This window comes from Paenibacillus cineris, assembly GCF_018333335.1.
Classification (GTDB): Bacteria; Bacillota; Bacilli; order Paenibacillales; family Paenibacillaceae; genus Paenibacillus_AQ; species Paenibacillus_AQ favisporus.
Genome location: NZ_BORU01000001.1, coordinates 4,432,071 through 4,476,531, shown reverse-complemented (window position 1 = coordinate 4,476,531; position 44,461 = coordinate 4,432,071). Strand labels below are relative to the sequence as shown.

At 54.4% G+C, this 44,461-nt stretch carries 39 protein-coding genes, 11 tRNA genes and 2 rRNA genes (1 of these 52 running past the window's edge); 47 read left to right on the top strand and 5 right to left on the bottom strand.

Annotation, left to right across the window (positions count from 1 at the left end; all coding sequences use genetic code 11):
* From KI379_RS20875 to KI379_RS20810, 14 genes are all read left to right on the top strand, one after another.
* A 23S ribosomal RNA gene (locus KI379_RS20875) occupies positions 1-121 on the top strand; the annotation flags it as partial.
* 217 nt (positions 122-338) lie between these two features.
* A 5S ribosomal RNA gene (gene rrf / locus KI379_RS20870) occupies positions 339-455 on the top strand.
* 9 nt (positions 456-464) lie between these two features.
* Positions 465-540, top strand: a tRNA-Asn gene (locus KI379_RS20865).
* Between the two features lie 5 nt (positions 541-545).
* Positions 546-637 (top strand) — tRNA-Ser (locus KI379_RS20860).
* 19 nt (positions 638-656) lie between these two features.
* Positions 657-728 (top strand) — tRNA-Glu (locus KI379_RS20855).
* A gap of 119 nt (positions 729-847) precedes the next feature.
* Positions 848-923, top strand: a tRNA-Val gene (locus KI379_RS20850).
* Between the two features lie 35 nt (positions 924-958).
* Positions 959-1,032, top strand: a tRNA-Met gene (locus KI379_RS20845).
* A gap of 33 nt (positions 1,033-1,065) precedes the next feature.
* Positions 1,066-1,142 (top strand) — tRNA-Asp (locus KI379_RS20840).
* 151 nt (positions 1,143-1,293) lie between these two features.
* Positions 1,294-1,369, top strand: a tRNA-Lys gene (locus tag KI379_RS20835).
* Positions 1,370-1,386: 17 nt separating this feature from the next.
* Positions 1,387-1,461 (top strand) — tRNA-Gly (locus KI379_RS20830).
* A 19-nt stretch (positions 1,462-1,480) separates the two neighbouring features.
* Positions 1,481-1,554 (top strand) — tRNA-Arg (locus KI379_RS20825).
* Positions 1,555-1,571: 17 nt separating this feature from the next.
* A tRNA-Leu gene (locus tag KI379_RS20820) sits at positions 1,572-1,651 on the top strand.
* A 23-nt stretch (positions 1,652-1,674) separates the two neighbouring features.
* Positions 1,675-1,748: transfer RNA gene (locus KI379_RS20815), tRNA-Pro, on the top strand.
* A 102-nt stretch (positions 1,749-1,850) separates the two neighbouring features.
* Positions 1,851-2,519 (top strand): BofC C-terminal domain-containing protein, encoded by a 669-nt coding sequence (locus KI379_RS20810; protein WP_076176974.1) that lies wholly within the window; start codon positions 1,851-1,853, stop codon positions 2,517-2,519.
* A gap of 129 nt (positions 2,520-2,648) precedes the next feature.
* On the opposite strand, the gene KI379_RS20805 is transcribed toward KI379_RS20810, so the two are convergent.
* Entirely contained in the window at positions 2,649-3,716 is a 1,068-nt protein-coding gene (locus tag KI379_RS20805) for a branched-chain amino acid aminotransferase (RefSeq protein WP_212984568.1), read from the bottom strand.
* 127 nt (positions 3,717-3,843) lie between these two features.
* Here KI379_RS20805 and KI379_RS20800 point away from each other — a divergent pair, with 127 nt between their 5' ends.
* The 8 genes from KI379_RS20800 (at position 3,844) to yajC (ending at position 11,816) form a co-directional block, all read left to right on the top strand.
* Positions 3,844-4,737 (top strand): LysR family transcriptional regulator, encoded by an 894-nt coding sequence (locus tag KI379_RS20800; protein WP_212984567.1) that lies wholly within the window; start codon positions 3,844-3,846, stop codon positions 4,735-4,737.
* Between the two features lie 119 nt (positions 4,738-4,856).
* Positions 4,857-5,360, top strand: coding sequence for a crossover junction endodeoxyribonuclease RuvC (ruvC, locus tag KI379_RS20795; protein WP_076176977.1), 504 nt, complete (start codon positions 4,857-4,859; stop codon positions 5,358-5,360).
* The gene (ruvA, locus tag KI379_RS20790) at positions 5,357-5,971 is read left to right on the top strand and encodes a Holliday junction branch migration protein RuvA (protein WP_116229345.1); all 615 of its coding nucleotides are present in this window, start codon (positions 5,357-5,359) and stop codon (positions 5,969-5,971) included. Before ruvC ends, ruvA begins: the two co-directional genes overlap by 4 nt.
* 36 nt (positions 5,972-6,007) lie before the next feature.
* Positions 6,008-7,012: a Holliday junction branch migration DNA helicase RuvB gene (ruvB, locus tag KI379_RS20785; RefSeq protein ID WP_076176979.1), complete on the top strand. Its 1,005-nt coding sequence runs from the start codon at positions 6,008-6,010 to the stop codon at positions 7,010-7,012.
* A gap of 77 nt (positions 7,013-7,089) precedes the next feature.
* A complete protein-coding gene (locus tag KI379_RS20780; RefSeq protein ID WP_212984566.1) occupies positions 7,090-9,216 on the top strand; it encodes a SpoIID/LytB domain-containing protein in 2,127 nt (708 codons plus the stop codon).
* Between the two features lie 7 nt (positions 9,217-9,223).
* Positions 9,224-10,252 carry a tRNA preQ1(34) S-adenosylmethionine ribosyltransferase-isomerase QueA gene (gene queA, locus KI379_RS20775; protein ID WP_076176981.1) on the top strand — a complete coding sequence of 343 codons (1,029 nt, stop codon included), beginning with the start codon at positions 9,224-9,226 and terminating at the stop codon, positions 10,250-10,252.
* 38 nt (positions 10,253-10,290) lie between these two features.
* Positions 10,291-11,430, top strand: a complete 1,140-nt coding sequence (gene tgt, locus KI379_RS20770) for a tRNA guanosine(34) transglycosylase Tgt (protein ID WP_076176982.1) — start codon at positions 10,291-10,293, stop codon at positions 11,428-11,430.
* Positions 11,431-11,471: 41 nt separating this feature from the next.
* Positions 11,472-11,816, top strand: a complete 345-nt coding sequence (gene yajC, locus KI379_RS20765) for a preprotein translocase subunit YajC (RefSeq protein ID WP_076176983.1) — start codon at positions 11,472-11,474, stop codon at positions 11,814-11,816.
* Positions 11,817-11,990: 174 nt separating this feature from the next.
* On the opposite strand, the gene KI379_RS20760 is transcribed toward yajC, so the two are convergent.
* Both KI379_RS20760 and KI379_RS20755 read right to left on the bottom strand, forming a co-directional pair.
* Positions 11,991-12,821 (bottom strand): phosphatase PAP2 family protein, encoded by an 831-nt coding sequence (locus KI379_RS20760; RefSeq protein WP_212984565.1) that lies wholly within the window; start codon positions 12,819-12,821, stop codon positions 11,991-11,993.
* 63 nt (positions 12,822-12,884) lie between these two features.
* Positions 12,885-13,280: a TIGR04086 family membrane protein gene (locus tag KI379_RS20755; protein WP_076176984.1), complete on the bottom strand. Its 396-nt coding sequence runs from the start codon at positions 13,278-13,280 to the stop codon at positions 12,885-12,887.
* A 178-nt stretch (positions 13,281-13,458) separates the two neighbouring features.
* Between KI379_RS20755 and KI379_RS20750 the strand changes: the two genes are divergently transcribed.
* Entirely contained in the window at positions 13,459-14,316 is an 858-nt protein-coding gene (locus KI379_RS20750) for a DUF421 domain-containing protein (protein WP_212984809.1), read from the top strand.
* A gap of 23 nt (positions 14,317-14,339) precedes the next feature.
* Here the strand turns inward: KI379_RS20750 and spoVB are convergent, their stop codons facing one another.
* Positions 14,340-15,974 carry a stage V sporulation protein B gene (spoVB, locus tag KI379_RS20745; RefSeq protein WP_212984808.1) on the bottom strand — a complete coding sequence of 545 codons (1,635 nt, stop codon included), beginning with the start codon at positions 15,972-15,974 and terminating at the stop codon, positions 14,340-14,342.
* Between the two features lie 278 nt (positions 15,975-16,252).
* Between spoVB and KI379_RS20740 the strand changes: the two genes are divergently transcribed.
* From KI379_RS20740 to KI379_RS20685, 12 genes are all read left to right on the top strand, one after another.
* Entirely contained in the window at positions 16,253-16,495 is a 243-nt protein-coding gene (locus tag KI379_RS20740; protein ID WP_076177013.1) for a post-transcriptional regulator, read from the top strand.
* A gap of 141 nt (positions 16,496-16,636) precedes the next feature.
* Positions 16,637-17,920, top strand: a complete 1,284-nt coding sequence (gene secD / locus KI379_RS20735; RefSeq protein ID WP_212984564.1) for a protein translocase subunit SecD — start codon at positions 16,637-16,639, stop codon at positions 17,918-17,920.
* A complete protein-coding gene (gene secF / locus KI379_RS20730) occupies positions 17,910-18,815 on the top strand; it encodes a protein translocase subunit SecF (RefSeq protein ID WP_076176986.1) in 906 nt (301 codons plus the stop codon). Before secD ends, secF begins: the two co-directional genes overlap by 11 nt.
* Before the next feature lie 159 nt (positions 18,816-18,974).
* Positions 18,975-19,931, top strand: coding sequence for a cation diffusion facilitator family transporter (locus KI379_RS20725; RefSeq protein ID WP_212984563.1), 957 nt, complete (start codon positions 18,975-18,977; stop codon positions 19,929-19,931).
* 56 nt (positions 19,932-19,987) lie between these two features.
* A complete protein-coding gene (gene recJ, locus KI379_RS20720; RefSeq protein ID WP_212984562.1) occupies positions 19,988-22,387 on the top strand; it encodes a single-stranded-DNA-specific exonuclease RecJ in 2,400 nt (799 codons plus the stop codon).
* Between the two features lie 149 nt (positions 22,388-22,536).
* Positions 22,537-23,055 (top strand): adenine phosphoribosyltransferase, encoded by a 519-nt coding sequence (locus tag KI379_RS20715; RefSeq protein WP_076177014.1) that lies wholly within the window; start codon positions 22,537-22,539, stop codon positions 23,053-23,055.
* Between the two features lie 440 nt (positions 23,056-23,495).
* Positions 23,496-24,821 (top strand): ABC transporter substrate-binding protein, encoded by a 1,326-nt coding sequence (locus tag KI379_RS20710; protein ID WP_076176989.1) that lies wholly within the window; start codon positions 23,496-23,498, stop codon positions 24,819-24,821.
* A gap of 72 nt (positions 24,822-24,893) precedes the next feature.
* Entirely contained in the window at positions 24,894-25,775 is an 882-nt protein-coding gene (locus KI379_RS20705; protein WP_076176990.1) for a carbohydrate ABC transporter permease, read from the top strand.
* Positions 25,775-26,620, top strand: coding sequence for a carbohydrate ABC transporter permease (locus KI379_RS20700; protein ID WP_212984561.1), 846 nt, complete (start codon positions 25,775-25,777; stop codon positions 26,618-26,620). Before KI379_RS20705 ends, KI379_RS20700 begins: the two co-directional genes overlap by 1 nt.
* Before the next feature lie 38 nt (positions 26,621-26,658).
* Positions 26,659-28,203, top strand: a complete 1,545-nt coding sequence (locus tag KI379_RS20695; protein ID WP_212984560.1) for a DUF4127 family protein — start codon at positions 26,659-26,661, stop codon at positions 28,201-28,203.
* Between the two features lie 38 nt (positions 28,204-28,241).
* Positions 28,242-28,949 carry an N-acetylmannosamine-6-phosphate 2-epimerase gene (locus tag KI379_RS20690; RefSeq protein WP_373309571.1) on the top strand — a complete coding sequence of 236 codons (708 nt, stop codon included), beginning with the start codon at positions 28,242-28,244 and terminating at the stop codon, positions 28,947-28,949.
* Between the two features lie 57 nt (positions 28,950-29,006).
* A complete protein-coding gene (locus KI379_RS20685) occupies positions 29,007-30,587 on the top strand; it encodes an FAD-dependent oxidoreductase (RefSeq protein WP_244879336.1) in 1,581 nt (526 codons plus the stop codon).
* 133 nt (positions 30,588-30,720) lie between these two features.
* Here KI379_RS20685 and uraA read toward each other — a convergent pair whose 3' ends face one another.
* Positions 30,721-32,043: a uracil permease gene (uraA, locus tag KI379_RS20680; protein ID WP_212984559.1), complete on the bottom strand. Its 1,323-nt coding sequence runs from the start codon at positions 32,041-32,043 to the stop codon at positions 30,721-30,723.
* Between the two features lie 279 nt (positions 32,044-32,322).
* Between uraA and KI379_RS20675 the strand changes: the two genes are divergently transcribed.
* The 12 genes from KI379_RS20675 to KI379_RS20620 all read left to right on the top strand — a co-directional run.
* Positions 32,323-34,500, top strand: a complete 2,178-nt coding sequence (locus tag KI379_RS20675; RefSeq protein WP_076176994.1) for a RelA/SpoT family protein — start codon at positions 32,323-32,325, stop codon at positions 34,498-34,500.
* A gap of 106 nt (positions 34,501-34,606) precedes the next feature.
* Positions 34,607-35,053, top strand: a complete 447-nt coding sequence (dtd, locus tag KI379_RS20670; RefSeq protein ID WP_212984558.1) for a D-aminoacyl-tRNA deacylase — start codon at positions 34,607-34,609, stop codon at positions 35,051-35,053.
* A gap of 70 nt (positions 35,054-35,123) precedes the next feature.
* Complete coding sequence (locus KI379_RS20665) at positions 35,124-35,285, top strand: hypothetical protein (protein WP_212984557.1); 162 nt, start codon at positions 35,124-35,126, stop codon at positions 35,283-35,285.
* 287 nt (positions 35,286-35,572) lie between these two features.
* Entirely contained in the window at positions 35,573-36,079 is a 507-nt protein-coding gene (locus tag KI379_RS20660) for a type 1 glutamine amidotransferase domain-containing protein (RefSeq protein ID WP_076176996.1), read from the top strand.
* Between the two features lie 71 nt (positions 36,080-36,150).
* On the top strand, positions 36,151-36,609 hold the full coding sequence (locus tag KI379_RS20655; RefSeq protein WP_212984556.1) for a hypothetical protein: 459 nt from the start codon (positions 36,151-36,153) through the stop codon (positions 36,607-36,609).
* Positions 36,610-37,221: 612 nt separating this feature from the next.
* On the top strand, positions 37,222-38,487 hold the full coding sequence (gene hisS / locus KI379_RS20650; RefSeq protein ID WP_212984555.1) for a histidine--tRNA ligase: 1,266 nt from the start codon (positions 37,222-37,224) through the stop codon (positions 38,485-38,487).
* 30 nt (positions 38,488-38,517) lie between these two features.
* Positions 38,518-40,305 carry an aspartate--tRNA ligase gene (gene aspS, locus KI379_RS20645; protein ID WP_212984554.1) on the top strand — a complete coding sequence of 596 codons (1,788 nt, stop codon included), beginning with the start codon at positions 38,518-38,520 and terminating at the stop codon, positions 40,303-40,305.
* A gap of 23 nt (positions 40,306-40,328) precedes the next feature.
* The gene (locus KI379_RS20640) at positions 40,329-41,084 is read left to right on the top strand and encodes a tRNA threonylcarbamoyladenosine dehydratase (RefSeq protein ID WP_076177000.1); all 756 of its coding nucleotides are present in this window, start codon (positions 40,329-40,331) and stop codon (positions 41,082-41,084) included.
* A gap of 163 nt (positions 41,085-41,247) precedes the next feature.
* Positions 41,248-42,543 carry an NCS2 family permease gene (locus KI379_RS20635; protein ID WP_076177001.1) on the top strand — a complete coding sequence of 432 codons (1,296 nt, stop codon included), beginning with the start codon at positions 41,248-41,250 and terminating at the stop codon, positions 42,541-42,543.
* Positions 42,544-42,688: 145 nt separating this feature from the next.
* Positions 42,689-43,654 carry a 3'-5' exoribonuclease YhaM family protein gene (locus KI379_RS20630; protein WP_076177002.1) on the top strand — a complete coding sequence of 322 codons (966 nt, stop codon included), beginning with the start codon at positions 42,689-42,691 and terminating at the stop codon, positions 43,652-43,654.
* Between the two features lie 292 nt (positions 43,655-43,946).
* Positions 43,947-44,435 carry a DUF5643 domain-containing protein gene (locus KI379_RS20625; protein ID WP_212984553.1) on the top strand — a complete coding sequence of 163 codons (489 nt, stop codon included), beginning with the start codon at positions 43,947-43,949 and terminating at the stop codon, positions 44,433-44,435.
* Positions 44,432-44,461 carry the 5' portion of a DUF5044 domain-containing protein gene (locus tag KI379_RS20620; protein ID WP_212984552.1) on the top strand. The gene runs 555 nt beyond the window's last position, so the window shows 30 of its 585 coding nt (coding positions 1-30); the start codon lies at positions 44,432-44,434; its stop codon lies off the right edge, out of view. The genes KI379_RS20625 and KI379_RS20620 overlap by 4 nt, the downstream gene beginning before the upstream one ends.

Below are 44,461 nucleotides of genomic sequence, written 5' to 3'. Positions count from 1 at the left end.
CCTCAAGATGAGATTTCCCAGTATGTAAGACCCCTTGTAGACGACGAGGTAGATAGGTTGGAGGTGGAAGTGCAGTAATGCATGGAGCTGACCAATACTAATCGGTCGAGGGCTTATCCAAAAAATACCCACCAAAGTGAAGAGCAGCGTTGAAGCTGATTCCGAGTACTTTGGCGGGGACCCGATAATTCTTAAAGCGCAGATTCGTTTCGTATCTAGTTTTCAGGGAGTCAAAAATGCTGATTTCACTTCAAGTGGGTGAGAGAAGCGTGCATGACTTTCAGCATTTGGCGATGCTGAAACCTGAATTATGCATTTGGTGATTAACCAATGCTCCGTTTGGTGGCGATAGCGGAGGGGTTCCACGCGTACCCATCCCGAACACGACCGTTAAGCCCTCCAGCGCCGATGGTACTTGGACCGAAGGGTCCTGGGAGAGTAGGACGTTGCCAAGCGATACATATTCCCTGATAGCTCAGTTGGTAGAGCACTCGACTGTTAATCGAGTTGTCACAGGTTCGAGTCCTGTTCGGGGAGCCACTTGTGGAGAGGTGTCCGAGTTGGCCGAAGGAGCACGATTGGAAATCGTGTAGGCGCCAAAAGCGTCTCGAGGGTTCGAATCCCTCTCTCTCCGCCAGCTTGGATTTTAATAGCGCGGCCCGTTGGTCAAGGGGTTAAGACACCTCCCTTTCACGGAGGTAACATGGGTTCGAATCCCATACGGGTCACTTTCTTATTAACATCATGGATGAGAATCCAAAAAAGGGTTCGTCGGAGCATTACTCCGTTAGCATCTGCATCGCAGTCTCGAACGAAGTGAGAGTATCCCATACAGGTCACTTAATATGGAGGCTTAGCTCAGCTGGGAGAGCATCTGCCTTACAAGCAGAGGGTCGGGGGTTCGATCCCCTCAGCCTCCACCATGATTTTTAAAAGAAAATAAGTGATTTTTTATTGACGCGGGGTGGAGCAGTCCGGTAGCTCGTCGGGCTCATAACCCGAAGGTCGTAGGTTCAAATCCTGCCCCCGCAATTATCTCCTTAAGATGGAGATCCCAAAGGCCGTGGAACCGTGGTGTAGAGGCCTAACATGCCTGCCTGTCACGCAGGAGATCGCGGGTTCGAATCCCGTCGGTTCCGCCATTATAAATTGCTTCAGGGATGAGAATCCGGATACGGGTTCGTCGAAGCATTCACTTCGTTAGCACTGCATCGCAGTCTCGAACGAAGAGAGAGTATCCCGTCGGTTCCGCCATTTTAAATTGCTTCAGGGATGAGAATCCTCTTGAATTAAGAGCCATTAGCTCAGTTGGTAGAGCACCTGACTTTTAATCAGGGTGTCGAAGGTTCGAGTCCTTCATGGCTCACCAGTTTTATTTTTGGTTTTGCGGACGTGGCTCAGCGGTAGAGCATCGCCTTGCCAAGGCGAGGGTCGCGGGTTCGATTCCCGTCGTCCGCTCCATTTTTTTTTGCCTTTACCGGCGCCCTTAGCTCAGCTGGATAGAGCGTTTGACTACGAATCAAAAGGTCAGGAGTTCGAATCTCTTAGGGCGCGTACTTATGTTTTATCGAGCCGGTGTGGCGGAATTGGCAGACGCGCGCGACTCAAAATCGTGAGGGAAACCGTGGGGGTTCGAGTCCCTTCACCGGCATTTTAACATTTTCAGATGAATAACGGGACGTAGCTCAGCTTGGTAGAGCACCTGGTTTGGGACCAGGGGGTCGCATGTTCAAATCGTGTCGTCCCGATCAGATCAACCACCGAATGAATTTCGGTGGTTTTTTGCTGTATAATTTGGTATTTCCCCGGTCACAATAAAGGAAAAAGATAGAGAATAGAAGGGGATTATCGTGAATGCAGCGCGAATCAAAAAGAAAATACAAAAGCAATGGAGACGTTGGAGACGCAGAGCGTTGACGCTGGGGATCTCTTCGTTAATGCTTGCCTTGGTCTGGCTCGGATCCTATCTTCCGGATCAGGTACAGAGCCTGCTCAGCACGAAACCGCCGGTTGCCATTGAAACGCTTCAGCATTATGAGCAGACGGAGGGTTCCGATGACACCGTGGATAATTCGGAATTCTGGAAGACGTTGAATCAAACGAAGGGTACAAACGAAGTAACCGTTCGCCAAGTTTATATATGCGGTGAGGAGGAACAGGTGCTCGGACAACTGAGCAGCGATGACATCTACTCCCTGATGAATGAGCATCCAACCTGGAAGGGCGAGTTTACCGGGAAGGGACAAATCCGGTTTGAGGAAACCATTTCGGATCTATCCCCGACCTGTAAGGAACAGGCTTACATCAGCCTCGACAAAGATGGAAATCTGACCTTGTTCGAGGGACCGCCGACACACGAAAAGGTCATTAAAACCTTTTTCCAACTGGATATCAACTCGATGGAATCCTCCCTGCCGGATGGAGCCGTACAGCAGCTTTATGACGGCATCCGGGTGCAGGACATTGACGAATACAACAGCGTGCTGTCCACATTCAGCGATTATGCCCGGAAAGGGTAAAGACCGGGATGTTCGATGTCCTTTGCTTTAAACGGATTTTCGATAAAAGGAATAGAACGCAAATGAAAAAGCTTTCCTGCCAGCGATGAGGCGAACAGGAAAGCTTTTTTGCATTCATCCTATCGGGACTTAAACGGGCATCGTCCATTTCAATGGATCTGGAAGCCGCCCGGTCTGGATACCCGTTAGGGTGTCATACAGCTTTTGCGAGTATGGGCCGATTTGGCCGTTGTTAATGAGGACTTGCCGGTCGTTCCAATATAATTCACCGACAGGGGAAATGACAGCCGCAGTCCCCGTGCCGAACACTTCCTCCAATTCGCCCTTGGCATTGGCCTCAAAAATCTCTTCAATCGATATTTTCCGTTCTTCCACCGGGATGTTCCAACTGCCGAGCAGCTCCAGAACCGAAGCCCGGGTCACACCTTCCAGTATGCTGCCGTTAATGGCCGGGGTGATTACTTTACCGCCGATTTTGAAAAAGATGTTCATGCTGCCGACCTCTTCAATGTACTTCTTTTCCAGTGCATCGAGCCACAGCACCTGGGAGTAGCCGCCTTTCTTGGCGTTGCTTTGGGCCTTGATGCTTGCGGCATAGTTGCCGGCTGCCTTCGCATGCCCGATTCCGCCCTGCACGGCTCGGGTATAGGAGCTCTCCACATTAATTTTTACCGGGGCAAGCCCGCCCGAGTAGTAAGCGCCTACAGGCGACAGAATGACGATCAGCTGGTAGGTGTGGGATTCTCTCACACCGAGGCAAGCTTCCGTAGCAATGATAAAAGGCCGGATGTACAGCGATGTTCCAGGAGCCGTCGGAACCCAAGCACGATCGATGTTAATGAGGGTGCGGATCGCTTCAATGACAAAGTCGCCCGACACTTCAGGAATGCCCAAGCGTTCGTTGGAGCGGTTCAGCCGCGTCATGTTTTTGTCAGGACGGAACAAAAGGAGCTCGCCGGTAGAAGTTTGATATGCCTTCAGACCTTCGAACACTGCCTGCCCATAATGAAATACCATCGAAGCCGGATCCATCTGCAGCGGGGCGTAAGGAACGATCCGCGGATCATGCCATCCCTTCTCCAGCGTATAATCCATCATAAACATGTGATCTGTAAAATACTTGCCGAAGCCAAGTTTCTCGCTGTCCGGACGTGTTCGCGGCTCGGTGGTTAACTGAATGCTGATCTCTTGTGTCATTGCAACGCTCACCTCATCTATAGAAATTTATTATTCTCACTATAGGGAATAAAAAATGATTGGTCAATTCAATGTTATCAATTAAAATAATAGTTATTAACTATGGTTTGGGTGAAGGGGGAGGCTTATGGATTTCCGCCTGCTGGAATACTTTCTTGCCGTATGCGAAGAGCTTCATTTTACGAAAGCAGCCGTTCAATTGGGCATCAGCCAACCGACGCTCAGCCAGCAAATCCGCCTGCTCGAGGAGAGGGTGGGCATGCCCCTTTTTCAAAGGATCGGAAAACGGAACTATTTGACGGAAGCGGGGCAAACGCTGAAGGAGCATGCGCTGAACATTTTTCATGAGCTGGAGCAGGCGCAGTCCGAAATCAATGAACTGAAAGGGATGCAGCGGGGGAGGCTGACGATCGGCTGCTCAGGCAACCATCTGCTGACGAGGACGCTGATTTCTTTTCACCAGAAGCAGCCTGGCATCTCGATTTCGGTCGTGGAGCTGGCGACGGAGGAAACGAGGGCCGGTCTGCTGGCTAACAAGCTGGATCTTGGAGTCGTTTTTCTCCCGCTGGAGGACGAGCAGCTGGTCAGCAAAGAGCTCTACACCGAAGAGCTGTGCCTGGCTGTGGCGAAGCAGCATTCCCTTGCAGCCGCAGAGGCTGTGAAATTGGACCAACTGACAGAGGTGCCGCTGATTCTTTTTCCTGAAAAGTTTCTGGTACGTCAAATGGTGGACAGCTACAGCGCTCAAGCAGGGGTGCAGCTTCAACCGGCGTTTGAGCTGTCGACGATGGACTCCATGCTGCAGATGGTCCGGCTCGGTGTCGGCGCGACCATACTACCCAGGTCCTACCTTTTACAAGGCTCCGATCCTTCGATCCGCACTGTACCGATCGTTGAGCCCGTCCCCCAGAAAAAGGTCGGCATCGTTTACCGGAAGCAGACGTTTCTGAGCACAGCGATGCTTGCTTTTATCAACGAGCTCATCCGGACGTTCACTCCTTCCGGGACGCAGTCTATGTAGGCTTGTCCCGGATGCAGGCATACCTCTTTTAGTAGAATCATAGACTTGGTATGAAGTTTTACATTATAATGAAGAGAACGAATACATATGTTCGCTTTATACCAAGGGAGAGAAATGACTTGCGAATTTTAGGAATTGACCCGGGGATTGCGATCGTCGGATTCGGATTTATCGATAAAAACGGAAGTAAGGTCACTCCGGTTCAGTATGGATGCATTCAGACGGAAGCCCATACACCTGATGAAGAACGGCTGCTGCACGTCTATGAGGCGATGCTCCAGCTTATTGATAAGTATCAGCCGGAAGCGGTAGCTTTCGAAAAATTGTTTTTTAATAGAAACGTCACGACGGCCATGTCCGTCAGTCAGGCGCGCGGCGTTCTGATTCTGGCGGCAACGCAGCGCGGGCTGCCGATCGCCGAGTATACCCCGATGCAGGTGAAGCAGGCCATCGTCGGATACGGCAAAGCGGAGAAGAAGCAGGTGCAGGAAATGGTTCGCATGTTCCTGAAGCTGCAGGCGGTGCCCAAGCCGGATGATGTGGCCGACGCGCTGGCCGTGGCGATCTGCCACGCCCATTCGTACACGTTAAATTCCAGAATAAATGAGGTATTGAGAAAATGATCGATTTTTTGAGAGGACCCGTGGTCCATCTGGAGAATGAGTACATTGTGCTTGACGTGCAGGGAGTAGGCTACCGTGTATTTTGCCCGAACCCTTTTGTGTTCGCCAAGACGGATGGTCCGGTCACCGTATATACCCACCACCATGTCAGGGAAGACGCCATTCTTCTGTTCGGCTTTCCAACACGCGAGGAGCAGCAGCTGTTCCGCAAGCTGATCGATGTGTCGGGGATCGGCCCTAAGGTAGCCCTGGGCATTCTCGGCGGGGGCACACCGGATCATGTCGTGACGGCCATTTATCAGGAGAACATTACGTTCCTGACCAAGCTGCCGGGAATCGGCAAGAAGACCGCACAGCGCATGATTCTGGACCTGAAGGATAAGCTCGACGGTTTTGGTACGGCGGCTATGGCGACAGGTCTGTTTGCGGTTCCTGAACCGGTGGAAGGCGACGGATCGGCTTGGTCCGAAGCGCGCGAAGGCCTTAAGGCGCTCGGTTATACCGACGTCGAGCTGGACCGGGTATGGCACAAGATCAAGGATGACACGGCGTTTGGGGATTCGGTGGACATTTTAATGAAACGGGCGCTCAAGCAGCTCTATGCGGGATAGTTATGGTAAGCGGGCGTTACAAGAGGAGCGATAGCAATGGATGACCGTATCATATCGGCAAACCTGATGATGGAGGACCAGGCGGTAGAGCTTAGCCTGCGTCCTCGTTATCTTGCGGAATATATCGGACAGAACCAGGTGAAGGAAAACCTGAAAATTTATATTGAGGCGGCTAAAATGCGCAATGAAGCGCTGGATCACGTGCTGCTGTACGGGCCTCCGGGCCTCGGAAAGACGACATTGGCCAATATTATTGCCAACGAGCTGGGCGTGAACCTTCGGACGACGTCGGGGCCGGCCATTGAACGGCCGGGAGACCTGGCGGCACTGCTGACGAATCTCCAGGAAGGGGACGTGCTGTTCATTGACGAAATCCACCGGCTGCACCGGACGGTCGAGGAAGTGCTCTACCCGGCGATGGAGGATTTTGCGCTGGACATCATGATCGGTAAAGGGCCCAGTGCACGGTCTGTGCGGCTGGACTTGCCTCCGTTCACCTTGATCGGAGCGACCACACGGGCCGGGCTGCTGTCTGCACCGCTGCGGGACCGCTTTGGCGTCGTCAGCCGCCTCGAGTTTTATACGGTGGACGAGCTCAGCTACATCGTCTCCAGAGGTGCCGACATTCTCGGCATCGAAATTATCGGGGATGCGGCCGACGAGATCGCCCTGCGCTCCAGGGGGACGCCGCGGATCGCGAACCGGCTGCTGCGCCGGGTCCGGGATTTTGCCCAGGTCCGGGGGGACGGCATGATTACGCCGGCCATCGCGGAGGAGTCGCTGAAGATGCTGCAGGTCGACCCGAAAGGACTGGATCAGATCGATTATAAAATGCTTCACGCCATGATCACGAGCTTCCGTGGCGGTCCGGTCGGCCTCGATACGATCGCGGCCACCATCGGCGAAGAGAGCCAGACGATCGAAGACGTATACGAGCCTTACCTGCTGCAGATCGGATTTCTCCAGCGGACGCCGCGGGGAAGAATGGTAACGGCTGCGGGCTATCAGCATTTAGGTCTGCCGATGCCGACTGACCAGTAAAGCGTAATTGTTACGAGGCTACCGGACGTGAAATGGTTCGAACACATTTTCAGACAGAAGCGGGAGGAGAATAACGAGTGGGAAATTGGTGGAGAACGAAAGCGGGCCAGTGGGGAAGCAAGGGGATTTTGGCTGCCGTGCTGGCAACGGGAGTCCTGCAGCTGCCGGCTGTGACCGCAGAAGCCGCGGGAACGAGCATGGATCAAATCCGCGTAGGCTTGTTCCTCGACTTGGGAAGTACCTATAAATCAACGACGCCTGTCGTTACACTGTCATCGGGACAGTCATGGTCTGCAGGGGTATCTGCTTCCTCGGGGGCCCCGGCTCTTGTGTCCTTTGGGGCTAACGAGACGGCTAAATTCAGCGTGGATGGATTCCGCGTGAAAGTACTCTCCACTTCCGATGCCAAAACGGCGGCGGATGCCTATAAAAAATTGAACGCGACGGCCGACAAGCCGGTCATCTTTGCCGCATCGACGGGTGCCGGAACGGTGTATCAGGTGTATACCGGCATGTATGCGAGCCTGCAGGCGGCTAACGATGCCGCGGCGCGGACAGCCAAGACAGCCGCGGGACAGCTGAATGGACAGACTCCGGTCGTGACCGGCGGCAATCACTTGTCGGCAGGGACCTATGCATCGGAGGCTGAAGCGGCAGCTGCGGCCCAGCAAATCCAGGCAGCCGGCGCCGATGCGTTTGTGGCGGTTCAGCCGGGCGGAGACGGCGGCGGCCGTTATGCGGTATGGGTCGGCGAAGCGGCAGATGCATCCGGTCTGGCGGCGGTGCGCAGTGCGGTAAGCGCAAAGCTCCCAGCGGCCACGCTGTCGGAGGTGGATGCATCGCAGCCGGCGCTGATTATCCGCAGTGATGCCGGGAGCAGCCCGGGAAGCACCGCCGCGGTGAAACATATCGTGGTCAGCGGGACCAATGCCAAAGGCTGGATTACCAGCAGCGGTGACCAACTTAAAGTGGCGGAAAGATCGGGGCGTACATACCGGGGCGGCATGGAGATCAGCATGGTGAACGGCCAACTGGCGCTCGTGAACGAACTGCCTTTTGAGCAATACCTCTATGCGGTCGTCGGCGGCGAAGTGCCGTCGTCCTGGCCGGAGGAGTCGCTCAAAGCCCAAGCCGTTGCTGCGCGCAGCTATGCAGCTTTCCAGATCAGCAGCAGCAATAATAAGTTCAAGGTGGCGGATGTCGTGGATACGACGCTCAGCCAAGTTTACAACGGAGTTGCCTCCGAAGCGCCGAGCGTCATCGGTGCTGTAGACGCCACAGAGGGCGAAGTGCTGCTGCAAAACGGCAATGTTGTCGAGGCCGTTTTCTCTTCCAATGCCGGGGGCGCATCGGCCGACCCGACCGAAGTATGGAACAGCGGTGGAGCTGCGTTCGGCACCGTCGAGAGCAAGGAAGACGTAGCCGCGCAAAACGGGGCTAAAACCTGGTATCACGTTCTTCTCAGCAACGGGATTACCGGTTATGTCAGAGAGGACAACGTCAAGGAACTGGGTACGGCGACGGCTGCCGGACTTGCAAAAGTCACGGTGACGGCCAAGAACACCAACGTGCGTCCGCTTCCGCTTATTCAATCGAACGTCGAGCCTGCCGCGCAGATGAACCCCGGCGATACCGCCGTCGTTCTGGAGCAGGTGAAGGAATCGGGAACCTATGACTGGGTTCGGGGACCTTATACTTCGGCCGAGCTGGTTGCAACGCTGAAGGGCAAGACCTCAACGGCTGCACCTTCCACGATCAGCACGCTGGAGGTTACCAAGCGGGGACCGTCCGGACGGGCGATCCAAATTAAGGCCAACGGGCAGATTTTAGATGTGAAATATCCCGATATGTTCCGTTCGGCTTTGAACGGTCTGCCAAGCACATTGTTTGATATTGTACCAACAGGAAGCTATACTGTATTAAGCGCAAACGGGACAACGACGAAGGTTTCCGGCACGTCCGACACGTCGGTCATTTCCGCTTCAGGGACTTCTTCCATCGCTGGAAAAGGCACGATCGTCATGAACGGGGATTCGAAGGCGCGCCGGATCGAAGCCGGGGAAGCGTTTCTGTTTGTGGGCCGCGGCAACGGCCATGGCCTCGGACTCTCCCAGTGGGGAGCCAAAGGAATGGCGGACGCCGGGTATGGGTACCAGGACATTTTGAAACACTATTATCAGAATGTAACTATTGTTAAGGAATGACGAACAGATGAATGTAGACTTATACGATTTTGAGTTGCCAGAAGAATTAATCGCACAGACTCCTTTGCCGGAGCGGACGGCATCCCGCCTGTTAACATTGAACAAGCAGGACGGTTCGATCGCCCACCGCACCTTCAAAGATATCGCAGACGAGCTTCAGCCCGGCGACACGCTGGTTCTCAACGATACCCGGGTCATTCCGGCGAGACTGTTCGGCGTGAAAGAAGAGACGGGGGCCAAAGCCGAGGTGCTTCTCCTGAAAAATTTGCAGGGGGACACCTGGGAAGCGCTCGTAAAGCCTGGGAAAAAGCTGAAAAAGGGCAGCGTGATCCGGTTCGGCGACGAGCTGCAGGCTGTCATAGAGGATGAAGGGGAAATGGGTGAGCGGAAGCTGACCTTTACCTATCAAGGGATTTTCCAGGAGATTCTCGACCGGCTGGGTCAAATGCCGCTCCCGCCTTATATCAAGGAGAAGCTGGACGACAAGGAGCGTTACCAGACGGTCTATTCCAAGCATGAGGGTTCCGCTGCGGCTCCGACCGCCGGCCTTCATTTTACCGAAGAGCTGCTGGATCAAATCCGTGCCAAAGGCGTGACGGTCGCTTTCATTACGCTTCATGTCGGTCTTGGCACGTTCCGGCCGATGTCGGTTGAGCGTGTCGAGGATCATGTCATGCATGCGGAGTATTACTCGGTGAACCAGGAGACAGCGGATATCCTGAACGAGGCCAGAGCCCGCGGAGGAAGAATCGTTGCCGTAGGGACCACCTCCTGCCGGACGCTTGAGACGATCGGGACGCGCTTTGAAGGCGGCCTGCTCGAAGCCTGCAGCGGCTGGACCGATATTTTCATCTATCCAGGGTATACGTTCAAAGTCGTAAACGCCCTGATCACTAATTTCCACCTGCCGAAGTCGACGTTGGTCATGCTGGTCAGCGCGCTGGCGGGACGCGAGCATATTTTGAACGCATATGCGGAGGCTGTGAAGGAAAGATACCGCTTCTTCAGCTTCGGCGATGCGATGTTTATCTATTAAGACCGGTTGATCGGCATATAAGAGGATGGTATTTAATCATGGCAGCAGCAATTACTTATGAGCATATTAAAACGTGCAAGCAATCCGGAGCCCGGCTGGGGCGTGTGCATACGCCCCACGGCGTGATCGAGACGCCGATCTTTATGCCGGTTGGAACGCTGGCCACGGTCAAGACGATGAGCCCGGAAGAACTGAAGGAAATGAATGCGCAGATCATTTTGAGCAACACGTACCATCTGTTCCTGCGCCCGGGCCATGACATCATCCGCGAAGCCGGGGGACTGCACCGCTTCATGAACTGGGACCGTCCGATTCTGACGGACAGCGGCGGATTTCAGGTGTTCAGCTTGAGCGAGATGCGCAAAATTACCGAAGAAGGCGTGCATTTCCGGTCCCACTTGAACGGAGACAAGCTGTTTCTGTCGCCGGAAGTGGCCATGGAAATCCAGAACGCGCTTGGCTCGGACATCATGATGGCTTTTGACGAATGTCCGCCGTATCCGGCCGAGTACGACTATGTTAAGAAATCCTTGGAACGCACGACCCGCTGGGCAGAGCGCTGCCTGAACAGCCATGCCAGACCGCATGATCAGGGGCTCTTTGCCATCGTTCAGGGCGGCATGTATGAAGACTTGCGCAAACAGAGCGCACGTGATTTGACTTCCATGGATTTCCCGGGGTATGCTATTGGTGGACTCAGCGTAGGAGAGTCCAAGCAGCTGATGTACGAAGTGCTGGATTACACCGTTCCGCTGCTTCCGGACAACAAGCCCCGCTATTTGATGGGCGTAGGGTCGCCGGACGCGCTGATCGAAGGCTCCATCCGTGGCGTGGACATGTTTGACTGCGTCCTGCCGACACGGATCGCCCGGAACGGAACGACCATGACCAGCCAGGGACGGCTAGTCGTTCGCAATGCGCAATACGCCAGAGATTTTGGCCCGCTTGACCCAGCATGTGACTGCTATACTTGCCGGAACTATTCAAGAGCCTATCTGCGGCATTTGATCAAAGCGGATGAGACCTTCGGACTCCGTTTGACCACTTACCACAACCTGCATTTCCTCATCAATCTGATGAAGCAGGTGCGCCAGGCCATTATGGAGGACAGGCTGCTTGATTTTCGCGATGAGTTTTTTGAACAATATGGGCTTTATGACAATGATAAAGGGTTTTAAGCTTCAACTGCAGTATTGTATTTGAAAGGGGGGAAAAGCATATGTTCAACCAAACTCAAACCTTTGAATTAGCAGCTGGTGCTAGCGGCTCCGGAGGAGGCGGCCTTGTCGGCTTGATTTTGCCGCTCGTCCTGATGTTCGCGATCTTCTACTTCCTGTTGATCCGTCCGCAGCAGAAGAAACAGAAGACCCGGACTTCCATGCTGAGCGCATTGAAGAAGGGGGATAAGGTCGTCACGATCGGCGGCCTGCACGGAACGATTATGGAAATTACGGACGATATCGTGGTCCTGCGGGTGAACGACGTGACGAAGCTGACCTTCGATCGCGGTTCCATCAGCCATGCGGTTAGCTCGAGCTCCGGCGAATCCGAGAAATCGTCCTAAGACGATCCGGGTACTACACGGGGAGAGCGTTCATAAGCAACATTTCCAGTAAGACCAGGCACATCACATAACGATAGCGGCAGAGGGAGCTCTGCTGCTGTCGCCGATGTTCATACTTACGGATGACAAAAGGCTGCACAGCTTGTCTACGGACAAGGGTGCAGCCTTTTTGTATTAGAGATCGGATACGATGGGCTTTACTTGTTGCTGCTTCGGGTGCGCAAGCCTCCGTCCCCAGTAGATCCCGGCGGAAGCGGCAAGCAGACCGAGCAGGGTACCGGCGACCGAATCCGTCAGCCAATGGATGCCGAGGTAGAAGATGCTGAAAATGATGATGACGGCGCTGACCAGCGTCATGAGGGCCAGTCGTGGATTCCCCGAACGGATCCCGAGCACCAGCATGGTGATAGAAATCGAAGTGTGAAGGCTTGGAAAGCAGTTGTTAATACCGGATAGCGGCCGGTACGCCTGTTCGAATTTCGGAAAAACTTCCAGCATGTAGAACGACGTGCCGGATGGCGGAAAGGACCAAACCTCGTTCACGGGAAAGAAGAGGTAAAACGGGATGGCCACCGCATAATTGATGAAGACGGCAATGCAGGCAGCCATGAGAAAGGCTTTGTTCCCGTCGGCCGCAAAGATTCCAAGCATAGCGATCAGTAAGGATTGGAACACCACTACGTAAAAAAATACCGATACGGGCGTAATGTAAGGGCTGTGAAAAAACTGCTGCAGGTGCTGTACGAAATGCCCCTCGATCCCGAATACCCATGGGGTGAAGTCTTGCTTCACATGCATGGCCGATTCGATTTGCAGTTCGTACCTGTTGAACAGGAGGATCGCAGCCATCAAAGCGAATAGCCCCAAAAATTTGCGATTGATTCCAAACTCCCGGATCAGCAGCCATCCGGCCCTCAGAGGGTTGCGCAGGGTGCCCAGCCAGATCAGCCCGATCGCCATAACAAGCGTTGCTGCCGAAATATAATTCATAGAGTCATACAACACGTCGGGGACGTCCTCCTCTTGCTTTAAGTGCACTTAGTGTAGCACATGCGAGGAGTTTAATGGTTACGATTTGTTTTTTAAATTCACCCCGAACATGCCCCCGATGGCTCCCGAAGCAATAACGGCTGCGATCAACAGCAAATCTCCAAGCCGAAGGCTGCTGTCAAGGGCCAAAAATCCGATTATGATGATCATGAGACCGTACAAAATGCCGGTTAATCCGCCCTGGTACCAACCCCGTCTGCCTGAACGCTTCCCGGATACAAGACCTCCAAATGCTGCGGCGACAGCATGAACCACGTAAATGTAGCGGGACAGGCTTTGTTCTTTCATGCCGCTGGACCACAACAGGAAAGAAAGAATAAGCGCCCCAACCATCATCCAGAAAAAGGAATAATACAGTCCCGACAAAGTGGGATTGGAGATCCGAAAAGAGAACAGGCGACGGATCAAATGCATAAGAGAACCCCCTTCATAGTTCCACAATTTAATGTAAATTTATGTGACGGCTTGCCCCAGTAGTACAAGTAATTTTCCAATAATTTATCGCTCTGGCTTCTGAATGTCCGTGCTCCCGAAAGGTCAAAATATCCTTAATTGGCATGATGAATGGCGCAGAAAGGAGCGGGTGGCCGTGATGTCCGATATACTGATTCCTGTTTTCCGAACCGTCCTGATGTACTTTGTCATCTACCTGACCCTCCGGATCATGGGCAAGCGGGAGATCGGGAAGCTGTCCATTTTTGACCTGGTCATCTCGATCATGATCGCTGAAATCGGCGTTTTTGTGCTGGAGGATACGGCGCGTCCGATCACGGACGGACTCTTTCCGATGGCTACGCTTGTCTTGATTCAGATCACGATTGCTTTCATCAGCTTGAAGAGCCGGAAAATCCGCCTGTTATTCGAAGGAAAACCGGCCATCCTCGTATCGGGAGGCAAGCTCAACCGTGAAGAAATGAGGAAGCATCGGTATAATCTGGACGATTTGCTTCTTCAATTGCGCGGGCGAAGTATCGAAAACGTGGCGGATGTGGAATTTGCGATTCTGGAAAACTCCGGGCAGTTGACGGTTATTCCTAAATCCAAACGGAATGAAAAAAGAGAAAAGTACGACATGCCCGTTCCCCAGGAGAAGCCAAATCGAAACGGTAAACCACAAAACCCCGCCGGCAATGCGTTAGCTATTTCACGTTCAGAGGAGACCGCCGGCAAGCCGAAACAGATTTATAGAACCCCATATGCCGATCCGTCCCGGGTCCCGGCGAGAAACCGCAGTAAAAAAATTCTGGTTCCCAGCGGAAAATTTACCTATGGCATACTGCCGATCCCGCTCATCATGGACGGAAAAGTACAGGACGACAATTTGGAGCGGCTGAACAAAAATCGCTTCTGGCTGAAAAATCAGATCCGGCAGCAGGGAATCAAAGAGTTTAAAGACGTGTTTCTCTGCTCCATCGACCATAAAGGCCGGCTTTACATCGACCGCAAATAAGACGGAAATTTCCGTGCTGCGGATCAGGCGGCAGGCGTCTTGGGGTTTCTTGGATTTCTAGGTTTGAACCATTTTTCAAGGTAGGGCATGCGGGACAGATCCCGCAAGGACACCAGCTTTAAAGCAAATACGGCGGCCAGAAAAGCGATCATGCCTATAGACATGGCTGCCAAAAAGCGGATCCAAACGATTCCTCCCAGTGGCAGATGGAGATAGCCGTATTGGGTAATGCCCGTCATGATAATCATGGCTCCCGCCAGCTTCAGCAGATCGAACATCCGGAATCGGTAGGCGAGCAGCCGGCTGACGCTGAACCCGTGCAGGAACGTGACCACGATGCTGTTGATGATAATCGCGATAACGGCCCCGTAAATGCCGTACTCCGGCTGGGAGGACAGGTACCAGATCAGGAACAGCTTGAGGACGGCTCCGATCAAGGTGTTGAACAGGGCGCGGCTTGGCCGGTCCAGCGCCTGCAGGGTGGCCTGAAGCGGTGCCTGAACGTACAGAAACAGCGCAAATGGCGCCATCGTGCGCAGCATGTTGGAGATGTCCGCATTGTTGTACAGCAGCAGGCACAGCGGCTCTGCAAGGACATACATAATGACGGCAAAGGGGGCGCCGGTGACGAGCGCGAGCCGGATCGTCTGGTTTAACCGTTTGTGAATCGTAAGCTTGTCTTTGCGGGCGGCGGCTTCGGACAGCGAAGGCACAAGCGAGACCGCGAGGGACGAGGTCAGTACGCCCGGAAGCAGCAGCAGCGGGATGACCATGCCTTGCAGCGCGCCATACTGGGCGGTTGCTACAGCAGTGACGACACCGGCGAGCGCTAGGCTCTGGGCTGTAATAATCGATTCAAGCAGGTAAGAAAAGGAGCCGACCAAACGCCCGGCGGTGACCGGTACGGTGATGCCAAGCAGGCGTGGGAACAATCCGCGGCTGACCTGGCTGCCGGAACTGTCTTCAAGGCCGGCTTTTTTGTGCTGCTTTGCTTTCTCTCTCCGGGCTTGCCTGGACGACAGCCAGTTCTCGTCCCGGTGGTACTGCCACAGCAGGGCGAGCAGCCCGAAAAATTCCCCGGCCATCACGCCAAGCATGGCTCCGGCAGCCGCATAAGCTATTCCTTTTGGCAGCAGCAGGTAGGCGAACCACAGCGTGCACACGATCCGAAAAACGGTCTCGATAATCGAAGAGGTCGCGGACGGAATCATGTTCTGCCTTCCCTGGAAATAGCCGCGGTAGACGGACGAGATGGCCACGATAACGAGCATGGGCGTCATGCTGACAAAGGTGTAGTACACGCGGGAATCCGTTATAATCGTTGTCGTGATCCAAGGGGCCAGCCACAGGCATAAAGCCATAAACAGTACGCTGAGACCCACCGTCAACGCGAGGCTGACCCGCAGGACATACTTTGAATTTTGCGGTTTGCCTTCGGTTTCCGCTTCCGACACCAGCTTGGCGATCGCCAGCGGGACACCCCCAGTAATCAGCGTCATAATCACCAGGAAAAAAGGATAACCCAGCTGATAAATCCCCACCCCTTCGGCGCCGATGATCCGGGGCAGGGCGATGCGCGGTATAAACCCGAGAATGCGGTTCACGATGCCGGCGGCAAGCAAAATCATCGTGCCTTGGATAAAGGTTTGCTTTTTGATGCCTGGATTTTTAGGATGCTTGTTCAATTGTCCACTCCCTCTTCCCGTGTCGAAGCTGTGCTGCCACTTTTGGTAATGTCAGACCTTGTTTAATGGATATGCTGAACCTGTCCCAACTCATTCATCCTTTCCGGTAACATTTGGACAAAAGAAGGAATCGAAGGCGATGGGGTCGAATACAGAACGAATCAGTGCTACAATGGACTGTAGGACATCCAGAACAGATCGTGCGTGGAAAGAGGCAATCGAGAGGAGGCCGTAGAGTGAGCTCTGAGGAAATGAACGACAGGCAGCTGGAGGAAGCGATTGAATCGCTCTGCCGCAGCAAGGCGGAGGAATTCAGACTCGTCGGCTACGAGCATGTAACCAGCAAGGATATTTGGAACTGCGTCAGCGTCAAATACGAGAAGGAAGGGATTCCTCCGCTCTACATGCTGGTCAACGATATACTCTCTTTGAAAGTGATGACGTTTATGAATTTTATGACTATATCCGCATATAAAGGATCCACTTTCGATTGAAAGGGATCTTTTTTTCTGCTTGTGTTAAATGGGATGAGGGATACGGTAAAATCGGAAAACGACAAATATTGATAAATTGACTGCCTTTTGGCGCATGGCTATAATAGGAATATTGAGAACGAAAGGGGAACTAGGAACGGCATGAAAAGAATTGTCACTTTCATCATCGTCGTGCTCGTATCGATTGCGGTCATGGCTGGGACAAGCCCTGCGCTGCTCGACAACGTACGACTCGGTCTCGATCTTAAAGGGGGCTTTGAGATTCTGTATGAGGCCCAGCCGCTGGAGCAGGGGCAGAAGATTACGAGAGAGTCCCTCATACGGACGGCGGAAAGCTTGGAGAAACGCGCCAACGTGCTCGGAACGAGCGAGCCTGAAGTGACCACCGAGGGCACGAACCGGATCCGTCTGAAAATCGCAGGCGTGACGAACGAAGCCGAGGTCCGCAAGAAAATGAAGGAACCGGCGTCGCTGACTTTCCGCAGTGCGGAAGGATGTAAAACGCCCGAAGCGGGGAAGGATGGCACGGTAGATCCGAAGGACCTCTATTGTAAAACCGAACTCGTCGGAAGCGATTTCGTGGAAAACGGTGCACAGGTGGGTATGGACAACCTGAACCGTCCGCAAATCGATATCAAAGTGAAAGATAAAAAGAAATTTGCCGATGTGACCAAGCGTTTGGTCGGCAAAGAACTCGCTATTTTCCTGGATGATACCCTTTTATCCGCTCCGACCGTAAATCAGGAACTGACGGACGGCAAAGCCTCGATCACGGGTAATTACACCATGGACGAAGCCAACCAGATCCGCGATACGATCAACCTCGGGGCGCTGCCTTTGAAGCTGACGGAGAAGTACTCTCAGAGCGTGGGCGCAACGCTGGGCATGCAGTCTTTGCATAAAACGATCGAAGCGGGCATCATCGCTTCCATCCTGATTCTGATCTTCATGATCGGCATGTACCGCCTGCCGGGTATCATCGCCAGCTTTGGACTGATTGCCCACACCTGGCTGCTCATTCTCGTCTTCGTCTGGGCCGACTTTACGCTGACCCTGCCGGGGATCGCGGCGTTTATTCTCGGTATCGGGATGGCGGTTGACGCCAACATCATTACGAATGAACGGATCAGGGAGGAAATGCGGAACGGCAAGAGCGTCATGTCTGCGGTCAAAGCAGGCAACAAGTCGTCCTTCCGTACGATTCTCGATTCCAACATTACGACCATTATCGTCGGAGCGGTTATGTTTGCCTTCGGTACAGGCGCCGTCAAAGGCTTTGCGCTGGTACTGATCGTGGAAATCGTACTCAGTATTCTCACGAATGTGTACTTCACCCATTACCTGCTCAGCCTTTTGGTTAAAGCCGGCGTGCTGAAGAAGCCGGAGCAGTTCGGGGTAAAGGAGAGTGATATTCGTGCACTTTAAAAAAGATTACGATTTTATGAAGATGAGCAAGTATGCGTTCATCTTCTCCATCGTCCTGACGATTGCGGGAATCATTACCCTTTCCGCTTTTGGATTAAACTACGGCGTTGATTTCCAAGCAGGCTCCAATGTGGACGTCAAGCTGTCGAAGAACGTGACGAAGGCTGAAGTTGAGCCGCTGCTGGACAAGATCCACCTCAGCGACGGCGCAACGGTTGCTCCTGGGGACAAGCGGGTCAACATCCGTTTTACCAAGGAGCTTAACGAAGACCAGAGTGAACAGCTCAAGTCCGCGATCCAGGAGCTGGATAAAACAGCATCGTTCGAAATCAACACGGTCGATACGGAAATGGCCAAGGAGCTCGGACGGAATGCCATTTACTCGGTTCTGATTTCCTGTATCGGGATTATCATTTATGTAAGTATCCGGTTTGAGTGGCGGTTCGCGCTGGCGGCCATCGTGGCGCTGCTGCATGACGCCTTCATGGTTGTGGCCGTCTTCTCGATCTTCCGATTGGAAGTCAGCCTGACGTTTATCGTGGCGGTATTGACGATCATCGGTTACTCCATTAACGATACGATCGTTATTTTCGACCGGATCCGCGAAAATCTGCGGTTCGGCAAGCAGAAGACCAAAGACGATTTGAAAGCTATTATGAACAAGAGCGTGAGCCAGATGCTCATGCGCTCCTTGTATACGGCGCTGACGGTGTTTATTGCGGCCTTCTTCCTGTTCCTGTTTGGCGGGGAATCGATCAAGATGTTCTCGTTGGCGATGGTTATCGGGCTGTTGTTCGGGGCGTATTCTTCGATCTTTATCGCCAGTCCGCTGTGGCTCGTATTCAAAAGCAAACAAAAGACCAGTGCCAAGCCAGCCAAACCTTCCAAGGCGTAACCTTGTGAAGCGAATGTTATGAAGGAAAGCCGCGTCTGATTGGGCGCGGCTTTTCCGCTGGAACTTATCTGACTTTATCTAAACTTATTGTCGTGAATGTCATATCTTTTTCAATCAACAGATCAGAATCGGTATTCAGATTGCCGGGGGGAGGCTTTCATGAGTATAGAGCGTTCAAATCCATCGGGTACCGTCGCCTGGACGGGAATTGCCGGTGAACTGTTACTTGCCTTGTTCAAAGGCGTGGTCGGATATTTTACAGGGAGCAAGGCACTGCTGGGAGATGCGCTGTATTCCGCATCGGACGCAGCCGGCGCACTGGCCCGGCGCATTCCATGGCGGACGTCGTCAAAGCTCCGGAGTGCGCAGCAGGCTGATCTGCGGGCCGGAAGAACAGAGCCGATTCTGGCGATTTTGTTTTCGGTTCTTGTGCTGATGGGAGGATTGCAAATTGCCGTAGCGGCGGTCCGGGACCTGGCTTCAGGCCGTGTGCAGACACCCGGGCAGTTTACGCTGATTGCGATACTCGTCTCGCTTGCGGTCAAAGAAGCGCTCTTTCAGTTCCAGTACCGCCAATCCAAGAAGCAGGGTGACGGCATGCATACGGTGTACGCCGACAACCACCGCTTCAGCTTGTATTCGTCCATCACGGTATTGATCGGTGTCATTCTGACGATGACCGGCAGCGCCTTTCATTGGTCCATGCTGCAGTATATGGATTCCATCTCGGCTCTGATCGTCGCGGCGCTGCTGCTGCGCAGAGGCTACCGCCTCATCGTCAGCTCCGTGTACGGACAGCTGGTGCAGGAGACCGAGCAGGAGGACGCGATTAATTTTATCGATACGGTGCAGCGGGTTCACGGCGTTATTACGGTGGATGACCTGAAAGCATCGGAACAGGGACACTACATTACGATCGATTTGAAGATCAGTGTCAATCCGCGGATTACCGTCCAGGAAGGCGCCGAGATCGCCGACCGGGTCAAGAAGCTTCTGATGCACCGTTTTTTGCATGTCAGCATCGTAAATATCCAGGTCGTCCCTTATGATCCCGGTTATCCGTACAAGTCGAACCATCATCTGACGGATAATGAGCAGCCGACACTGCTCCAATAGCTTGCTCATGACGTATACGAACAGAAGACGGGGCGGGGAAAGAAAGGTGAAGACGATTGTTTGATTCAAAATATGAATGGCGGACTTCCGAAGCGGATCCGGAAAAGGCGGGACGGCTGGCACAGGAGCTGTCGGTTTCTCCTCTTGTAGGCTCGCTGTTGGCGGCCAGAGGAATTAACAGTGCAGAGGAAGCCGCCTTGTTTTTAAACGGAAGTTTGGACGCATTGCATGATCCGTTCCTGCTGCTCGGCATGAAGGAGGCTGTTCCACGGATTCAGAAAGCGGTCGAGACCGGCGAACATATATTAATCTACGGGGATTACGACGCTGACGGCGTGTCCAGTACTTCGCTCATGATTCATTTCATGCGCTATCTTGGAGCGTCCTACGATATCTATATTCCGCACCGCTCCAATGAGGGGTACGGACTGCACAACCATGCGCTGGATTGGGCGCATCAGCAGGGGGTCAGCCTGATTATCACAGTTGATACCGGCATCAGCGCCGTCGAGCAGATCGCGTATGCCAACTCGCTCGGGATGGATGTGATCGTCACCGACCACCACGAGCCTCCGGAAGTGCTGCCCGACGCCTATGCGCTGATCAATCCGAAGCAGCCGAACTGCCCGTACCCGTTTAAAGGCCTGGCCGGGGTCGGGGTGGCTTACAAGCTGACCCAGGCGATGCTCGGCCAGCCGCCAGTGGAATGGACGGAAATTGTGGCCATCGGTACCATTGCGGACTTGATGCCGCTCAGCGGCGAGAACCGCATCCTGGTCAGCCGCGGCTTAGAGCAGATGCGCAGCTCTGCGTTTCCGGGGATCCGCGCCCTCATGGAAGTCGGGGGCATTACGATGCGGAATGTTACATCGACCAATGTCGCCTTCGGCATGGCCCCGCGCATTAATGCCAGCGGGAGGCTGGATCATGCAGGATCGGCCGTAGCCTTGCTGACGACGGAAGACGAGGATGAGGCATTAAGATTGTCCCATGGGCTGGATGAACTCAATAAGGAGCGGCAGCAGGTAGTCGACGATATCGTCCAGGAGGCGACCAGCCAGCTTCTGGCCAAGACCGATGGGAGCCGGGTGCCCGACGTGATCGTGCTGGCCGGAGAAGGCTGGAATGTGGGCGTCGTCGGCATTGTCGCTTCCAAAATTTTGGAACGGTATTACCGCCCGGTCATCATATTGGGTATAGATCCGGATACCGGCATGTGCAAAGGGTCAGCCCGCTCCATTCCGGGGCTCGACATCTATGAGGCGCTGACCTCCTGCAAATCGCTGATGGACCATTATGGCGGCCATCCGTCCGCTGCGGGCATGAGCCTGCACAGGGATCAGCTGGATGCGTTCGAGCAGGCGCTGAACGAGTATGCCGCCGGGGTTCTGACCGAATCCGATTTTATTCCCGTCGCGGCATCAGACGGAGAATGGCGGCTGTCGGACGTTCCCTTGTCGGTCATCGATGAGATGGAAATGCTGTCGCCCTTCGGTATGGCCAATCCTGTGCCCAAGTTTATTTTTCGAAACTGCAGGCTTCTTGAGACCCGGAAGATGGGACGTGACAGCAAGCACCTCAAGCTGCTCGTTCAGCAGGACGGCATCCGCCTGGAAGTGGTCGCGTTCGGCAAAGGCGAGCTGGCCGAAGTGTTGATGGAAGGCGCGGAGCTCGATCTGCTCGGCGAAATGAGCGTCAATGAATGGAACGGATCGCGCAGACCGCAGCTGATGCTGCAGGATCTGAAGCTTACGCAGCCGCAGGTGTTTGACCTGCGCGGATCCAATGATCCTTGGCAGGAGATCGACCGGGTCAGCCAGCTGATCGGATCGCATTTCAGACTGGGGCCGACGCAGGTGGCGGCGGTGCTGGAACGGGAGATTCTGGATCCGGCAAAAATCCGTTTGAATGAATCCACCCTTTGGGTATATGATAAGAATGCTGGAATTTTGGCGTATCATCCGAATGAGGAGCGGTCCGGCCAGGACGACGTAACGACGCTGTTCATGCTGAACGCGCCGGAGACGCCGGAGCAGCTGGATGCCGTTCTGTTTTCTTTTCCGAAACTGTCCAACGTATTTCTGCTTCATCAGGTACATAAGAGAGAGAGACTCGCTGTGCCGGACAGGGATCAGTTCAAGAAGCTCTATATATTGTTGTCAAGAATCGCAGCCGAGCCCGTCCAAGAAGAAACCGCCTTATCGAGGCTCAGTCAGCAGGCATCGTGCAGCATCCGCATGGTGACGAAGATGATGGATGTGTTCGAGGAGCTTTCTTTTATAGACAGGCAGGAAGGCCTTATCCGTTTTATTCCTAAACCGCCCAAGCGTGATTTGGCTTCATCCCGCCATTTCCTTGCGCTAGGGAACTTGGCGGAAATGGAACAGCATCTGCTGTATGCCAGTACGCCGCAGGTCACGAGCTGGTTCATTTCCCGCATGCAGGGAGCTTCGTGACCGGAGACGATCGGTCGAAATGAATGCTTACGAGGGTCCGTATCATTTCGTGACCTCAAGCAACGCTTACGGAGTCCGTTTCTTCGTAAAACCAAGTAACGCTTACGAAGTCAGTTTTACTTCGTAAAACTCTAGAAGGAGAGATTATGTTGAATTACAAAGATTATATCCGGGTGATTCCGGACTTCCCGGTGGCTGGAATCAGTTTTAAAGATATTACGACCCTGCTTCAAAACGGGGAAATGTACAAAAAGGCCATCGATGACATCAAGGCCATGGTGTCTCATCTGCAGATCGATGTCATTGCCGGTCCGGAAGCCCGGGGCTTCGTCGTCGGGGCGCCGCTTGCATACGCGCTGGGCGTCGGATTCGCGCCGATCCGTAAGAGCGGCAAGCTGCCTTACGAAACGATTGAAGTCGGTTATGATCTCGAATATGGCAAGGATAAGCTGGCCATGCACACCGACGCGATCAAGAAAGGCCAAAACGTTCTGATCGCTGACGATCTGCTTGCCACGGGCGGAACCATTTCCACATCCGTAAATCTGGTTAACCAACTGGGCGGCAACGTGGTTGGGGCGGCGTTCATGATTGAGCTTGAAGCTTTGAAGGGACGCGACAAGCTGCCTGGCGTGGAAGTATTCTCCCTCATGTCCTACGAAGATTAAAAACCGGGAGTTCGTTTCCCGGGAAATAAACAAAGAGCTGTCTGAAGTCGAAATGACTTTCAGGCGGCTCTTTTTTTGTTCTTGTGATAGGATGCCGGCGCCCCTGTGCACTCAGTATATAGTTGCGTCTGAGTCTACTTACAATAGGATCCGGGGAATTATGCGCACATAAAGGAGCAACGCTGATTTCGTCTCATCAGGCTTGAACGCAGGTTCGCTGTGGAGCGGCAGAGTTTGCCGCTGCCATATATTGAGCTTTTGTTGAAAAGTGGCTGCATTAGAAACGGAGCTTGATAAATCTATTCGGGAAAATAACTCCACTTTTTTTAATAAATATGAAAAATATCTTTTTTATTTTTATACGGTTTGCTATAATCTGCCTAAAGCAGGAAACACATGCTTGGAATCATCTTTTATGATCAAAGGGGAGGCCATTGCTAATGAGGAAACAGGGAAGAGGTAGAAGTAGAGGATTTGTTCTGACTTTGCTGTCTGTCATGCTGTTGTCGGTCGTACTCAGCGCTTGTGGAGGAGGGAATAAGGCGGATGCTCCGCCATCGCAATCCTCCGAACCGCAGCCGTCCACCGAGACGAAGAGCAGCGATCCGGTCAAGCTGGAGTTTTGGACCATCGCGCTGCAGCCTACATTCACGGACTACTTCAATAAGCTCATTGCCGATTACCAGAGCAGTCATCCGGGCGTTACGATCGATTGGAAAGACTATCCTTATGACGCGGTGACCAACAAGCTGCTGACCAGCATCGCCAGCGGCAACAGCCCGGACGTCGTGAACCTGAACACCGAATTTGCCAGCCAGATGGGCTCCAAAGGAGCCGTGCTCGATTTGAACGGGTTCCTGACGGATGAAGAGAAGGGAGCTTATTTCGACGGCATCTTCAACTCCACCGTTATCGACGGCAAGGCTTATGCCCTACCTTGGTATACAGGCACCGAGGTTCTCTTTATGAACACGAAAATCGTGAAGGAAGCCGGTCTGGATCCGGCGAATCCGCCGAAAACGATGGAGGAGCTGGCTGATTGGGCGCGCCAAGTGAAGGCGAAAACCGGTAAGCTCGGATATTCGCAGCAGTTCGCCTCGAAGCTGCTTCCGGTCAACGGCATTCCGATTCTGAATGATGACAAAACGGCCGCAGCCTTTAACACACCTGAGATGACCAGCATGATCGAAACGATTCAGAAAAACATCGCCGACGGCGTCATCATGAAAGAAGACGTTCCGTTCACGAAGCAGATCCAATATTACTCCGGGGAGCAGGTGGCCTTTGAGCTGGCCGGTCCGACCTTCATCAACTTCCTGAAGACTTCGGCTCCGGACGTGTATAAGAACACGATTGCCGTACCGCTGCCGACCGGAAAAGCCGACGTCCGCTTGTCCAACTCCATGAACCTGGTCGTTCCGGCCAAGTCGAAGCATCAGAAGGAAGCGGTCGAGTTTGCGGTCTTCGTAACGAATGCCGAAAATCAGACGTCATTCTCCAAAGCGGCGAACACGCTGCCGTCCACCAAGGAATCGATCAAGGATCCGTTCTTTACGGAAACCGACAAATCGCTGGAGGCGGAAGCTAAGATCGCTTCGGCCAACAGCTTGGATAAGGCGGTCGATTACATGGTCGGCGTGCCGAACGCAGGGGATATCAACTCCGCCATCGCCCGCGGCCTGCAGAAAATTTTCCTGAACGGGGCTGATGTCAAAGCGACGGTAGATGCAATGGAACAGGAAGTTAACGGGGTGCTTAAGAAGTAAGGGACCCGTTGACGGAAGGCGTGCGGGGGGACTGGGTTCCCCCGTACATTCTAGTTAGGTGGTGATCACAGAGTGTACAAATGGATGCGGTCGGAGTCATTCACGGCATGGGCTTTTATGGCCCCGGGACTTCTGGTTGTCGCTGTATTCGTATTTTGGCCTATTATTTACGGTATCCCGCTGTCCTTCACGGACTACTCGGTTATTTCCGAAACGCATTATGTCGGTGTCGATAACTTTGTGAACGCGTTTAAAGACCACAATTTCATCATTTCGCTGTGGAATTCGCTGCTGTACGTGATCGTCGTTCCGATCATCCAGATTTTGTCCATCCTGATGGCGATTCTGGTCAACGGGAAAATCCCGGGCGTGAAGTTCTTCCGAACCGCTTATTATATTCCGGTCGTGACCTCCATGGTCGCCGTGGCACTGATCTGGAGCTGGCTCCTGAGCAACAACGGGGTCGTCAATTTTCTTTTGATTAAAGTAGGAATCATCAGCGACCAGGTATCCTGGCTCGCCACCAGCAGTACAGCACTGTTCGTGCTTATGTTCATTACGATGTGGAAGGGCCTGGGCTATTATATGATGCTGTACCTGGCCGGACTCCAGGGCATTCCTTCGGATCTGTACGAAGCGGCGCGGGTGGACGGAGCGAGCAGGCTGCGGTTGATTCTGAACATCACGATTCCGCTGCTGAGACCCCACATTTTATTCTGTACCCTGATCTCTTTGATGGGGGCGATCCGCGTCTTTGACGAGGTTTATATTTTGACCAAGGGCGGACCGGGTACATCAACGCTGACATCGAGCGTCTATATTTTCCAAAAAGGTCTGGAACAGTTCAACTTCGGGTACGCCTCGGCGCTGGGGCTCATCGTCAGCGTCATTATCGCCATATTCAGCGTGCTCGTGTTCCGATTTAACCGGAAAGGCGGTGTCAATCCATACTGATGATAGCGAATCGTGGAATGAAGCAAGTGAAGACAGGGGTTCGGCTGACGATCGTCTATATTTTGCTGGTCGCGCTGGCTCTGTTTATGATGGGACCGTTTCTCTGGCTGCTCAGCGTGTCTTTGATGCCGGGGAAAAACGTGTTCGCCAACCCGCCGGCCATCCTGCCGACGTTCATTGACTTCGACAATTACGTGAAGGTTTGGCAGTTCATGAACTTTCCGAAGTATATCTATAATACGGTCGTGATTACGGTGCTCGGGGTTGTGACGAACGTCGTTCTCTCCAGCCTGACCGCGTATCCGCTGGCGACCTTTCGCTTCAAAGGAAGGGATCTCGTGTTTACCTTACTGGTGGCCACGATGATTATCCCGTCTTCGACAGCGATGATCGTGCATTATCTGACGATTCAGTCTCTGCATTTAACCGGGTCCTTTCTGGGGGTCGTACTGCCTTCGGCCGTGTCGGTGTTCAACATCTTCTTGATGCGCCAGACCTTTCTCGGGATTCCTTCGGACGTTCGTGATTCGGGAAAAATGGACGGTGCCTCCGAGTTCCGGATTTGGCTGCAGCTGATCCTGCCCTTGGTAAAACCGGCGATTGCGGTCATTTCGCTGCTGGAAATGATGGCGTTCTGGAACAACTTCCTGTGGCCGATCGTTGTGCTGGACGATCCGCAGAAGTATCCGCTTGCTGCGGCGCTGACGTTCCTGAACGGCCAATTCTCCTACAATTTCGGATGGATCGCGGCGGGAACGATGATCTCGGTGCTGCCGATTATTATCGTGTTCCTGTTTACCCAGCGTTACTACATGGAAGGCATGGCGGGCGCGATCAAGGGGTAAGATGGGCTAATTTACGCTAGGAAAGGAAGCTTGCAGACATGGAGAAGAGTCACAAACTGGTGTTCGTCCCTCTGGACGAACGTCCCTGCAACTATGAATTCCCGTATATGCTGGCGCAGGGAACCGAGTTTGAGATGGTCCGGCCGCCGATGGACATGATGGGTCTCAAAAAGCGCCCGGGCGATACCGAAAGGTTGTGGGCCTGGCTGGAACAGGAGGCCGCTGACGCCGACGGGGCCATCATCGCCATAGACACGCTGCTGTACGGCGGCATCATCCCGTCACGCCTGCATTACCTGAAGCCGGGGGAGCTTGCGAACCGGGTGGACCGGCTGCGGCGGCTGAAGGTACGGAATCCGAACTTGCGGCTCTTTGCCTTTCAGCTGATCATGCGCTGTCCGCAGTATTCGATCGCCGATGAGGAGCCGGATTACTACGGCGACTGGGGCCGGGAAATCTTCCGCAAAGGCTTTATCAGCCACCGGCAGGAGCTGGGGCTGGCCACGGCGGAAGAAAGCATGGAACTGGCCGAGATCGATACCCGGCTGCCCGCTGATGTGCTGCAGGATTATCTGGACCGCAGGTCGGTGAACATCGAGGCGATCGGCCGCGTGCTGGATGTGATTGCAGACGGCGGGATTGATTTTATGATTTTCCCTCAAGACGATTCGGCGCCATACGGTTATACGGCCAAGGATCAGCAGAAGGTCAGAGCGCAAATCTCTGAGCTCGATGTGGAGCTACGAGCGTACATGTATCCCGGCGCCGATGAGGTCGGATGCACCCTGCTGGCTCGCATGGTCAACGAAATCAAGGGAAGCACGCCGCTCATTTATCCGCGCCTTGCTGCGGTTCAAGGCAGCTTTGTCACACCGCTGTACGAGGACCGGTACTTCTATGAGACGCTGAAGTATCAAATCATGGCGGCGGGCGGCTTAATCGGGTCCGGCTGCAGCGAGTCAGACTTGGTGCTGCTCGTGAATACGCCGGGTGAAACGATGGTCGAAGCCGTGTCCCAGCAGCACCCGTTCTTCGGTTATGACATCAACCGGAATATTATCGAGCTGGTGGAGTATGGGGATTATGTGATGAAGGTTCACGGCACGCCGGCAGCTGTCGCGGACGTCGGGTATGCGAACGGCGGCGATTTGAAGCTGGTGAAGCTGCTGCGGCAAAAAGGGATGCTGTTTAACCTGGCGGGTTATGCCGGATGGAATACGAGCTCCAATTCGCTGGGAACGGTCATTTCACAATCCATGCTGTACCTGCATTATGGCAGGACGCAGGAGCATCTTGACTTTCTGGCGCTGCGGTATGCCGAGGATGTCTGCTATTGCGCTGGTGTCCGGATGGAGCTGAACGCCGGTCTGGTTGAGCAGCTGGGGCTCAGCGTGTTCGAACTGGACGGCCAGCGCGGTGAAGTGTCCAGGCTGGTCAAGGAACGCCTAGGAGAAATGCTGGATCAGCGCATAAACAGCGATCAAGGGGTGGTGGAGATCACGGATTGCTTCATGCCCTGGAACCGTACTTTCGAAGTAGGACTACAAGCGCGTTTTCATGTGAAACCGCCGATATATAGATAATAGTGGCTTTGATAAGCTACATAAAAAGATGAGAGAGGGTGGACATACTGGAGCCAATACTGCAATCTCTGCGATACTGCCTGATCGCATCCTGCCAGGCGCTGCCGGATGAGCCGCTGCACGGTGCGCACATTATGGCCCGCATGGCCAAGGCCGCCGAAGAAGGTGGAGCGTCGGCGATCCGTGCCAACGGGGCGGACGACGTCCGGGCGATCAAAGCTGCGGTTTCGATCCCGGTGATCGGGATCATCAAGCGGGAGTATGCGGGATCGGACGTTTATATTACGCCTACGCTCAAGGAGGTGGAGGAGCTGCTTGAGGCTGGCGCGGACATGATCGCTTTTGACGCGACGGGACGTAGTCGGCCCGGCGGAGCCCGGCTGGAGGATCTGATCCAGCGGATGAAGCAGGCAGGCGTTGCCAGCATGGCGGATGTTTCGACGCTGGATGAGGCCGTTCATGCCGCTTCCCTCGGCGTCAGCTGCGTATCGACGACGCTGTCGGGATATACGGATTATTCGCCGCAGCTCGAAGGTCCCGACCTGAAGCTGGTTGAAGAAGCGGCGGCCCGGCTGAGCATTCCGCTCATTGCCGAAGGCCGGATCCACGAACCCTACCAGGTTGAGGAGGCGCTCAAGCTCGGCGCGCACGCCGTCGTGGTGGGCGGGGCCATTTCCAGACCGCAGCAGATCACGCGGCGCTTCTCGAACGCGGCCCGAAAGGCGGCCCAGTCGCTGAGAGCATGAGAAGGACGGGCGTCCACTGAATATGACTGGCTAATAAGGAAAGGAGCGTGGATAACGTTGATTCAAGAGCTGGTGGCTGATGTCATTATCATCGGCGGAGGACTCGGCGGAACGTCGGCCGCCCTGGCGGCGGCCAAAGCCGGGATGAAGGTGATCGTGACCGAGGAGACCGATTGGATCGGAGGACAGCTGACCTCGCAGGCGGTTCCTCCCGATGAGCACCGCTGGATCGAAAGCTTCGGCTGTACGGCATCCTACCGGGAGTTCCGAAACCGGGTCAGGGATTATTACAAACGCAACTACCCGCTCAACGAGCAGGCGTTAAACGATCCGGAGCTCAATCCGGGGAACGCCTGGGTCAGCAGGGTGGCGCATGAGCCGAAGGTTGCCCTGCAGGTGCTGGAGGATATGCTGGCCCCGTACGTCAACACCCGCCGGATCCAGGTGCTGCTTAACACGCGCCCTGTTCACTGCGAGACGGCAGGTGATCAGGTGGCGTCGGTAACGGTAGAGAAGACAGATGGGCAGACCAGCTATAAGCTGAGAGGCGCGTATTTTCTGGACGCTACGGAAACCGGAGAGCTTCTTCCCCTGGCCGGTGCGGAATATGTGAGCGGAGCTGAGGCGCGCAGCGAAACGAACGAGCCGCACGCGCTGGAGCAGGCCGATCCGCTTGATATGCAGTCCATCACCCATGTGGCGGCTGTGGAATACATCCCAGACGGCAACTTTACGATGCCGAAGCCCGACAGCTATGATTTTTGGCATGAATACAAGCCCTCATTTTCCACGTATCCGATCTTAAGCTGGTATGCGAACGAAGCCGAGGATACGTCCAAATTGCGGCGGTTTACGATGTTTCCGAACGACCAGGGGATCATGTCGCTGTGGGATTACCGGCGGATCGTGGACCCCTCCCTGTGGCGCGTGCCGCTGAGCGACGGCGAGGTGACGCTGCTTAACTGGCCGATGAACGATTATTATCTGGGGCCTGTGATCGGCGTAACGGAGCAGGAGCGCAAGCGTCATCTGGAGGCGGCTCGCGGGCTTACGCTATCGCTTGTGTACTGGCTGCAGACCGAAGCTCCCCGGCTTGACGGGGGATACGGGTATCCAGGCATCCGGCTGCGGGGCGACGTACTCGGCACGGAAGACGGCTTGGCGAAGTCCCCATATATCCGGGAGTCGCGGCGGATCCGCGCGCAGTACACGATCACCGAGCATGATGTCAGTCAGGAGCTTCGCGGCGCTAATGGAATCAAGCGGTATGAGGACAGCGTCGGCGTCGGAAGCTATTATTTGGACCTGCATCCGACGACGGTGAACCAGCGGGCTTTCTTTATTCCGAACTATCCTTATGAAATTCCGCTCGGATCGCTGATTCCGGTACGGATGACCAACCTGCTTCCGGCATGCAAAAATATCGGCATGACGCAGATCGCCAATGGCTGCTACCGGCTGCATCCGACGGAATGGAACATCGGGGAATCCGCGGGACTATTAGCCGCTTATGCGGTGATGCACGGCCTTCCTCCGCGTGATGTAAGGGCCTCGGCAGCGCATTTATGCGATTACCAGGCGATGCTGGAGCGATATGGGGTTCAGCTTCACTGGCCGGAAGGGACATTGGAAATGTAGATGCCCTGATTTACGCCATAAATATACGAAAAAGCCGGACGGCATCTTTCGGATGCTTGTCCGGCTTTCTTGCGTTGCGTCTGCTTTTTATTTGTGGGTTGGCGGTTCAACTGTTGTTCCGATCCCTTGTCACTCAATCCGGAATTTTCTCCACCAGTTCCTGCTCCTTGCCGCCCGGTTCGTTAGACAGCCCGGTGACCTCAATCAGCTTGAAGAACAGGCTGAGCACGATGCCTACGATTGTGGCGAGCGCCATGCCTTTCAATTGAACGGGGCCAAGGTTGAGCTGCACGCCGCTGATGCCGACGACCAGAACCAGCGTCGCCAGGATCATGTTGGTCGGCTTGGAGAAGTCAACCTTCTGCTCGACAAAGATCCGCAGACCGGAAGCGGCGATGACGCCGAACAGCAGCAGGGATACGCCGCCCATGACCGGCGTCGGAATGTTCGCGATGACCGAAGACACCGTGCCCGAGAAGGACAGCAGGATCGCGATGACGGCCGCGCCGCCGATGACGAAGACCGAATACACTTTGGTCAGCGCCATGACGCCGATATTTTCCCCGTACGTCGTGTTCGGCGTGGAGCCGACAAAGCCGGAAAGGATGGTCGAAATGCCGTTGCCCAGCAGCGAGCGGTTCAGTCCCGGATCCTTCGACAAGTCTTTGCCGACGATGTTGCTCGTTACTAGCAGGTGTCCGATATGCTCGACGATGACGACCAGGGATACCGGGATAATGGTCGCGATGGCGGCCCAGTTCCAGCTTGGCGTGGTGACCGTCGGCATCGTGAAGAAGTGGGCGCTGGCGATCGCGTCCTTATTAACCATGCCAGGCATAAAGAAGGACAGGACGTATCCGACGACGATACCGATCAGAATATGGATGATCTTCGGAAATCCGCGGAACAGAACCGCGCCGATGACAGTTACGCCGAGCGTCGTCATGGATAAAATGATGCTGTTCATGTCATAGGTCATCGCGCCGGAAGCCGCGTCTGCCTTCGGAAGCAGTCCGGCCATGCCTGCCGCAGTCGGCACCAGCTCCAGTCCGATCGTGGCGACGATCGCGCCCATGGCGGCCGGCGGGAACACGACGTCGATCCAGCCCGTACCCGCGAACTGGACGATCAGGCCCACGATGACGAAGATGATACCCGTAATGATGAAGGCCCCCAGGGCCAGCGGGTAATTTTCCTTCGGATTGTTGCCGAGCACGGCCAGCACCGGAGAAATGAAAGCAAAGCTGGAGCCCAGATACGCCGGAATCTTGGCCCGGCAGATCAGGATGTACAGCAGGGTGCCGATCCCGTTCATCAGCAGGATCATGCCCGGATCAACGCCGAACAGGTTCGGCACGAGCACCGTGCTTCCGAACATGGCGAAGAGGTGCTGCAGGCTGAGCAGAAAGCCCGGTCCCAGAGGAAGCCTTTCATTGACTTGAATTTCGCGTTGCAATTCGTTCACTCCCATACGTGATTTCGTCCATATCAATAAATTCATTCAATCTAATTTATCTGGAATTATGACATTTTTCAATCTTTTTTTTCACTCCCGGGGCGCAATTTGGCCAAAAAACTTGTTTGTTGTTCCCAGGCTTCCTGTTCCTGGCAGGAAATGTTGACGTAACGCCGTTCAAGCGTCATAATTATATAAAATCATTACATGACAGAACCTGCAAAGATGGATTATGACGCGGGTTCTATTTTATATAGAAGGGAAACGGAAACGACTAGAATGGGCATAGAGCGATTACTTGAAAAGGCTGGAGCCTATATAAAAGAGCCGGATTTGGACCGCATCAGGGAAGCCTATGAATTTGCGGAACAGGCCCATCACGGTCAGGTGCGCAAATCAGGCGAGCCTTATATCCTGCATCCGCTTGCGGTTGCAGATATTGTCGTGAACTTGATGATGGATACGACCTCCATCGTCGCCGCGCTTCTTCATGACGTGGTCGAGGACACGACCGTATCGCTCGAGGATATCCGTACCCGATTTGGCGCCACCTGTGCCATGCTTGTCGATGGACTGACCAAACTGGAGCGAATCCAGTTCCGTTCCAAGGAAGAACAGCAGAACGAGAATTACCGTAAAATGTTTATCGCGATGGCGCAGGATATTCGTGTCATCGTCATCAAGCTGGCCGACCGCCTGCACAATATGCGGACACTGAAATACCAGTCCGAGGAGAGTCAGCGGCGGATCGCTTATGAGACGCTTGAAATCTTTTGTCCGATTGCCGACCGTCTCGGTATTTCAGCGATCAAGAGCGAAATGGAGGATTTGTCGCTCCGTTACCTCAATCCGCAGCAGTATTACCGCATCGCCAACCTGATCCACAAGAAGAAGGCTGAGCGTGAGCAGTTCGTCGAAAACGTCATCGTCCGGATCCGCGAAAAGCTGGAGGAAATGGGCATTGAGGGCGATTTGTCGGGACGGCCAAAGCATATCTACAGCGTCTTTAATAAAATGACGACCAAAAACAAGCAGTTCAACGAAATCTACGATTTGCTCGCGATCCGTATTATTGTGGATAACATTAAGGACTGTTATGCCACCCTGGGAATTATTCATACCCTGTGGAAGCCGATGCCGGGCCGGTTCAAGGACTATATCGCCATGCCGAAGGCCAACATGTACCAGTCGCTGCATACGACCGTAGTCGGACCTAACGGTGAGCCGACCGAGGTTCAGATCCGGACCTGGGAAATGCACCGCACCGCCGAGTACGGGATCGCGGCCCACTGGGCTTATAAAGAAGGTACAACCGCCGTCGGCGGCAACTTTGAGAATAAAATGACCTTTTTCCGCGAAATTCTGGAGCTGCAGCATGAAGCCAAGGACGCTTCGGAATTTGTGGAATCGCTCAAAATGGACTTTTTCTCGGATCTTGTTTTTGTGTTTACGCCAAAAGGCGAAGTCATTGAGCTGCCTTCCGGCTCGGTGCCGCTGGATTTTGCTTACCGGATTCATACGGAGGTCGGAAACCGGACCATCGGGGCCAAGGTGAACGGGCGGATCGTACCGCTGGATCACCGTCTCAAAACCGGGGATATCGTTGAGATTTTGACGTCCAAGCATTCTTACGGACCGAGCGGCGACTGGCTGAAGATTGCCCAATCTTCGCATGCGCGAAGCAAGATCAAGCAGTGGTTCAAGAAGGAAAAACGGGAAGAGAACGTGGAGAAGGGCCGCGAAATGGTCGAGCGCGAGCTGAAGGGCCGCGGCCTGGACATCTCTGAATGGATGACGGACGAGAAGCTGCTGGAAGTGGCGAAAAAGTTTTCGTTCAACGATATCGAAGACATGCTGTCGGGCGTCGGCTTTGGCGGCATTACCGCAGCGCAGATTTGTACCCGCCTGACGGAGCGGCTCCGCAAGGAGCAGGAGGAAGCCAGCCTGCTGGAGCTCACGACCGAGAAGAAGGAAATCAAGCCGGCCGAGAAGAGATCGCGCCCGACCAACGGCGTCCGGGTCAAAGGCATCGACAACCTGCTCGTCCGCTTTGCGCGCTGCTGCAATCCGGTGCCCGGCGACGACATCGTCGGTTACGTCACCCGCGGCCGCGGCGTATCGGTGCACCGCTCGGACTGTCCGAACATTCCGGCGTCGGGCGACGGTGAAGAAGCCGCACGCGTGATCGAAGTCGAGTGGGAAACCGAGATCGAGGCGAATTACAGCGTCGATATCGAAATTACGGGACATGACCGGAACGGGCTTCTGAACGAGGTGCTTCAGGCGGTATCGGAGAGCAAAACGAACATTTCCGCGGTGACCGGGCGCTCGGACAAAAACAAAATGGCGCTCATCCACATGACGATCCTGATCCGCAACACCGATCATTTGCAGTCGGTCGTGGAACGGATCAAGCGCGTGAAGGATGTGTACACCGTACACCGGATCATTCAGTAAGGATATTCAGTAAGGGCCTGGGGAATGCACACTGCCCATCGGAGCATACGTTGACAACTCAGGTGCCCAAGGGAGCGGAACAAGCGAAGGAGCGTAGAGAGACAGCATGAAAGTGGTTGTACAGCGCTGTAAGGAAGCGCAGGTTACGGTAGATGGGGAGGTCACGGGGGCGATCAGCCAGGGGCTGATGGTGCTCGTCGGCGTTACCCATGAGGATACGGAGAAAGACGCGAAATATTTGGCTGATAAGGTTGCCGGGCTGCGCATTTTTGAAGATGATGAGGGGAAAATGAACTACAGCGTCATGGAAGTTGGCGGGGGCATACTGTCCGTGTCGCAGTTCACCCTGTACGGCGACTGCCGCAAAGGCAAACGCCCGAACTTCATGGCCGCGGCCAAACCGGATATCGCGGAAGGGCTGTACGAACAATTCAACCGCGAGCTCAGAGACAAAGGGCTTGAGGTCGCCACCGGCCGGTTCGGGGCGATGATGGACGTCACCTTTACCAACTGGGGACCGGTCACGCTGATTATCGACAGCAATGGGGCATAGAAACGGTAAATATCGGGCAAAATAGGGATGAGCATCCGCCATTTATATACACATAAGGAGTTCATCCAATATGCGCCAATCCGTTCAGACCCAAACGCTGCAGTCGCTGCCGCTTGCGCCGGTCGCCTCGCTGCACGAGGCCGCCAAGACGATGCAGGCTGTACGGGAAATCCCTTTTCCCTTATGGACCTTGTACACGAAGGGAATCGGCCGGCAGCAGACCATGCGGTAGTCGGCCCATGATTGTTTCAAGTAAATAGAACCGAGCAGAACCCTCTTTTATTGCGAAAGAGGGTTCTTTTCTGTGGAAAAGAGCTTTTTGCAGTTATTTGAGATGATCGGCCCCAAGTTTATTACGAATATCCACCCCCAAAATGACTTGATCAGCTTGCAAACCGAAAATTCCGCCTCTTCTCCTTTCTTTCCTCGCGATTGGATCCGCGAGCATGTTATAAACGTGCGCGATTCGGGTAATAACAAGGCGTGGACCACTTATCCATGAAAGGAGAACGATATTCCATGAGCAAGGTTGCATTTTTACTAGCGAACGCATTTGAAGATTCGGAAATGAAAGTCCCATATGATGAAGTCAACAAAGCGGGCCATGACACGGATATTATCGGCCTCCAGCAGGGTGAGAAGCTGACCGGTAAAAACGGAGAAGCCTCGTATACGGCGGACAAAGCTATCGCGGACGCGAAGGCGGCCGATTATGATGCCGTCGTCATTCCAGGAGGCTCTTCTCCGGAGAACCTGCGGCTGAACAAGGATGTGCTGAACTTCGTGAAGGAGATCAACAGCGCCGGCAAGCCGATCGCCGCGATTTGCCACGGCCCGCAAATTTTAATCAGCGCCGGTCTGCTGAAAGGCAGAACGATCACCTCGTACCCGCCGCTTCAGGATGACATGGTGAACGCCGGCGCGGAATTTAAGGATGAGGAAGTCGTCCTGGACGGCAACTTCATCACTTCACGGACTCCCAAAGACGAACCGGCCTTTGTCCGGGAACTGCTGAACGTGCTGTAAGGCTCCGGGAGTGCCTTGGAAGCTTTCGTTTTGTGATTCATGATTTTAAATAGAGATGGAGGTAATGTATCATGACGAAGCAAATTCAAGCGTACTTCAAAACCGAGGATGACGCGGAAAGCGCAAAAACGAAGCTGATTGGCTTCCAAACGGAGCACCTGGAGGTAAGCCGGCTTGGAGAGGGCATCGGCAGTGACCGCCGCATCCTGCTTCCAATCGCCCCCGTCAATTTTAGCGGCAGCTCCAATGCTGCAGGAACGTCAGGTGCGGTAGGCGTGCCTACCGCTTACCCGGCCGCAGGCATCCCTGTGGTGGACGACCGGGATCCGGACGAGCTGTCCGAGGAGGACCGCGAACGCCGTGCGGACGAGGGAGGCGACCTGCTCTCGGGAGCGGTGGACGTGTCCCCGGACGATGAGGACTACCGGGACCTGGAGTACGTCCTTGCTGCCAAAGTGCCTGACGATTCTTATCAGGACGTTGTCAATAAACTGCGGGCAATCGGCGGTTATGTGGAAATTTTCGACTGATTTCCGCAGAAACCGATGCAAAGAAAGCGCTGGGTAAAGCGCTTTCTTTAATGTAATATAACTGTAATATTAGTTTCATATTTCCTTAATATTGGCTGTCTATAATAACAGCATGACCCCCTTTTTTAATATATTACCTTATTGAACCTACAATATCGATTGTAGGTTTTTTCTTTGCTGAAAAGTCTGTAAATTGACAGCTGCATCCAATTTGTGACAGAGACTCTTGACTTTAGTGCAGCGGTTCATTACAATCTAAAAATAATCTAAAATCGATTTGATGACGGGACCAAGTAGTCCGTGCCCCACCATGCAGAGAGGAATCCCTTAGGCTGAGAGGATTCTATGGATGACCGGATGAATGACTTCCCCGAGAACAGGCGGCGAAAGTGGCTTGCGGCGCAGGATGTGCGCTGTTCCAGATCATGAGTAGACGTGCTGCGCTGAACGGGCGTTAATCGTTTGGAGCGGATACATAAGAAGTATCCGGAATGTGGGTGGTACCACGGGAATCAATGAATAACGATCTCTCGTCCCTGTTGGCTTGTTCAAGCGCAGGGGTGAGGGATTTTTTTGTCTAGCCACAAATGATCTATGAAAAGAGGGGTTGCTATGGCTTACCAAAAACCGACGGGCACGCAGGATTTGCTGCCGGGCACGGTGGAGAAATGGCAGTTTGTCGAAGAAAAAGCCAGAGATTTGTGCCGGCGGTTCAATTACCGCGAAATCCGCACGCCGATGTTCGAGCAGACCGAACTGTTTGAACGCGGCGTTGGCGAAACGACGGATATCGTCGAAAAAGAGATGTACACGTTCAAGGACAAGGGCGACCGCAGCATGACGCTGCGCCCGGAAGGCACTGCCGGCGTGGTCCGCTCCTACGTCGAAAACAAGCTGTACGGTGAACCCGATGTCACCAAGCTTTACTACATTGGCCCGATGTTCCGCTACGAGCGTCCTCAGGCGGGACGTTACCGCCAGTTCCACCAGTTTGGGATCGAGGCATTCGGTGCAGTGGATCCGGCCATCGATGCGGAAGTTGTCTCGCTCGGATACCAGTTCTGCAAAGACCTCGGCCTGCAGGGCGTGACCGTGGAAATCAACTCCGTGGGCAATCCCGCCAGCCGGGCGGCGTACCGCGAGAAGCTGCTCGCGTTTCTGACGCCGATGAAAGACACGCTGTGCAAGGACTGCCAGTCGCGGATGGAGCGCAACCCGATGCGGGTGCTGGACTGCAAGATCGACCAGGACAAATTCATCGATGCGCCATCGATTCTGGACAGCCTGGACGAGGAGTGCACCACCCACTTCGAGCAGGTGAAGGCGTACCTCACCGCGATGGAGGTCGACTTCAAGGTCAACCACCGGCTGGTGCGCGGCTTGGACTATTACACCCACACCGCCTTCGAATACAAGGCGCAGGGCATCGGCGCGATCGATACGATCGGCGGCGGCGGGCGCTATAACGGCCTCGTCGGCGAAATCGGCGGTCCGGACCAGCCGGGCATCGGCTTCGGCATCGGTTTGGAGCGGATCCTGCTGATCCTCGACAAGCAGGAGATCGACCTTCAAGCGGTGAAGCCGCTGGACGTGTATCTGGTGGCCCTAGGCGAAGCAGCCGACCGCGAAATCACCAAGCAGCTGTACCTGCTGCGCAAGGAAGGCTTTGCGGCAGAGCGTGACTACCTGGGCCGCAAGATGAAAGCGCAGATGAAGTCCGCTGACCGCCTGAAGGCGCGTTATACCGCGATTCTCGGGGACGACGAGCTGTCGCGCGGGGAAATCGCCGTGAAGTCGATGGAAACCGGCGAGCAGCAGACGGTGAAGCTCAGCGAACTGCATTTGGCATTACGTAAATCCGCCGATAAGGCTGAATAAATATACCAATTAAAAGGGGAATGACAAAACATGCATAGGACCCATCAATGCGGTAGCCTGACCACCGCGAACATTGGAGAAACGGTAACATTAAACGGCTGGGTGCAAACCCGCCGTGACCTCGGGGGCGTCTTGTTTATCGACCTGCGCGACCGCAGCGGCATCGTGCAGATCGTATTCAATCCGGCATACTCCGGCGAAGCCCTCGCTATCGCCGACCGAGTGCGCAGCGAATACGTGCTGTCCGTCACAGGTAAAGTTGTGCAGCGCGACGCAGAAACGGTCAACCCGAACCTGCCGACCGGCCAAATCGAAGTGCAGATTACCGAGATCGAAGTGTTGAACGGCGCCAAAACGCCTCCGTTCTTCATCGAAGACGGTGTGGAAGTTGACGAGTCGCTTCGCCTCAAATACCGTTATCTGGACCTTCGCCGTCCGGAAATGCAAAAAACGCTGCTGCTCCGCTCCAAAGCATCGAAGATCTTCCGTGACTTCCTGGACGGAGAAGGCTTTATTGAAGTCGAAACGCCGATCCTGACAAAAAGCTCCCCGGAAGGCGCACGCGACTATCTCGTACCGAGCCGGGTGCATGAAGGCGAGTTCTTCGCTTTGCCGCAGTCCCCTCAGCAGTATAAACAGCTTCTGATGGTAGGCGGCATCGAGCGTTATTTCCAAATCGCCCGCTGCTTCCGTGACGAAGACCTGCGCGCCGACCGGCAGCCGGAGTTCACGCAGGTGGACATCGAAACGTCCTTTATGAACCAGGACGAGCTTCTGGGCATGATGGAGCAGCTGATGGCCCGCCTGTTCAAAGAAACGATTAACGTAGACATTCCTTTGCCATTCCAACGCCTGACTTATGCCGAAGCGATGGACAAATACGGCTCTGACAAACCGGACCTCCGGTTTGGGCTGGAATTGATCCAAGTCAGCGACCTGGTAGCTTCGAGCGGCGTCAAGGTGTTTGCTTCCGTCGTCGAAAAAGGCGGAGAAGTCAAAGTGCTGAACGCCAAAGGCTGCGGCACGTGGAGCCGTAAGGAAATCGACGATCTGGGTCCGTTCGCGGCCCGTTACGGTGCCAAAGGCTTGGCCTGGATTCAAGTCAAGGAAGGCGAGTTCAAAGGGCCGATTGTGAAGTTCTTTACGCCTGAAGAGATCGAAGCGCTGAAAGAGCGCACCGGAGCCGAAGAAGGCGACCTGCTGCTCTTCTCCGCTGACAATAAAAAAGTCGTAGCCGATGTGCTTGGCGCGCTTCGCCTGAAAATCGGCAAACAGCTCGGCCTGATCAACGAAAATGAGTTCAAATTTGCCTGGGTGGTCGACTTCCCGCTGCTCGAGTGGGATGAAGAAGAGAAACGTTACGTTGCTCTGCACCATCCGTTCACCCGTCCGCGCGACGAAGACCAGCATCTGTTTGAAACCGATCCGGGCAGCATTCTGGCCCAGGCTTACGACATCGTGCTGAACGGTTACGAAGTCGGCGGCGGTTCCATGCGGATCTACAAGCGCGACATGCAGGAAAAAATGTTCGCGGCCCTCGGCTTGTCGCCTGAGGATGCCAAAGACAAATTCGGCCACCTGCTGGATGCCTTTGAATACGGCACGCCACCTCACGGCGGTATCGCATTTGGCCTGGACCGGCTCGTGATGCTGCTCTCCGGACGCAGCAACCTGCGCGAAACGATCGCCTTCCCGAAAACGGCCAGCGCGACCGATCTGCTCATGGATGCACCGTCGCCGGTCGACCAAGGGCAGCTTGAACAGCTTCACATCAAGCTCGTGAAAAAGCCGGGGGAAGAGAAGAAAGTTCATTCTTAAGTTAAGGGAGGCCACCTGACGATATGCTTAATCAATTTTCACGTACGGAGCTGGCCATCGGGCCGGAAGGCCTGGAAGTCATGAAAAACAGCACGGTGGCGGTCCTCGGCATCGGCGGGGTGGGGTCCATTGCGGTGGAAGCCCTGGCCCGCACCGGGGTCGGCCGCATTATTCTGATCGATAAAGACGTGGTTGACATTACCAATATCAACCGCCAGATCCATGCATTGACGACGACCATCGGCCAGAAGAAGGCGGATCTGATGGTAGAGCGCGTCAAACTGATCAACCCGGACATCGATGCGATCGCATTGAACATGTTTTATACGGAAGAAACCTATCAGGAGCTGTTTAAGTATGAGCTGGATTACGTGCTGGACGCATCGGATACCGTATCCTACAAAATCCATCTCATCAAAGAGTGCCTGAACCGTAAAATCCCGATCATTTCCAGCATGGGCGCGGCCAATAAAATGGACCCGACCAAATTCCAGGTTGCGGATATTTCCAAGACGACGATGGATCCGATCGCCCGGGTCATCCGCACAAAGCTGCGCAAAGACGGCATCAAAAAAGGCGTCAAGGTCGTGTTCTCGACCGAAGAGCCTATCAAGCCGCGCGTGGACGTGACGGAAAAAATCGTTCCGGAGAACGCGCCGGAGATCCGTAAGGCAAAGCAGCCGCCGGCCAGCAACGCCTACGTACCTCCTGTCGTCGGCCTCATCATGGTGAGCGTTGCCGTGAAGGACCTGCTCGCCAAAGCAGGGATTCAGGTATAACGAACATTCCGGAGCCGACCGGGAAGACGCTCGCGAAATAACGGGCATAACTGAAGCAAGTGATGGCGCGCGAGGCCGTATAACGGCGCTCGCGCCTTTTATTTTACAAATATGGTATAAATAAAATAGGTTGGACACCGTTTGTCGAACAGGAGGACTATTGTTGAAATCTAGTTTTTGGCACCGCAGCCTGGGGCTGCTGCCGGGGGACAGCTGGAAGAAAGAATGGATTGCGGGTGCTGTTTCGTATTTTTCCGTCGTATATATTGTGATGGTTAACGCGAATATTTTGCACGATGCAGGGATGCCGCTGAAGGCCGCCATGGTGGGAACACTGCTGACGTCGGTTGTGGGCTGCCTCCTGATGGCCTTTGGCGGCAAGTCGCCGATTGTGGTCGTACCGGGCATGGGCATCAACGCCTTCTTCACGTACACCCTGGTGCATTCCATGAAGCTGTCCTGGCAGGAAGCGCTGATGGTCGTCGCGGTCACGGGCGTATTATTTTCGATCGTATCCTTTACGTCCTTGTACCGGATCGTGAGCGAGGCCATCCCGCACAACCTGAAGCACGGCATTACGGTAGGGATCGGGCTGTTTCTGACGTTTATCGGGCTGCAAAAAAGCCAAATCGTGATCGCCCACCAGACGACTTTTGTCACCATCGGGCATTTCAGCGATCCGGCCGTCATCGTGTCCTGCTTTACGCTGCTGCTTGCCCTGATTTTGTTTATCCGGGGCGTGCAGGGAGGACTGCTCATCAGCATTCTGCTGGGAACGGGACTGGCTTATCTGCTCGGTGCCGTCAAGCCGGTACAGCTCGAATCCGGACATACCTTCCGCCAGTACGGGGAACTGTTCGGCCATCTGTCAGCGGCAGGGATCGGCAGCCTGGTGTTCTGGATCGCCGTCTTTCTGCTGCTTCTGATCGTCGTCTTTGAAAATATCGGCCTTATCGCGGCGCAAACCCAGATGATCGGCCGGCCGGAACATTTTAAAGGCAGCCTCCGAGCGCTGTCGATATCGAACATCTTCGCCGGAATATTCGGGAGCAGTCCCGTGGTGGCGGCTGCGGAAACCTCCGCCGGGATTGCCGCCGGGGGGAGAACCGGGCTGTCGGCGCTCGTATCCGGCCTGCTGTTCGGAGCGACCTTTTTCTTCATTCCGCTTCTGAGCTACATACCGGACAGTGCTATCGCGCCCGTTCTGATCGTGATTGGAGGGCTGATGGTCCAGAACGTCAAAGAGATGGAGTTTACGGATTTGACCGAAGCGTTCCCGGCATTTCTCATTATGGTCATGATCCCTTTTACGTACAGCATTGTGGACGGCATGGCTTTCGGCTTTATCGCTTACCCGGTGGTAAAGCTGGCCCAGGGCAGAGGCCGGGAGGTTTCGCCTGTGCTGTACGGCATTGCCGTACTGTTTGTGGCAAACTTCGTGCTGCATGCATTCCTCTAAGGCATAAATCGCGGAAGTGGAATCCCGTGAAAGGGGACCCGCTTAAGGGCGGGTGGATCTTTCCGGTTTGGGGTAATGGATAGGGACAGCTAAGCAGCTGTCCTGAACCGTTTTTTCAGTGAATTTTTTAGGAGGATTTCAAGAGATGACACTTATTCAATCGTTTACCGAAGGGCAGGAAATTACGGGCTTCTATCTGCTGAAATCGCTGCAGGTCAAACAGACGAATGCCACGCCGCCCAAGGATTATTTGGATATGATCTTATCGGATACGAGCGGGGAAATCCCGGCGAAACTGTGGGATACCTCCTCGACGGACAAGGAGACGTTCTTTGCACCTATGCTTGTCAAAGTGCGGGGCATCGTCCAGCTGTACCGGGAGCGGCTGCAATTTAAAGTAACGCAGATTCGGCCGGCCAAGGATGAAGACGGGTACAGCATTACCGATTTCGTACGGTCAGCTCCCGTGCAGCCGGCGGACCTGGTCTATACGATCAAGGCGGCGGCGGCAAGCGTCCAGGATCCGGAGCTCCGCAAAATTATCGAGCACTGCTACGGCAAGGTTGGCGATAAGCTCATGCATTATCCGGCTGCCAAAGGCATGCACCATGCTTTTTACGCAGGCTTGGCCTACCATGTCGTGCGGATGCTGGAGCTGGCCGAGTTCGTGTGCATGCAGCGGCCGTTTTTGAATCGGGATCTGCTCGTGGCGGGCATTATTCTGCACGATATCGCCAAGACGGAAGAACTGACGGCGGAGCTGGGCATCGTCAGCGAGTACAGCTTCACCGGTAAGCTGATCGGCCACATTCCGCTTGCGGTCAGCTGGATCACGGAAGCGGCGGTGCTTCACGGCATGGACCTGAACGCGGAGAAAATCGTGCTGCTGCAGCACGTTATTCTGGCCCATCATAATTTGGCCGAGTGGGGCAGTCCGGTGCAGCCGCAAATCCCGGAGGCGCTTGCCCTGCATCTCATCGACCAGATGGATGCCAAGCTTCAAGCCGCCGAGGACGCCATCGATACGATGTCCATGACGGATGAATGGACCACGCCCGTACGGGCGCTGGAGAACAAGGCGTTCTACCGTTCGAAATACGGCAAGGCTTAACGTTGTGAGCTTTTTCGTCTGATTTCCGGACTTTATACGATATACGATCCTGAATTCATAAATAATGGGGAATGTTAAAACAGTCAGTGTGCGGTGACCCGCCCTGGCTGTTTTTTGATCTTCAGCGGCAACTAACGCATTGGGTAGCCGGATCTTACATCGCGTAGGAAGCGGCTGGAGCGGAGGGACGATTACTGCACAGGAATCCGATTGCGATTTTTCCGGTTTATGGTAAAATCTTCACCAATACAAATGGCTATTGAGATCCATGATGAAATAAAGGAGCATGCCCTTGAGAAATGTAACGGTGGGAATGATGATACGAAGGCTGCTTATTTTTGTTTTGGCCGCGCTGCTGCTGTTCCAGCTGGTCGACTGGCTCCCATGGAGAGACGGCAACCGGCTTATGATCGCGGACTTGAAAAACGACGGCCGGGTTACGGCGTATCCGGTGAACCGGAAACTGAGCATGGATGACGATACATTTACTTTAAAGGAGCTGTACACCACGTCCAAACGGACCGCGATCCGCTACGCTTTCCGCAAAAAGGTGCGGGACGGCTGGTCCTTCCCGACGGCTTCCGTCAAGCTGCTGGACGCGTCAGGCAACGAACTGATCCAGCACGGGGCGAGCAGCACCGGAGTGCCATGGGGAGAGAACGGATGGATCTATTTTGACCCTCTGCCTGCAGGGACGAAGAAGCTGACCCTCCGCTATGATTGGTATGACCGGCAGAGTGAGCTGCCGATTCTCCTGGAGAAGGAGGAGAGCACCCAATGAAGATCAGCAGGCTGGGTGGAGTGCTG

What these genes read in the sequence shown, in the direction of transcription:
- KI379_RS20660 (WP_076176996.1), top strand. Translation starts at nt 35,573, where the DNA reads ATGAGCAAGGTTGCATTTTTACTAGCGAACGCATTTGAAGATTCGGAA.
- dtd (WP_212984558.1), top strand. Translation starts at nt 34,607, where the DNA reads ATGAAAGTGGTTGTACAGCGCTGTAAGGAAGCGCAGGTTACGGTAGAT.
- ruvA (WP_116229345.1), top strand. Translation starts at nt 5,357, where the DNA reads ATGATCGATTTTTTGAGAGGACCCGTGGTCCATCTGGAGAATGAGTAC.
- ruvB (WP_076176979.1), top strand. Translation starts at nt 6,008, where the DNA reads ATGGATGACCGTATCATATCGGCAAACCTGATGATGGAGGACCAGGCG.
- KI379_RS20800 (WP_212984567.1), top strand. Translation starts at nt 3,844, where the DNA reads ATGGATTTCCGCCTGCTGGAATACTTTCTTGCCGTATGCGAAGAGCTT.
- KI379_RS20665 (WP_212984557.1), top strand. Translation starts at nt 35,124, where the DNA reads ATGCGCCAATCCGTTCAGACCCAAACGCTGCAGTCGCTGCCGCTTGCG.
- KI379_RS20675 (WP_076176994.1), top strand. Translation starts at nt 32,323, where the DNA reads ATGGGCATAGAGCGATTACTTGAAAAGGCTGGAGCCTATATAAAAGAG.
- KI379_RS20640 (WP_076177000.1), top strand. Translation starts at nt 40,329, where the DNA reads ATGCTTAATCAATTTTCACGTACGGAGCTGGCCATCGGGCCGGAAGGC.
- aspS (WP_212984554.1), top strand. Translation starts at nt 38,518, where the DNA reads ATGCATAGGACCCATCAATGCGGTAGCCTGACCACCGCGAACATTGGA.
- KI379_RS20695 (WP_212984560.1), top strand. Translation starts at nt 26,659, where the DNA reads ATGGAGAAGAGTCACAAACTGGTGTTCGTCCCTCTGGACGAACGTCCC.
- KI379_RS20750 (WP_212984809.1), top strand. Translation starts at nt 13,459, where the DNA reads ATGTCCGATATACTGATTCCTGTTTTCCGAACCGTCCTGATGTACTTT.
- KI379_RS20700 (WP_212984561.1), top strand. Translation starts at nt 25,775, where the DNA reads ATGATAGCGAATCGTGGAATGAAGCAAGTGAAGACAGGGGTTCGGCTG.
- KI379_RS20655 (WP_212984556.1), top strand. Translation starts at nt 36,151, where the DNA reads ATGACGAAGCAAATTCAAGCGTACTTCAAAACCGAGGATGACGCGGAA.
- secD (WP_212984564.1), top strand. Translation starts at nt 16,637, where the DNA reads ATGAAAAGAATTGTCACTTTCATCATCGTCGTGCTCGTATCGATTGCG.
- KI379_RS20725 (WP_212984563.1), top strand. Translation starts at nt 18,975, where the DNA reads ATGAGTATAGAGCGTTCAAATCCATCGGGTACCGTCGCCTGGACGGGA.
- hisS (WP_212984555.1), top strand. Translation starts at nt 37,222, where the DNA reads ATGGCTTACCAAAAACCGACGGGCACGCAGGATTTGCTGCCGGGCACG.
- KI379_RS20630 (WP_076177002.1), top strand. Translation starts at nt 42,689, where the DNA reads ATGACACTTATTCAATCGTTTACCGAAGGGCAGGAAATTACGGGCTTC.
- queA (WP_076176981.1), top strand. Translation starts at nt 9,224, where the DNA reads ATGAATGTAGACTTATACGATTTTGAGTTGCCAGAAGAATTAATCGCA.
- tgt (WP_076176982.1), top strand. Translation starts at nt 10,291, where the DNA reads ATGGCAGCAGCAATTACTTATGAGCATATTAAAACGTGCAAGCAATCC.
- KI379_RS20740 (WP_076177013.1), top strand. Translation starts at nt 16,253, where the DNA reads ATGAACGACAGGCAGCTGGAGGAAGCGATTGAATCGCTCTGCCGCAGC.
- KI379_RS20755 (WP_076176984.1), bottom strand. Translation starts at nt 13,280, where the DNA reads ATGCATTTGATCCGTCGCCTGTTCTCTTTTCGGATCTCCAATCCCACT.
- KI379_RS20805 (WP_212984568.1), bottom strand. Translation starts at nt 3,716, where the DNA reads ATGACACAAGAGATCAGCATTCAGTTAACCACCGAGCCGCGAACACGT.
- KI379_RS20710 (WP_076176989.1), top strand. Translation starts at nt 23,496, where the DNA reads ATGAGGAAACAGGGAAGAGGTAGAAGTAGAGGATTTGTTCTGACTTTG.
- yajC (WP_076176983.1), top strand. Translation starts at nt 11,472, where the DNA reads ATGTTCAACCAAACTCAAACCTTTGAATTAGCAGCTGGTGCTAGCGGC.